Genomic DNA, 50308 nt, shown 5'->3' on the forward strand with positions numbered 1-50308 from the left:
CCGGTACCCCCAATGCAAATGTCCGTTTCGATCATCTGCCATGCTGTGCCGGTCCGAGTACCGGGAGTTTCCCGGGAAGCACACGGAACGGAGCATCATGGCTTCCTCAATCCTCGTCGTATCCACCGACCCACAGGGCTCGACGATCTGGTGGGCAGACCGCGTCGACAGCCTCCCCTTCGACTTCGCCACAGCGCATGACGACCCGGGAAGCCTGGCCGCGCTGAAGGACGAAGGCGCGGAGATCCACGTCGTCTGCAACCAGAAGGGCGGCGTGGGCAAGACGACCACCACCGTCAACCTGGCCGCGGTGACCCAGGAAGTCCTCGGCGACTCCGAGCAGCGCCTGCACATCTTCATCGACACCCCCGGCAGCCTCGAGGACGAGCACATCCTGTCGGCCGCCCTCGACATCGCTGATGACGTCCTCGTTCCCCTGCCGCCCGAGCCGCTCGCCTTCGACCCGACCGCCCGCACCATCAGCAGGGTCATTCAAGAGCGTGGCCTGCCCTACAAGGTGTTCATCAACAACTGGGACCCGCGGGACGGGAAGGCTGACCGGGACGAGACCATCGAGTACATCGACGCCATGGGCTGGCCCCGCGCCAAGACGGTCATCCGCCGGTACAAGATTCACACCCGCGCGGCCGCTGAGGGCAAGGTCGTCACCCAGTACCCCGACAGTGGCACCACGCTCCGGGCCCGCGAGGACTACTTCAAGCTCGCGATGGAGCTCCGCTACGGCGGGGGTATCTGATGGCTGGCCAGCGTCTGCATCTCGCGTCTCTGGCAACTCAGAAGGTGGAGTCGGTCCCCGGCAGCAGCAAGCCGACCCTGGTCCACCTTCGACCTGACCAGCTCGTCCCCACCCCTCTTAACCCGCGCCGGGACTTCAACAAGGAGAAGCTCCAGGAGCTCGGGAACAGCATGCGCGGCGGGCAGTTGCAGCCATGCGTGGGCATCGCCCGGTCCGCCTACGTCAGGCTGTTCCCTGAGCATGCCGACCGTGTGCCTGACTGCCGGGTTGTCATGGCTGCCGGCGAACGGCGATGGCGCGCCGCTATGCAGGTCGGCCTGCCCGCCCTCGACGTCCACATCCGCGAGGACATCGCCGAGAGCCGGCTGAAGTTCCTGTCCGCGGTCCTCACCGAGAACGTCGAGCGCTCCAACTTCAACTACATCGAGGAGGCCCACGGCCTGGCTCAGATGCTGGAGATGAGCGAGGGCAATCAGACACAGGCAGCGGCCGCGCTGTCGAAGTCGAAGCAGTGGTTCAGCCAGCGCATCGGCATCCTCCGCCTGTCGGAGGAAATGCAGGAATTGGTCATCACTGGCCGGCTCACCGCGTTCCGCGACATGCGGAAGTACGCGGCCCTTCCTCCGGAGCAGCAGCGGGCGGCGTGGGAGGCGGACCAGCAACTGGCGGAGGAGAAGAGGCTCGCGCCGAAGCCTGCCCGCGAGGCCAAGGATGCTGCGCCGAATCCCGCGTCAGTTGCCCAGCGCAGGCAGCCGGACAACGGGGGCACCTTGTCCGAGTCGCCTGCGGCGGAACCGCCCGTGTATACCGCGGTATACACGCCGCCGTCCGCCGACCCTGCTTGGGCGCCCCGGAACGACATGCCGCCGCCGGCGGAACCCAGCGCGGACACCGTCCTCCCGGACCAGCGAGCGGAAGCCGAGGGCCCGGTCGGAACCAGCCCGGCGACCGTTGCTGAGCGCCCTGACAAGGGGGGCCTGCCGGGCCAACCGTCGGCCAAGCCGCCCATCAAGATGCCGTGGGAGGACGGCCTGCGCGTCGCGGAGATCGCCATCGAGAAGATGGACATCACGGAGATGAGCCGTCTGTACGAGCGGATTGGTCTCGAGCTGGAACGCATCAGCAACGCACCGGCCCTCTGACACGCACGATCCGGCCCCGCCCTCGCCGTGCTGGTGGGGGCGGGGCCCTTCTTTGCGTGGGGTGGATTTCGGCCGAGTATGCGGGGTGTGCCGGGGTTTTTGCGTCACACGTCCGGGTGGTGTGAGGACTGGGCTGAGGGGAGCGGGGGATTCGATGCTCGCTGCTGGAAGGTTCCGGCAGTCGGGGGTGCCGGGTCCCGTATGGGGCATCGCAGCCCGGCCCCCCGCTTGCCCGGCCCGGTGCGGGAAGCATGTCTGCCAGGTGCTTCCCGCGTCGCGGGTTGCGGGTCTAGACTGCCGTCATCTGACGGGCATGCCCGTGAGGTCTCGAGGCCCCCGCCGGGCCGGGTGTGTTGTCGGCAAAACTCCACGCCTGCCTTCCGCGGGGGCTTTGTCATGCCCGCCCCCGAGCACAGACGGCGCGTCACCCGGCGCGGGAGGTGTCACGGGGGCGTTAAGAAATGAGTCATGTGAGCCCAAAAAATCAGTCTCGCCTTACCCCTGTGACTCTTTTGCTGTCACAGTGGCAGTCCACCGGTGTCTGGACTGGCAGCCAGATCCGGCAGGGCCCGGGCGCCGACCATCCGGGCTGCACCACCCTTCCCGATCTGCCGGAGGAGCGGAGACGCCCCATGTCCGCAGCAGAGCCCAGCCAGTTTCCCGAGCCCGCACACGGGCCGATCGGGGACGTCATCCATCTCGCGCAGCATCCCAGCGCGCGGAGCCGGGCCGGCGCACGCCGCTCCGACCCTCCTTCGGCCCGGGCGTATGACTCCTCTCCCCTGCAGCGTCTGGCCGAAACCATCGAGGGGTATTTCGGCGGGCGGGGGCAGACGCTGACCGACGAGCAGACGGCGCGGACGTACCTGGCGACGCTGGACGCGGTGGAGGGGGTTTTGCGGAGCGCGGCCAGGGGCGGGCATCTGCCGGCCGAGCAGATGCAGTTTCTGCAGGATGTGCTGGGGGATCTGCGGGCTGTGCCGGAAGCGGTGTGAATATGCCAAACGCTGACGCTGCGTGAGATATCACGGGCACGTAACGACGCACACGCATCGTTGATCACTTCACACTTTCCGTTCAACACAGAACCAGTTCGTGCCACACTGGGGCATCCGGAAACGACCCGGAGTATCAGCCTCCGGCCCAACCGGCGCGCGCCCCGGACCCCCCACACGGTTACGCACAGCGCCCACCGGCCGGCCACAGGGAACGGGGACCCCCTATGGGCGAGGACACCGACAGCACCGCAGCACGGCGAATGCGCCTCCTCGAGAGCGATCTCGCCCCCGGCCGGCGGGGCCCGCGCCCCGAACGCACCGCCCCCACCGCCCAGGCCACCACCCCCCTCAACCTCGGCGTCTACGACCACCTCGAAGCCTGCCTGCAGGAAGTCGAAACCCACACCCGCGCCGTAGTCCCGGACGCCGGCGACATCCCCGCCGAGCGAGCCGGGGTCTACGAGTGGGCCCGCGAGCACATCCTCGGCCTACCCGAGTACGAGCGGCGCGCCCACGACGTCATCGTCTACCGGCAGAGCCTCGAGCACGCCATCCGCGGCGGGAACACCAAAGTCGTACGCAAGCACCCCTGCCCGCGGTGCGGATGCTGGGGCCTTTTCTGGCTGGCCCCCCAGCAGCGGGCCGTGTGCACCTACGAGCACTGCGTCGACGACGAAGGCATGTCGAGCAGCTGGACCCTGAAAACCCTGGCCCACGCCCACATCCGGCAGGAAGAAAAGCGGCGGCTGAGGGCAACCTGACACACGCCTCACAGGTCTACCTATCAACACCTGAATCAGCTGCAACCTCACCAACTGCACTCACCCCCACCCGCTTATCGGCTGCCGTCAGCTGCGAATGGCTGCCGTCGATTACCGGGAGCCCGCGTGGCCATCCAGAACTACAGCCCCACCTGCTACCGCCGCGTCCCCGCCGACCTGGAAGAACTCAAAGTGATCCGCGAGCTGTTCGCGGACGCCGGCCACCCCGTCCCGGACAGCACCCTTCGCGGCTGGATCAAACAGCACGGCCTGTACAGCGAGAAGAGAGGCAAGAACAGGCTGTACCTGTCCTGGAGTCAGGTCCTCCCGGTCCACCGGGACTTCGTCGCCAGACGCCAGGGCCGCTGACCTGCGTTCAGGCCCCCGCCCGCACCACCGGGCGGGGGCTTTCTCATGCCCTACCGTCAAACGTATTGCGCACGCACTATGAATGGGGTTAGTCTGGCAGAGCCGACACCAACCAGGCCAGCCCGGCCGGTTGGAGTACAGAAACCTGAGGTCCTGCGATGACCACAGCCGTCATGCCCCACCCCCGCCGGCCCCGCGAAATCCACCTCAACCAGCTCCCCAAAGCCACCGCCACCGAGCTGGAACACCTCCTCGACCAAGCCGAACAGCACGCCGACCGACGCGAAATGGCCCTCTACCAGCACCTGCACGCACAGGCCATACAACTCATCGGCATCCAGCCCCCCACCGACGGGGAACTCGCCCGCTGCACCTGCCAGGGCTGCTACTGCGACACCATCTTCGACGCCCGCCACGCCCGCTACTACGTCAGCGGCACCGTCGAATTCGTCCAGTGCCCCGGATGCGACGACGACCACCGCATCTACAGCGACTGAACACCCCCAAAGCCCCCCGGCCCGGTAACCGCCAGCCACCCCCCTCGGCTGGCCGAGCACCCCCGTAGTAGCTCCCGGGCCGGGGTGACCAACTCGTCAGCACCACCGCACGGGAGACACCCATGTCCAGCACCGGCACCGTCCTCGATGTCACCGCCCAGCTCATCAACTACTACGGCCTCGAGCGCAACCACCTCGTCGCCCCCGACGGCCGGGGCCTCAGCATCGAAGCCGCGCTCTTCCGCGCTACCACCGGCAACGTCCCCCACGCCTTCCACGACGACGACGACTTCGCGGACCTGCTCATCTCCACGAACGAGACCGTCCAGGACGCCCTCCGCTGGATCTCCGTCGTCCTGCCGACCCAGCCCCCGCACGACGACCAGGGCGACGACCACCTCGAGCACATCCGCACCTGGGTCACCGAACCCGATTTCTTCACCAGGCGGCTGCCGAACGTGTCCGACGTCATCGGAGTCCTGAACCGCGCCCGGCAGACCGCCGACACGCTCACCGACCTCCCCCACCAGCGGCCCGCCGCCTGACCACCGAGGAGCCCACGCCATGAGCCTCACGACCCTCACCTTCGACACCGCCGACCACAGCAACACCGTTGAGTACGCCGCCGGGCGGGCCGACGCCTACGACGACGCCCGGCACACGACCCTCGAAGCCCTCACCGCACGAGCCGCCGAATACGCCGACCACGCTCCCGCCCTGGTCGCCCTCGGCTACATGGACAGCCTCCTCGAGCAGCGCATGGCCCACGCCGCCTGCACCGCGGCGGAGACCGAGCTCGCCTACGCCGACCGCACCCGGAGCCTGTCCTAATGGCCCGCCACGCAAAGCGACCCTCCGCCGACCACCAGGCCCGTGCCGCCGAACTTCGCGAACAGCCCCATGACTGGCGGCACGTCCACACCTACCGGGCCAGCTACGCAGCAGTGTCCGTCGCCCGGGCAATCCGCACCGGCGGACTCAACGGCACCTACGGCCCGCCGGGCGCCTTCGAGGCCCGCACGCAGAGGGTCGACGACGGCACCGCCGTCTACGCCCGCTACGTCGGCGAGGACGGCATCTGGGCCCACGCCGTCCGCAGCCTCCTCGCCCCCGAGCCCAATCCCGAAAACGAGGCGCCCGCCGCGTGACCGCACCCCAGTACATCGCCCTCGTCATCGGCCTCATCGCCGCCGCCATGATCTGGGCCTCCCAGCACGGACTCGGCACCCGCACCCCCGCCCCACCCGACCCTCCGGACGGAGAACCGCCGTGAGCACCAGCACCCGCGCCCGCCGCAACCGGAAGAACCCCACCGGCAAGAAGACCCGCGACAAGCACCTCACCGTCGTCGCCGACAAGAACAAGCGGCTCACTCTCCCTCTGCGCAGGCGCCCGGTCGTCGGGCCCGCCACCGGCACCGAAATGGCCGAAGGTCACGCAGCCCTCACCGCTGGACTGTGGCGACTCCCCATACCCGCCCTCGCGTGGCAAGCCATAACTGGCCAGCCCGCCCTCACCCGGCTATCCACCGGGACCACCCTGGTCCACCGCGGCGGCCACATCTACGCCTTCACCGCGTGGACCCCATGCCCCGGCGGCGCGCTCCACGCCCACACGGTCACCGACTCCGCCAGCCTCCACGCCGCCCGCATGGCCGCAGCCGACTGCACCACGGCCCACGCCGACACCGAGACCCACCAGGCACTCACCCGCGGCGTCCAGCCCCTCCCAGTCCCGACACCGCCGGCCATCCGCAGCCTCGCCGACGCCTTCGGGCACGACACCGAACGCACTCAGGAACTCGACGTCACCGACCTCCGCGCGGACCCCAACACAAAGCAGCCCAAGGAGCACCCCCATGACTGACCAATCTCGACAGGGGCTGAAAACCTTCAGCTTCGGCGGGGGCTGGCAGTCCGTTGCCGCCCTGGTCCTCGCTGCTCGTGGCGATCTCGACTACCGCACCTTCCTTATGGCCAACGTCGGCAACGACTCCGAGAACCCCGGCACCATCCGCTACTACGAGGAGTACGCCGCTCCGTACGCGGCCCGGCACGGACTGAACCTCTACCTCCTTGACCGGCACAAGCGCGATGGCGACACCGAGACCATCCGGCAGCGGATCATGAACAGCAACGGCAGCCGGCAGACCATCCCTGTCTATCTCTCCAATGGGAAGCCCGGCTCTCGTGTCTGCACTCGGGAATTCAAGATCGACGTCACCGGAGCGTGGCTCCAAGCCCACGGCGCCACCCCTGCGAACCCCGCCACCGTCGGTATGGGCATCACCCTCGACGAGATCGGTCGTGCTAACCCGGCCAAAGCCATGCCCTACGAGCGGCTGGAGTACCCGCTCCTCCTCCTCGGCCTGCGCCGCGCGGACTGCCCACGCATCATCCGAGACGCTGGCCTCCCGATGCCGCCCAAGAGCAGCTGCGATTTCTGCCCCATCCGCAAGGTCCACGAGTGGCAGGCCATGTACGAGCAGGAGCCTGAGCGGTACGCCAGGGCCTGTGAGATCGAGGACACCATCAACGGCCACCTCGCCCGCAAGGGTAAGCCGCCCGTCTACCTCACCCCCTACGGCCGACCCCTGCGCGACCTGTTCCGCTCGGGGACACAGCTGCCGCTCATAGACGACGACGCTGAGGCCTGCTCCAACGGCTGGTGCATGACATGACTGACCACGACTACATCCGGCAGCTCGCCGCCCAGCTCGACCGCGTCACCGAGTTCCGCATCCCCTGCCCCCACCACCGCTGCGGCCACCTCGCCGACCTCCGCGTCACCAAGCAATCCGACGGCCGCGGCGACGGCTGGGCCATCCTCAACGACAGCAACGAAGCCTGGACCGGCAGCCAGTGGCGGCACCGCAGCGAACTCGCCCGCTCCGAGATCTACCGATACGACCGGCAGGCCGCCCTCGACGAGGCCGACCGCATTGCGCCCCTGGAAACCGCCGCCGACCAGGCCTGGCTTCAGCGCATGCGCGACCAGCACCGAGAGCCTCACCACTACACCCCCGGCTACGCCGAAGCCCTCGCCGCCGCCGAAGCCCACGCCCCCACCCAGGAGCCCTGAACCCATGGCCACTGACACAACCATCGAATGGGCCGACAAGACCTGGTCACCCATCATCGGCTGCGACCGAGTCTCCGACGGGTGCCTTCGGTGCTATGCCATCAACACCGCACACATCCGGTCCTCCAACCCGAACCCCAAGGTCGCCGTCGCGTTCGCCGGCACCACCCACCGCAAGGACGGCCGCACCGACTGGACTGGGCAGATCAACCAGCTCGAGGACCGCCTCACCCAGCCCCTCACCTGGAAGAAGCCCCGCAAGGTCTTCGTGAACTCTCAGTCCGACCTGTTCCACAAGAACGTCACCGACGAGTTCATCGCCCGCGTTTTCGCCGTCATGGCGCTCACCCCGCAGCACACTTACCAGGTCCTGACGAAGCGGCACGCCCGCATGCGGGCCCTGCTGAAGAACCCCGACTTCCGCCTCATGTGTGAGGAAGCCGAGGCGGTTCTAGTTGCAGACGAGGCCACGCCCGGACTGTCGCGATATCAGCGAGATCAGTTCCAGACGCGGTGGTGGAGTAGCTTTGCCAAGCCGCTTGCGAACCTCTGGCTCGGCGTGTCGGTGGAGGACCAGCACTGGGCCGATATCCGCATCCCCGCCCTCCTCGACACCCCCGCCGCTGTTCGCTGGATCAGCGCCGAACCCCTCCTCGGACCCCTCTGGATCGCCGACTACATCTGGCAGCCCTGCCCCTGCTGCCACGGCGAAGGACACGACGAAGCCTGCGCGCCCTGCGGCGACCACCAATGCGACAGCGGCCACGTCCAACAGCTGGACTGGGTAGTCGCAGGCGGAGAGAGCGGCCCGGGCGCCAGGCCCGCGCACCCCGACTGGTTCCGATCTCTCCGCGACCAGTGCACCGAGAGCCACGTCCCCTTCCTGTTCAAGCAGTACGGCGACTGGGCACCGCACGATCTCGTACCCGCCGAATACCGCCGATCCGCAGATGACGAGAAGCGCGTCACCTACGTCCACCCCGACGACGGACGCACCCAGACACACGGCCAGTGGGGCATGAACGACCACGCCGAAGGATGGGCCCGTGTCCAGCGCGTCGGGAAGAAGGCCGCCGGCCGCGAACTCGACGGCCGCACCCACGACGCTTTCCCGGCGGTGAGCCAGTGACAACAACCGTGCCCGACACTCCGCTCACCGACCCCTACCCCTGAAAGAAGGAACCCGCCCTCACCATCACCGCGTACGGCATCCCAGCAGCCCAGGGCAGCAAGGCCTACAAAGGCCACCGCACCAACCGGACCACCGGACGACGCGTCGCCGTCCTCGTTGAGCAGTCCAAACGAGTCACCCCCTGGCGCAACCGCGTCACCAAGGCCGCTACCGAAGCCATCATCGCCGACTACACCGAGCGATACGGCGAACGACCCGTAGTCCGCCCCGCCCCGCTTGCCGGACCGATCCGCGTGGACATCACCTTCACCATGCCGAAACCGGTCAACGCTCCTAAACGGCGCCGCACCTACCCCGCCGTCAGCCCTGACCTCGACAAGATCCTCCGCTCAACCTTCGACGCACTCACCGATGCCAAAGCGTGGGAGGACGACGGACGCGTCATCCAGATCAGCACCGTCCAGTGCTACCCCGGCGAACACCCCGGCGCCCTCGACAAGCCCGGCGCGGTCATCCGCCTCTACACCCTCACCGGAGCCCTCTCATGACCACTGCGATGAGCCGCCCCATAACACAAGCCGTCGACGCCAACTGGCGGACACGGGCTGCATGCCGCGACCAGGACCCCGACATGTTCTTCCCGGAGAAGAACACCACCCCCGCCGAAATCCAGGCCGCGAAGGCCATCTGCGGACGGTGCCCGGTCCGGGAGGCCTGCCTCGACGAGGCCTTCCGCATGGACGACCGAGTCGGTATCTGCGGTGGCCTGACGCCTGATGAGCGCAGGCAGCTGCTCGACGCGGACTTCACGACGCCTGAGCAGCCCAGCCGGTTCCAGGGGTACAGGGCGGAGAACCGCAGCGCCCGGACCGTAGCCATGACGCGTGGAGCGGACATGGTGATGTGGCTGGTCAAGTACGAGCACCCGGTAGAGCACGTGGCCCAGATGCTGCAGACCGCCCCCCGGGCTGTCTACCAGGCGTGGCGGATGGTGGTGCCGGCCGCCGGGCAGCGGAAGGGCAACCCGTCCGCTGTGGAGCGTCTGCTCGCGGAGTCGTCCCTTCTGCTGCGCGAGCTGGCCAAAATGGGCCGGTCGCACGAACAGATCGCGGTCACGTTGGCGACGTCTCAGAACGTGGTGAGCGCGTCTCTTCGGGTGTTGGCGCAGCGGGATGCGGCGCTGGACCGTATGACGCGGCGGGGGATGAGCCCGGACCGGGCGATGGGGAGGATGCAGGCCGCGGAGGCCCGGGTGCGGCGCGAGTCCGGTCACGGCCTGACAGTCGAAGAGGTCGTCGAGTCCGAGGGTGTGCGGATCTGGTGCATGCACGCGGAGGGGATGTCGCTGAAGCAGGTCGCGGAGGAGCTGAAGCTGTGCCGGGAGACGGTCCGCCTGGCGTACCACGTGATGCTGCGTAACCCGCGTGGCGTGAAGCTGAGCCAGAACCAGATGGAGAAGGTGGCGTAGGCATGGCTAATGAGACCGCCGCCTTCCCGAGAGAGTGCCAAGAGGCCGGATGCGGGCGCCCCGCAGTGAAGCGGAAGATGTGCAATGCCCACTACCTCCGCTGGTGGAAGGCGACCCCTCGACAGGTACGTCCGAGGCCCACAAGGGAGGAGCTGTTCTGGGCCAAGGTGCAGAAGGGACCTGGATGCTGGGAGTGGCAAGGGGCGCGGCGACCCACCGGGCACGGCATGTTCATGGGGCCCGGCAGAAAGGTTGTGCCGGCCCACCGCTTTTCCCTTGAGCTGCACCTGGGCAAACCGGCGCCCGAAGGGACCGAAACCTGCCACCGGTGTGACAACCCTCCGTGCGTAAATCCCCGCCATCTGTACTTCGGTACGAGGCAGAACAACGTCGACGACGCATGGGCGCGCGGCCTCATGCCTGTCGGGAGCCAACGAGCGGCCGCGAAGCTCAAGGAAGACGAAGTCGTGCGATTGCGGGAGGCCTACGCGGCTGGCGGCGACGCACGATGCCTCGCCGCTGCATTTGGAATCGCTGTCCCCACCCTGCGCCAGATAGTGCTCGGCCTGAAGTGGAAGCACGTCGGCGGACCCATCACAAGACGGCGCCCCCAGCGGGCGCGGAAGGCGGCCTGACCATGGCTGGAGAGTGCGTAATCACAATCGTCGGGAATCTGGTCGATGATCCCGAACTTCGGTTTACTCCGTCCGGCGCGGCGGTGGCGAAGTTCAGGATTGCGTCGACGCCGCGGACGTACGACAAGCAGACCAACGCGTGGAAGGACGGCGAGGCGCTGTTCCTGTCCTGCTCGGTGTGGCGTGAGATGGCTGAACATGTCGCGGAGTCGCTGGCCCGGGGCATGCGGGTGATCGTGCAGGGCCGGTTGGTGCAGCGGACATATGAGGACCGTGAGGGCGTGAAGCGGACGGTGTTCGAGCTGCAGGTGGACGAGGTGGGGCCGGCGCTGCGGTACGCCACGGCGCGGGTGGAGAAGGCGTCGGCCGGCCAGGGAGACGTGAAGCGTGCGCGGGAGGAGCAGGGGCGTGCGTCGGTGCAGGATCCGTGGCAGTCGTCGACGCCGGGGACGCGTCCGGGTGGGCAGCCGGCGGGCGGTCAGGACGCGAGCGGGTGGGGCGGCGGCTACTCGGAGGAACCTCCGTTTTGACGTCCGGTGTGGGTGAAGGGGTCTGGTCCCGTGGGGGCCGGGCCCCTTTGTCGTGCCGGTTCGGGCAATACCAGTAAGTATATTGCGTACGCACTATGGACCGGGGTAGTCTGGCAGAGCCGACAACACACCGCGAACCCCAAGGGGGCAGCCATGCTCGACAACCTCGGCTTCCACACCGACCGCGACTACCGCGCCGAACTCGCCGCCCTCCAGCACGACATCGACACTCTCACCGCCCGCGCCGCTGCCGGCTTCCACAGCTACGAGGACCGCCAGAACACCTACAGCAGCCTCGACACCCTCCGCCGCCGGGCCCGCGTCCTGCAGGACCTGGCCGCTGTCGAAGACGCCGAGATGACCCGCCTCGAAGCCGCGTTCCGCACCGTCGGCGACCCCGACCTCGGGTTCATCGCCTACGTCGTCTACGGCCCCACGGCCCTGCCGCTCGCACCCCGCTACGAGGTCCGCCTCATCGAGCGGCTCGGCGGATACTCCGTCCCCGGCGCGGTCCGCCGCTACGTGACCGACGACCAGGTCGTCGAGGTCCAGCGGGAGCTGTACGCCGAGGTCCTCAAGCCCGGCGGCTACGCCCGCCTGTGGGGCCACACGGCCCGTGACTACCGGGTCCAGGTCACCGCCTACTGACCACCCACTTGGGCTCCCCGCCCCCCTTGCGGAGGCCCACCCGCCGTCCCCTACACCCCCTGACGGGGACGGCTCCGGGTGCCGCGCCCGCCCCTCCTGACCGGGCGCGGCACCCCATCCCCCCACCACGACCGGGCCGCCCGCCCCGCACCACTGGTGATCGCAGCCAGGGCGGGCGGCCCACCTCTTTCCACCAGCTGCCCGAAAGGCCTCGCCATGAGGATCACCATCGACCTGCCCGACTTCACGATCGACCCGTCTGACGACGGCGGCCGCGACGAATACGGCGCCCCGTACGGACTGCCCGACTGCCCTCACTGCCACGCCGAGTACCAAGGCCGCATGGTCAAGACCTTCGACGGACTGGTGCACGAGCGGTGCGTCAAGGGATGGCTGTCCCGCCGGGACGAGCGGGAGGCATGGAAGGTGCTGGCCGCGCAGGTGGCGAAGTACCCGTCACGTCAGTCCGCATCGGCAGTGCGTGCCGTGATCCGAGCTCTGCTGGCCATGCAGCCCAACCTGAAGGAGACCTGAGCCATGCCCGACACGACCACGCTCGTCCACCCGAAGGCGCAGGTAGGCCGCCGGATCACCTTCACCCACTACCGCGACCTGGCGGACGGACCCGCCCTCCCCGGCATCATCACGGGCCTCGAGACAGCCGTGAACGGAGCCCTCCTGGCCCGGGTACGGCTCGACGGCACGCGCTCCATCCTCACCCCGCCCGTCGACTACGAAGGCCTGACCTACCTCGACGAGGTCGTGCCGGTGCCGGACCTCCCGATGGGGCGTTTCCACCCGACCACCGCCGACCTCGGATTCGAGTACGACGGCGTGGCCGTGTGTGAGTTCGAGGATGGCGACGCGATCGCCCTCACCACGGATGCCGCGAAGGCCGCAGACGCGATCAACCAGCACGACCGGGAGATGGCCGGCGAGGACTACTACGACCCGGAAGACGCCGTCACCTCCGAAGACCTGGAGTTGCGGTGGGCGTACTTCGAGTGGCAGCCCGAGGACGCCGAGTTTCGGTGGCTCTTGCACTGGGCCGAGCCGGGAGACGACAAGGCCCTCCAGCTCCACTACCTGTTCCGCTGACCGAGGAGACCTGACCCATGACCGACACGCTTGAGACGAGCCGCGACATCCACACGCACTTCGGACTGTCGTACGCAAACTACCTGGTGCTGCCGCGGACGCTGCTGCAGTCCATGCCGAAGGAGTGGCAGCACCAGTTCGTCCACCTGATCGACGAGCTTCAGGCGGCGTTCGCGCACGTCCCTCAGGCCGACTGCTACAAGGTCGAGGCAGCCGAGGAACACACGGTCTGGGAGATGACCGAGACCGAGCTGAAGCGGGCCGGGATCCGCGCCAACTGGTACGGCGGCGCCATCCCCCCGGAAGGCCTGTCCGAAGAGGACCTGGTGGAGTGGCGGCACCAGCACGAACAGACCCGCCCGGACTACACCGACGCCGACGGGCACGAGGTCGACCAGTACAGCACGGTGCTGCTGCCCACGGTGGACCCGGTGCCGTACTACAACCGCGGCCGCACCCACATTGAACCGGCTATCGGTGGTGGCCGGTGACCGTCCTGACGACGGGGCTGATGCCCGAGACTGAGCTGGATGTGCTGCTGGAGCAGGAGCACGACCTGTGCGGGGCGGCCGCGTCGGCGGTGTTCGACAGCGCACGTCGCCGCTACCGCTACCTCCTGACCCGGGTGTGGGACCCGACCGCGCCGCTGGCCGTGTTCCTCATGCTCAACCCGTCCACCGCCGGCGCCCAGCAGGACGACCCCACGATCCGCCGCTGTGTCGGCTTCGCCCGAGCATGGCAGCGGGGAGGGATAGCCGTGGTCAACCTGTTCGCCCTGTGCTCCACCAACCCGGCCAGGCTGCGCACGGACCCCGATCCCGTCGGCCCACACAATCCGGCATTCGTCAGGCAGGCCGTCCGCCGCTCCGACCTGGTCGTCGCAGCATGGGGCGCCGGCGGTGTCCTCGCCGACCGCGGTCAGGAGATGGCCGCCGCCCTGCGCACCGCCGGGGTACAGCTGCAGTCCCTGGGGTTCACGTCGACCGGCCAGCCCCGCCACCCGCTGTACCTGCCGAGCACTGCGGAACTGGTGCCGTACGCGGAGGGCGGGTCATGACGGCCCGTAAGCCGGTGGGCCCGTCGCCAAACGGCGGCGGGCCTGTCCCATCCCTGACAGACCGCGAGCTGGTGTTGCTCATGCATATGGCCCTGGGAGCCACGTACGAGACGGCAGCCCGGCCGCTCAACGTTGCCGACCGGACTGCCTCATGGATGGCGCAGCAGGTCATGAGGAAGCTGGGGGCGAAGAACATCACGAACGCCGTGTACATCGCCTGCCAGCTCGGCATTCTGGTTGTCGACCCGCCACGCCCGCGCGACAGCGAAGTCGCCGCTGCGCCGAGCGTTCGCCTGCTCCGGTCGCTGATGGCCGAGGGGTTCAGCATGTCGTTCATTGCCGAGCGTATGGCGATGGGGCAGCCCGAGCTGAGTGTCCTGATGAACCGCAAGCACATCACCCCGGCCATGGAGGCTCGGGTGCGGAGGGCGTTCGCTGACCTGGCGGGCCGAGACCCTCTTGCTCTCGGTGTCCATCCGCGTGGTCGGTCCCGTGCGCTGAACCGCGCGCGCGTTGAAGGCTGGGAGATCGTCGGCCCTCTCGAGACTGAGCAGATCCGCAGAGCCATTCCGCACGCTGCGTGACGCTCTGCAGGACTAGGTCTCCCGATTGCGGGGCTGAGACCCGTACCCGCCAGTAGACCTGCCTGTCTCGTAACTCACTGTCACATCACGCCCGTGGAGGGCCCATGCACGCCAAACACCGCGCCTTCCTCATCTACACCCTCCTCGTCCTCGCCCTCACGTTCGTACTGAAGGTGATCTGGGACGGCTACACCCATGGCGCCCGCGCCCCGTGGTGGGTCATCGTCCTCGCGGCCGCCGCCGTGATGCTGATAGCCGACCAGCTCGAGCAGGCCATCACCCGCCGGCTCGCACGGCACGCCCGCCGCAGGGCGGCCAGCCGGTGAACCGGCGCCGCCGCGCCCGGTGCGCGGTCTGCACCCGCTCCATCGCCCTGACGCGCAACGGCGGCATGTGGGACCACGGCCGGCCGCTCTGCCCCGGCTCACGCCGCATGCCGGCCGACCCGCCCCGCCGGGAACGCATCTGGCCCGCCAGGCACCGCGGGCGCCGCGTCACCACCATCCGCGGCGGCGTCGACACCTGGACCGACACCACTGAAGGAGCAGCATGAGCAATCACCGGTCCGTGGAGGACCAGCTGCGGGCGGAGCTTCGCCTGGCCCGGCAGCACGCGCACACCACGGATGCCGACCGCGCCGAGACTGAGGCCCGTCTGCACGAATCCCAGGCGGCGGTGAGGCGGGCGGACGCGCTGGCCGCCCGTGCCCATGCTGAGGCGGTGAACGCCCGGGCTGCGGTCGATGAGGTGCGCCGCCTGTGCGACCTGACCATTAGCGAGTCGGTGCGGGTCCAGGCTGTGGAGCAGGCCCGCGACACGCTCGCCGTCATCGACCGGTGCATGGACGGACAGCCTGCGCCCGGGGACGCGGCATGGGGCACGGTCTGGCTACACACGAACTGGCGGTACCTGACCAGCAAGATGACGACGCAGGAGCGGGAGACGGCCGCTGATGCGGTCGCCCGCTGGTCTGCCGCCCTGCACGCCGACGATCCGAACATCGAGCCAGGTGAGCCGGACGGGCTGCGTTGGTGGAGGGACGACCGATGAACACAGCTGGGGCTTCGGCGGCCGCGCACGCGGCGGAGTTACGGGCGCGGGCGCGGCGGGGTGTGTGGCGGCGTGTGCTGTCGCTGCTGGGGGTGAGCTGGCACACGGCCCGGGCGGACGCTGTGGCGGCCCGGTATGAGCACGGGGCGCGGGGCGAGAAGGAGACCGCCCGGCTCCTCACGCCGCTGAAGGGTGCAGGCTGGCGGGTCTGGCACGACATGGCGGTTCCCGGCTACCAGGCGAACGTCGACCACGTCCTGGCCGCGCCGGATGGGACCGTCGTGGTGCTGGAGACGAAGGCGTGGGCGAAGAACCAGCCGACGGCGCTGGTGCAGGGCCGGGTGCACTGCGGGCTGGAAGACCGGCACCGGAAGGTTGAGGACGCCGCCAAGTACGCGGCCCGGGTCGCGAAGGCGCTGGGTGTGCCTGAGGCGACGGTGAAGCCGCTGTTCGTGGTGCACGGCTCGTCGGTCGCCGGGGGCCATCTGGCCGTGCGTGTGGTCGGCCGGTCCGAGCCGGTGTTCGTGATCGGTGCCGGCCTGCTGTTGTCGACGCTGGCAGCAGCGCCCAAGGTGCGGGATCCGGCGCGGGCGGCGGCCGTGGCAGCGCGTGTCGACTTGGTACTGCAGGACGCTGTGTCTGGGGCTTCCCTGGCCAGGGGTGGAGGCGTACGGTCGGGATGACCATGGGGCCGCACGGAGCGGCCCGGTTTTCCTTTGAGGGATGCCGGGCCGCTTTCGTGTGTCAGGGGCCAGGCTCGGGGCGGTTGTCAGTGGGGCCGCTTAGGATCCGGGCCCGTGGCAGATAGAAAAGAACAGCAGGCCAGCATGGATGTCCTGGTGGAGCTGAAACGATCCTCCGAAGCGGCGCGCGTGGAGGCGACGGCGGGGGTGTACAGCGGGGAGGCATGGGCGCCGTGGCTTGAGGCGGCGGAGGCTTTCCAGGCGGCGGTCACCGAGCACGCCGAGCGGCATGGGTTGAACCGGTTCGACGTGGAGGTGGAGGCAACCCGGCGCGCCCTGCATCCCGAGGAAGCCGAGTAGAGCAACCTCCCGGGGACGGGTTGGCTAGCGGGCTTCGGCCTCGCGGCGCAGGAGCCCGCACCAGTCGCACTGCGGCTCACTGTCCGGGTCGATCTCGCTGACCGTACGGCAGTCGGGGCACTGCCAGGTCTCGGGCTGCTCGTCTCGCATGCCTGTGCACTGCCCTTGATGAGCCGTGGAAACACCCCGGCCATATACTCGAACATGTGTCCGATGATTTGCCGCCTGACCTGCTGAGACTCCGCGTCATAGAGACGTGGTGCCTGGGCTACCTCGAGCGGGTGCGGGCCCGGATCCGCGAGGTGGAGCAGCGGGAAGCCGCGTCCGGCCCGCGCGTGCCGCCGCCGGATACCCCCTACCGGCTGCAGCGCGGTATCGACCAGCGCCGCATCCCCATGAAGCTCCACGTGTCCGGCTGCTCCATGGCGAAGAACGCGCACGGGATCAGCGAGGAGCAAGCGCGTCAGGCGCTCGTCGAGCAGGTTGTCGCCTGCGGGATCTGCCGGCCGGAGGTCGGCCTCGGCATGCCGGACTACATGGGCTAGCCGGCCTTCCTCGGCTTCCGCGGCGCCGTCTTCTTCGCGGACGCCTTCTTGGCGGTGGACTTCTTCGCCTTCTCCTTCTCCTTCGGCATCTCGTGCACGGTCGCTGGCTCGCTGGTCTCGCCGCGGGACGCCTTGGCCTGCTCCACGCTGGCGTTCAGGGCGGCCATCAGGTCGACCACCGTCCCGGGCGGTTCTGCCTCTGGCGCGACCGGCTCGGGCCGGTGCCCCTCCGCCTTAGCGTGGATGACCTCCTCGAGGGCCTCGCGGTACTCGTCCCGGAACTGGGTGAGGTCATCCGTGGTCATTGCCTCGATGAGCGCCACGGCGCCGTCGATCTCCGTGTCGTCGATGCCCATCTCCTCCGGGACAAGCTCGGCCGGGTCGCGGATCTCGTCCGGCCAGCGCATCGCATGCAGCAGGATTGCCCCGTCCTTCACCCGCAGCAGGCCCAGGCGCTCCCTGCCGTGCCATGCGAACTTCACGACGGCGACCTTCGTGGACCGCTCCAATGCTTGTTCCAGCAGCCGGTACGGCTTGGCGGCCACCTGTCCGTCGGCGGCCAGATAGTAGGAGTCGGCGATCCGGATGGCGTCGATCGACTCGGCCGGCACGAACGCGACGACCTCGATCGCTTTGGCGGTCGGCAGCGGCATCTGTTCAAGCTCGGCGTCCGTGACAGCGATGAGGGTGTCCTTGTTCAGCTCGTAGCCCTTGCCGATCTGGCTCTGGTCGAGGACCTGGCCGTCGAGCTCGCAGGTCTTCTGGTAGCGGACACGGCCGCCGTCCTCGAGGTGGATCTGCCGGAACGAGATCGAGTGATCCTCGGTGGCGGACAAGACCTTGATCGGGATCGTGACGAGGCCGAAGCTGATCGCGCCGCTCCAGACGGGACGAGGCATCGGGCACCTCCCAGGCGGCCCCCCTGGATGGACGACCAGCCTATGGCGACCGGAGCGAGGAGGCACGCTGGCATGCGCCTGGCCTCCCGTGGGGAGCCGGGAGGCGGCGCGGCCCCGCCCATATGCCTGCACCCCGGGCGGGGCCTTGCGCTGCTGCTCGACGGGGGTGAGCGAGTAGCGACGCGGTCACAGCATGGCACTGCTTTCAGCCAGGTAACAGGGGTGTGACCGGAAACAGTTGATGTAGACACCGAGTGCCCGCCGTCCCCAGGAACGGCGGGCACTGCGTGTCTCCGGGGGCCTCTGCCCCGCGCGGTGTGACCTCCCACTGAGCTGGGCACCGCATTGCGGGAGGGACTGGCGTTCCCGCCGCCCGGCTGAATCCCGGCAGACAAGGCCCGCCCCGCATCCGTGGGGACGCCGTTGCCAGCCGTGGGCCTGGGAGGACGGGCGGAAGGCGCCTACACCGCCCACGGGGACGGTTCAGCTCCTGCCCTCAGGATGGCACGCGGCACTGACACCGGTCCCCGGAATCCGGTGAAGCTGAGCCCGGGCGTACAGCACGGCGCGGTGTGCGGCAGCCTCTTCGGTGTGGCCGGTGTTCTCGAGATGGCGGATGTGGCGGGCGGTCAGGTGCCGCTGGCCGTAGGCGAGGATCCCGCCGGCGACGAGGAGACCGGCGAGGGCGCCGCCGAGGACGTGCAGGCCGGTGTCTGTCACTGCCCGGCCCCGGGGATGCGGAGCCACGAGGGCGGGGAGACGGTGCACGGTGTGGTGCGGCTTTCCCGCTGGGCGTCCTGGCCGTCGTCGGCGACGAGGATGTTCCCGGTGGCGGGGTCTCGGACGAAGGCCTCGTAGCGGAGGAGGCGTTGGCCCTCGGTCGTCGTGCTGATGCTGAGGCTGGTGTCCTGGGGGACGTCGTTGGGGCTGATGCTGTTGGCGGTGAGCCAGTCGCACAGGGCGAGGCGCCGCTTCTCTATGGCCGGGTTGTCGGCTTTCATCCGCGCTCGTCCTCAGTTCTGCCGGAGGTGGTAGTTGGCGGCGAGCTGCTCGAGCCCGGGGACGTCGAACGGGGGCGTGTACTTCCCGGCGTCGATGGCGTTGAGGTAGCCACCTGAGGGGCTGCACAGGAGGGGGCGGGTGCCGGAGGCGGTGGTCACGCACTCGTACGGCTCCACGGTCCCGTCGCCGTCCTTGTCGGTGTTCGGGTGCGCCAGGCCTATGACGTGCCCCAGCTCGTGACTGACGCCGTTGGCGCGGTACGCGTCGTTCTTGACCGGGTCGGACGAGAACCAGGCGGGGTGTTCCCAGTACTCGGAGTCCATGAGGACGTGCCCGCCCCACGCTGAGCCGTCGGCGATGGCGTAGCAGGAGCGGGCCTGGGAGTAGCCGGCGACTCCGGTGGGCTGGTGGGTGTAGTGGACGACGATGCGGTGCCGGGGCGGGCACTGGTCACGGGGCGTGGTGTCGATCGTGGTGGTGACGGTGACCTGGACGCCGGTCACGCTGGTGATCTGCGCGGCGGGCCGGGTCAGGTACGGCGCGAGGACGGTGCGGGCGGTGGTGTCCGCGAAGACGATCTCGTACGGGTCGGGGTGGAGGCTGTAGATCCCGCGGTCGGTGTTGATGCGCCAGCCGCGGCCTTCGTAGGTGGGGGTGGTGGTGACGCCGGCGGCGGTGGGGGCGTGCGCGGCGAGGATCAGGGCGAGGGCGGCGGTGGTGCCGGTCAGGAGCGCTGTCAGGCGGCGGGTGCGGGGATGCTGGGGGGATTGCGGCATACACCCCATGCTGGGCACGGAACGGCCCCGTATTGCCCCCGCTCGGCCCCGTGGCTGCTAGTCCTTGGCCCATGCGGGATTGAAGTCCGGGTGGTCCTCCCAGAGACGTGCCACCTGGGTCAGGTAGAGCCAAAGCCCGTAGCGGTTGGAACCTGCGAGGGCAGTTGACCGGCTGCTATTGGTGATTGTCACCGACTCGCTCACCAGCCCCGACAAGGCACCGAAGAATTCGGATGTGCGGGTTGGGCCGTGGGCCGCAATCCAGTCCTCCACCTTCTTCTTCCCCAGGGCTTTGCTTCCCTCATCGAGACGCGTGGGGAGGCTGGGCCGGATCTTCACCCCTTGGGACACCCAGTAGCGCACGCCTCCGGCATCCTCGATCTCGGCCTCGGCGCGCACTCTAATGAAGTCGCGCAGGTCAAGGAGGTCTTGCGGGGTGATATCGGTGGTCATGTGCGGAAGTCTGGCAGACGGATCGGTGCCTGGCGGTGGCATCGGCTTCGGTGATGGGCACCGCCAGGCGCTCCGTCCAGGGTGGCACGGGGCACTGACAACCCCGTCGGCGTGTGGCCGCTGGGGTCGGCCGGCCGGTCAGCCCCAGATGGAGTCGGACAGCGGTGTGAGCGCGTTGGTGACGGCGGCCGCGACGTCGGTGGGGGAGGGTGCGCCCCATATCGAATCGTCCTGTACGGCCGCGCCGGCCGTGGGGGTGGTGGCGGCGGCGGAGGCGGGGGCCGTGGTGGCGGCGAGGGCGGCTGCGGTGATGAGGGCGAGGGCGGTGACGGCGGTGCGAGCTCGCACAGGTTCCTCCCGTATTGCGATATGGGTGCGGTTGATGGTGGTCCGCACTGTGGCACGGGTGGTGTGGGTGGGCTAGGGGTTGGGGTCCTCCCCGTGACCAAGCGCGTCCTGCTGCGAGTCCCCTGTCACAACTCCAGTTCTGGCAGGCGGGAGTTGTGCGCGAGGAGGAAACTCCTGGTTACGGGGAGGAACCTTGCCTGTACGCTCCCGCATGAACGTGCCTGTTTCAACGATCTGGTCGCGCGGCTGTTCGCATTGCGGAGACTCGCAAAGGTGTGACGGCCGCCACATATTGTGGGGTGGGTGTTGCTGGAGGGGTTGGGAGAGGGACGGCCGTCACAGGCAGCCGTCGACCTGTACAAGAGACTCGCCCGCGGCGAGGACCTGGCGCCGGGCGATGAGGGGCCGCTCGAGGAGCTGGTGGCGTGGCGGCTGGCCTCGGTCGACACCGACGGGCCCGGGGGCCGGGCGGCCGGCACGCCGGTGGTCCTGGACCCGATGCAGGCGGCCCGGCAGCGCCGGGACGAGGCGATGGACCTGTGGGTGAAAGCCGCCAAGGATTTGGTCGCGGTGCCGCGGATTGCGGACGAGCTGACGGTTGAGTTCGAGCGGTCGAAATGGTGGTCCGGGCCGGGCAGCGAGTTCCTCGCCGACCCCGAGACGGTGAACGCCAGGATCGCGCAGGCTTTAAACGGCGCGCGCTGTGAGCTGCTGACCGCCCAGCCCGGCGGTCCCCGCACCCCGGAGCAGGTGAGCCGGGCCCGGGTGCGGGACGGTGACGCTCTCGCCCGCGGGGTGGAGATACGTTGCCTCTACCGCGACACCGTGCGGGACGACCCGACGACATCGCTGTACGCGCGGCAGATGTCGGCCCGGGGCGCCCAGTTCCGTACCCTCGTCGGCCCGTTCCAGCGGTGCGTCATCATCGACCGGTCCCAGGCGTACATCTCCGACCACGTCGTGCGGGACGCCGCACCCCACGCGGCCCGGCATGTGAAAGACCGCGGGGTCGTCGGGTTCATCGTCGCCGTGTTCGAGGAGGAATGGCGGCGGGCGGAGCCGTGGGCAGGTGAGCGGCGGCCGTCCCGCGCCGACGACCCGGACGCGCCAGGCGCGGCGGGCGCGGCGGGTATCGCGGGCGGGGAGACGACGGCGGTCCGGACGACGGAGCTGCAGCGGGAGATCCTCCTCGACGCCGAGCTCGGCATCCTGCAGAGCCACACCGCGGCCCGTCTCGGCATCAGCGCCCGCACCCTCAGCGCCCACCTGTCCGACCTGCGGAAAGCGTGGGGTGCGCCGACCCTGCCGGCGCTGATCGCGCTGTGGGTCCGCTCCCCGGACCGGGCCCTGGTCGACGACGCCAACCGCCAGGCAGGTGCTGCCTGACGCTGCACGAAGGCCCGGCCCCCGAATCGAAGGGGGTCGGGCCTTCGCGCGTCAGGGTCAAGCGGACGAGCGCGGGTGGCATGCGCAGGAGCACAGCCGGCCGGTGAACTTGTGGTTGAGGCGACACCGGCCGTGCAGATGGCGCGCGTGCTCGTGGAGCCGTTCCCGGTCAGGGACATGGACCTCCGCGGCGCGCTCACACTCGCGTGCCGTCTCGCACGCCGTCGACACATAGGCGGGAAGCTCGATCAGGGCGAGGACATCGTCGGGCAGCTGTTCACGGGTGGAGCCGGGCGGGTTCGTCACGGCTGTTCCCTCCTGGTTGCGTTCGACGGCTGGTGGCTCTTCAGCTCGGCCAGCTCCCGCTGTACCTCCACGAGCTTCGCCAGGTGCTCGGCGGCCACCTGCCGCCAGTCGGGGACGGCACCGTACTGCTGGCCGTCGCTGCCCATCAGCAGCGTGTCCCAGCCGCGCAGCGCGTACTCCAGATCGACGATGCGGCCGCGCAGGCCTTCGGGATCGCGGTCCTGCCGGAGCTCGGCCACCTCAGCCTCGAGCCGGTCCACGTCCTGCACGGTCCGCTTCCTCTGAACCTCGCGGCCGCGGTCATAGCCCCGGCGGAACGCCGCCCGCTTCTCCTCCCGCGGGCAGTCGTCGATCCACTGCAGCAGATGCTCGGCTGCGTACCGGTGATCCCGCGCCTCCTCCGGGGCCGTCTGCGCGGTCTCCTCAAGGCTGATGCCGCAGTTGTAGGTGCGGCACAGCTCGTCCGCCAGCTTCGCGATGCGCTCCTCACGGGTGGGCGGCGCGGTGGTGGCCTCTGCACGTACCAGCTCCTGGTTCTCAGCAGTTGCGGGGTGCCCCGGGCAGAGGAAGGGATAGGGCGGATTCGGGTCGGTGCACAGGGCGCATTCTTCAGCGTTGCCGTTGCAGCACCACGGCTCTCGTAGTTCCTTCATCGCTACTGCTCGGCTTCGAAGGCGGTGAGCACCTCAGGGATCTCCCGGGCCCGGGCGTGCGGGCAGCGGGGCTCCGTGGCGAACCACATGTGGGCCTGGCAGTAGCCGTGGTGGTCGTAGTAGCACGGGTCAGGGTCGACGAAGTCAGCAGCGAGCTGCGTGAGCCGCTCCACGTCCGCGCGGAGTCGCTGGATCGCGGGAGCAGCCAGCACGGCGTCGGCTAGGGCGGCGGCCTCGGTCATATTGAGGATGATGGCCTTGCCTCGCTGTGCCATGGCGACGCTGTTCGGGCCGAGCCGAAGCGGTACGGTCCGCGCTGCCGCAGCGACCTGTTCCGCAAGCTCGCCGGAGTGGCGGCCGGTGGTGCAGGTCACCGCTTGCGGATCGGTACTCAGGCGGTCTGCGCGTGGGGCCTCGAGCGGTGTCCGGCCGCAGCAGGGCATCAAGCCGGATCCCTGTGGCGGGCAGGCGTGGACGGTCTCACTGGGTACGTCGGTCACGTCACTCCTTGATGGCGGTGGTCTGGCGGGGTGCGAAGGCGAGGGTTGCGTCCCACATGTCGCTGGGGTCCGGGCAGTAGGTGATGTCCTGAACCTGGTAGCGGGTGGACCGGCCGTCGGACCGGTCCAGGATCAGGTAGTCGCCGGGACGGATCAGCGGGCCGACGATCGGGCCCCAGCCGAAGGCCTTCAGCTGCTGGCCGTCGTTGATGACGCGGGTGATGGTGAAGTCGTGGCCCCAGCAGCGCTGCCCGGGGCCGTAGTCGTGGGTGGCAGGCTTACGTTCCCCGGTGGGGATGGTGGTCTGGCCGGCGATCGGGGGCGGGGTCCGCTCCGACAGCCGGGCCTGCACCTGGGAGAGACGTGCCTGCTGATCTGTCACGGCGTGTCCTCCGCGTTGGGGAGCTCGGGCTGGAGCTCTGCGTGCCCCTTCGCCTCCCACTGCTCACGATAGGAGCGGACCTGGCCGGAACAGTCCTGCCGGGCGTGGAAGACCGCGGAGTTGTCGCCGAGGTCCGGGCGCCACAGGTTCGGTCCGGGGAACCGTACGGCCTTCATACGGGACGTGATCGGCTCTCCACACCCGAGACAGCAGCCAGGCTTGATGGCCATCAGCCGCTCGGTGTGCTGCATCTGCACGTCGACCGCCAGCTCGGTGGTGACATGGGTGCAGGGAGGGATCTCATTGCAGAGGCGGCAGACGCTGTAGTGCTCGGGCAGCACGTAGAAGGAGCGTGAGGCGCGCACGGCGTAGTGCTTCGGCTTGGCTGCCGGCCGGTCGGCGGGGCGGATGACGATGACGACCGGGCGGTGCTCCCAGGTGGCGCGTTCCGGCTGGGGTCCCATGTCGCGGCCGGCCATGACCTGCTCGACCCACCACTGGGTGAACCGGTCCCACTCGTTGAGGAAATACTCAGGCCACAGGTCCAGCGGGCGTTCCTTGACCTCGATGACTTCGTGGGCACAACGCCCACCGAAGACGATGATCGATCCGGGTTGGATGCGGGTGCTGTAGTCGGTCTCCTTCAGACGCGGCGCCACGCCGTCGACGGGGAGGCTACCGAGCTTGCGAGTCTGGGTGGGGCGCCACTCGTTCAGGACGCTGATCGGGACGCGCATAGTCAGGCCTCCCTGTGGTCGTCGGCGAAGGGGTCGTGGAAGTAGCTGTGGGTCCGGGCTTCGATCGCGGCGAAGCGTTCGTCCTCGCGGGCTTGCTGCTCGAAGGGGTCGTCGGGGTCGGGGGTGTAGCCGGACGGCTGTGTCTCGGGCGGCCACTCTGGGCGCCGGTCCAGGGCGGTGACGTCCGGCCGGGGGTTGGTTCGTAGGCGGGTGAGGGCGGCTGCCCTGCGCTCCTCCAGCGTGCTCACAGGCTGTCCGCCTCCTCACTGGGCACGGCCAGCAGGGACAGTTCCGCCGGGTCGTCGGCCAGCGAGCGCAGCCACGCGGCCACGACGCCCCAGTCGCCGCGGAGCGTTTCGGCCTTCTCGGCGACGAGGTTGAGGACTGCTGTCTCCAGCTGCTCGCGCGCCTGCCGGATGCGGTCGTTGTAGTCCCGCTGACCAGCCTCGATCTCCCGGATGGTCAGGTACTTCCCGGTTCGCCTGTCGACCAGGGGCGCGTACCGGTAGTGGCCGTAGGCGGCGAGCTGGAACAGCTCGTACTGGGCGATGTTGTACGCCTTCTGTGTCTCGGTGAGCTCCGGCTCGGCGTCGGTGTCGGTCACGGCTCAGTCCTCCTCGGTCGTGTCGGCGGCGGCCGCGCGGGCGGCTTCGGCTTCGGACTCGCTGTTCGGGCCGGCCTGAGCGAGGACGGCACGGTGCTTGCGGGCCACCTCAGTCAGAGGCCGGGACCAGCGGTGCCTGCCGGCCACCTGGTCGAGGGAGCCTCGGCATTCATCGGTGTGCTCGTGCTGCTGCTCGCAGTCCCAGCCGACGATGAGGGCGTACAGCCAGGCGTCGGTGCGGTTGTGAGCCCACTCGCGAGAGTCGTTTCGCAGGTTGTGGCGCAGGGACCACAGGGCCCGGTGCACGCCCGCCAGGAGCATGCCCTGCTCGCCGCTGAAGCGCCGCTGGGACTCGTAGGCGAGGTACATGGCCCGCCCGGCGTCCCGGGCCTGGACGACCTCGTCCTCGGCGTCCCAGAGCCGGTCGTACAGCTCGGCAAGCGACTGGTCGGTCTGGTCCGCGAGAGGGGTGCGGTGCTCGGGGTCGGTCTGCGGCGGGGCTTGCGGCAGTACCCCGGTGACGGTGAGGAGGTGCTGCTCCCACAGGGCGCCCAGAACACGGTGCCAGCGCTGCGGAGTGGGGGTCCAGCCGCAGGCGCAGTCGACGGTCCACCGCTGCTCGGTGAGCTGCACGCGGCGCGGGGCGTGGGCGGTGACGAGCTCGGCGTGCTCGGGGCAGATGTGCTCGCCGCCTGGGACGCGGAGGTAGCCGTTGCCGAGCCGCTTCCATCCCGTGGCGGACCAGGATTCGCGTTCCGGGGGGCGTCCGTCCATGGCGGCGAGGGCGTCGTACTGGTTGTGGCACCCGGGGACGAGGCACGTGTGGAGGACGGGCATGTTCTGGTGCTGTTCGAGGCGGGTGTACAGGTCCTTGAGCTGGTCTTCGGTCAGCTCGGCGAGCGGCGTGCGCTGTTCACGGATCACGCGGCTGCCTCCTGGATCTGGCGCTCGACGGCGAGCAGGACGTCCTCGGGCGGGGTCCAGAAACTGAGCTTCCCCGTAGCCGGGATGGGCTCGGTCAGGGCGGTGACGTCGGCGAGTTCCCAGTGGTAGGCCTGCGCGAAGCCCCACGGGCGGCAGCAGGTGCCGTCGTCGGACCAGTGGCAGCCGGTGAGGGTGACGGCCCCGACGATGGCGCTGTACACGTCCAGGTGGGTGCCGAAGACCCGTGCTTCCTTGTCGGGCTGGGCGGCGGCGTGGAGGAGGATCCGGGCGCCGAGGTGTTTGCCCGGGAGTTTCCACGTCCTGTTTTCCACTCGTTTCGAGTGGTGGGCGATCGCGCCGGCCCAGGGCTGCCGGATCGTCAGAGCGCGCATCACATGCCTCCTTCGTCGGCGACGTGCTTGCGGTAGGTGATCAGCGCGGAAGCGAGCGCGGACTGGTGGATGTCGGAGAAGTAGGCGGCGGCGTTCTTGCCGAAGGCGTTCTGCGCGTCCTGCAGGGTGACGTAGTAGGCGGCCCAGGCGGCTTCAAAGCTGTCGTTCTGGCGCTCGTCCTGGATTGCGTCGCGGTGTTCGGGGGTGAGAAGGGCGCGGCAGTCAGCGCACGGGACGCCTTTGGGGTGGCCGGGGCTGCGGCAGGCGCGGTTTCCGTCGGGCTGGAGGTCGTGGGATGCGGCTGGGTGGGAGCAGCTGATGCAGTGTGTCAACGGCTGCTCGGACGGCTCGGTCACTGAGACCTCCAGCGCTTTCCGGTCGGGGAGACGTGCATGTCGTGGGGGCCTTCGACCATGCAGCGCTCAACCGGGGCGTCGCCCTTCGAGACCAAGCCGGCCAAACAAGGAGCCATCTCCGGCTCCTCGTCGTCGGCGGGGTCCCAGGTGGCGAGCGGGTCGCGGTCGGTCGCGGCGTGACTCCGCAAGTAGGCCGCGCCCCTCTCGAGGAACTCGGGGCGATCCCGCAACAAGCCAATCGCTCGGTTGCAGTTGACGCACAGAAGCCCGCGCACACAATTACCGCAGGTCTTCCCGCCTGGGCAGCAGGAGTGATCGTGGTCCACATTGAGACGACGCCCGTTGTTCGTCCCGCCGCAGATGGCACACACGCCGCCCTGGGCGGCGTGCAAAGCGTCGTACTTGGCAGACGTAATTCCGTATTTTGCTCGTAGGTGCCCCTCGCGCTTGCACTCGTTCAGGCGTTCGCGGTTCGACTCTCGGTACTGCCTAAAGTACTCGCTACGGGAACCTCGATTGCGCTCATTGATCGCCCGACGACATTCCCTGCACTTGGACCGTGTTGTCGTGCCGTTCTTGTGGAAGTGATCGAGCGGCTTCACGCGGCTACATTCCGTGCACGTCTTCACGAGGTGGCACCCATGTCATCTTCGTCATCGGCAGGATCCCAAGGAGCGAGTGGGTCTCGTTCTGTTGCCGCCCAAGACCATGTGGGGCAGGGCCAGGGGTGGTCGCACTCGACGCAGTAGCCGGACGTCATGCCGCCAGAAGCGCTGTCCGCGGAGTGGGCTTCGGCTATGCGTGCCAGGCGGGGATCATCGAGGGGTTCGATGGTCGTCGCGCCGCCGTGGCCGTGGATGCCCTCGGTCCATTCCAGGCCTCCGGGGTGGGCGGTTGTCGTCGGGTACTTGCCGAACCAGTGGATGGCGGCTTGGCCGTCGGAGAAGACGGCGATCTCGGCAGGCTGACCGGTGCCTGAGACTCCGGAGACGTCGACGTGACGGCGGAGGGTGTAGAAGCGGCGGCTGGTCCACTTGGCCGGGGGCGGGGCGGTCACGGGCCGGTCCGTCTGGGCGGGCTCGTCTGCCATGTTGCGGATGCGGGGGAGGAACTCGGCTTCGAAGGGGGTCTTCGGCTTGCGCGGCTGGTCTGTCATCGGCGGGTCTTCCAGTCGGGGTCGAAGGTGAGGGCGGGGGATCGTCGTTCCGGCTCGCGCCAGGAGCGGATGTTGGTCAAGGTCCGGCGAGGATGGATGGTCCACATCAGGGCGATGGCGACGGCGAGGACGGGCTGGGCGTGGCCGGGCATTGGGCGGTCGGCCGGCGGTCGAGGTCGCTGATCCATGCGGCGCACACGGCGGCGACCTGGACCAGCTTGGCGCGCAGCTTCGCCGGGTCGCGCTCGGCTTCGGCCTCGGCGACGTCCGCGGTCAGGACGTCCATCCAGGTGCCGTACCCGGCGCCGAACGCGCTCTCGCACCAGCGTCGGGCGGCGGCGGCGCGTTCCTGCTGCGACACGTTGCCGGTGCCGTCGGGGTGGCGCTGGTCGCCCCACTTGACGAGCTGCCGCTGACGCTCGGTGTCGACGGCCTCCGCAAAGGTGGCCAGTCCTGGGGTGGTGAAGAGGCTGGGGTACATCGGGTCTCCTTGCGCGCGTGGTGGGCGGGAACCGGATCAGCCGGTCAGGCGGGGTGGTTGGCGAGTTCCAGCAGGACGGCGGCGTGGCACCAGTCGGTCTCGCCGTCCTTCGGCAGGGGGCACCAGCAGGCGAGGTCCATGCCTGCGAGCTCGCGCCGGATCTCTGCTGCGGTCGGGTAGGCGACGACGTGGTCGGGGTAGGGCGGGTTGCCGCGGCAGTGGAGCAGGTTGGCGAACAGCAGGGTCGCGGTGCGGCGTTCCTGGATGCTGCTGTCGTAGGCGGGGAAGGGGTTGCCCCACTTGGATCCGGGGCCGCGACCGACGTAGACAGCTCCGGGCGGCATACCGGGCTGTCCAGCCTTCCGGGTGCGCTGGACGCGTTTCGGCATCAGCGCCTTCCTCCGAACCGCCACCAGCCGTCATAGCCGTCAGGCACGGACGGATAAGCGTCGAGCATCGGCCGAAGCACGGCGAGGTGCTGCTCAATGGTCTCCGGCTTCTGGGCGCCCCAGTACCGTTCACCGTCCCAGCGGCCTTCGCAGTCGCCTCCGTATCGCCCGTCCAAGTCGGCGGAGAGCACTTGCACCGGGTCGGTGATGTCGTCCAGAAGTTCGGGGAGGTAGTGACGCCAGAGCCCGAGTGAGCCGAGGCAGGCCCGCGTCACGCCGTTCTGCCGCCGGTACCAAACGGCGCGTACCGACCCCTCGAGGTAGTGGGTGCCGTGGTTGGTGGACTGACTGGCTGTAAGGGTGGACAGGTCGACGGCGAAGGGCTTCTGGCTGATGAGGAACCGATCAGAACGGATCATCAGGCGGCTTCCTTCTGTGCTGCATCGGCGGTGGGGAGGTCGCAGCCGGGCCAGTGCCGGCGGGTGTCGGACGGCGGGGACAGGACGCACGGGCAGGTGGCGTTCGCTGCTTGGCGGGTGATGTCGCGGGCGCCGGCGACGACGTCCTCGTGCTGGTCTGCGGGCACCCACACGGACTGGCTGGAGCCGTCGGGGGTGGTGACGGTGTAGACGGTGACGGGGGTGCCCTGGATGAGTTGTCCGGTGATGGTGAGGGTGTCGCCGCTGAGTCCGCGGAGGGTGAAGGCGGGTCCGGTGAGGCGGGTGCTGGGGGGCTGGGGCATGGGGCGGCTCCTGGGAAGAGGGGGCGCGGTTCCAGGGTGGCGCGGTTGGGCGCTGGTGTTGCCCCTGCTCTGTGGTGGGAGGGGTGCGCGCCGGTGTGGGGTTAACCCTACCGTTCAACATAGTGCGCACGCAATACGTTCCAGGGTTTGGGGGTGAGGCGGAAACAGCTCAGCCCCGGCCTGAACGGGACCGGGGCTGGCCAGCAGTTCCCCAAACAGCAGGGGGCGCTTAGGAGCTCTGCACTTCCCCACCAGCCTGACACCCCACGCGCGGCTTGTTGCCCCCGCTCACGGCGAAGGGCCCGGTCTCGAGACCGGGCCCTCAGCACGCCACCCCGTCACCTCCGCCGGGGAGCGTCGTTGAACGGGGCGTGCACCGTGCGGGTCCGGGTCCTCACCCAGGTCCACCCCGGGCCCGCACCCCAAACCCCAGGACCGTCCTGCCGAACCGCCACCCCCGGCGCCCGGCCCGGCCTACGATGAGCCTGGAGCACGCCCCGCCCAGAGCCGGGGCGCCGGCACCCGGGGAGGCCGACGTGACCACACGACCCGCTATGGACGACGGCCCGAACCGCCCGGACTACCCGCCCCGCACTCCGCCCCCGCCGAAACGCCCCGTCGAAGCACCCCGCCCCGACACGTCAGGCGGCCAGGCTGCGGTCGTCGTGCAGCCCCGGCTCCGTGCACGGATCGCGAACCGCCGCGCCGCGAACTGGCCCCTGGACACCGCCCCCTGGGCCCGCTCCTCCGTCGCCCCGAAGGCCGGCAGGAACGTCGTGCAAAAGCTGGAGGCCTGGGGGTACCGACTCCCGGCTGACAGCCCGGCACACGCCGTCACAGCCCGCCTCGTGACAGCTGCTCTCGAGGACGGCGGCAGCCGCATCAGCGTCCACCTCGCCGACCAGGACCAGCAAGCCCTGATCCTCGTCCTCACCCACCAGCCCGGCCACGCCACCGGCGACGAACAGCTCCTCCACGACCTGGCCGCGTATCCGGTCGTCTCGTCGTGCGGTACGGACACCGACCGCGACCACGGCGGCCGCCGCCACTGGGCCCTCATCGACCTCTAAGCGTGCAGCCCCGGTCAGCCGCCGGCTCGATCGGGCCGCACGAACAGGACGTCGTCCTCGCCGGGCTCGTCCAGGTAGCCGCCCATCGCGGACATCGGCCCGCTCGCGGCCCGCAGCGCGTGGTTCGCGGCCTTCACCGCCTCCTCCGCGTTCAGCAGAGCCCGCAGCGCCGCAGACACCCCCTCCCCGGGGTCGCTGCCGTCCGCCATGCGGATCTCCTGCTCCTCCTCCAGCTGCTGGAGCCCGCGCCGGATCTGCTGCAGGGCTTGCGGCAGCCGGTCCGTCAGCGCGACCAGCCCACCGACGGTGTCAGAGAGGTTCGCCGGCGCCGCGCCGCGGAAGCCGTCCTCGCCGTGGAACGCCGACACCGACAGCGTGGCGTGGTTCAGAGCCCTCACCTCCTCGGCGGCGGCGGAGGCAATGGCCTGGGGCGTGCGGTTCAGGTCCACGGCACTACTCCTGACCGGTCTTCGGGGCGTCGGCGGCTTTCATCGGGTCGTGCAGGGTGAACTCCGGGCGTGGCGCTGGAGGCTCGAGAATGCCGGCCGCCACGGCAGCACGGACCCACTCGCGCGCCTCGGGGATCAGGTTGTCGGGATGGTCCTTGCCCAGGGCCAGCCAGTTTTCCCGCGTACCGCCAGTGATCATCCGCCACCGGGCCTGAGCCAGTAGCCGGATACGGGGTTCGTTGGCGTAGTGCACGTTCGCAGCTGCTTCGCGGTCCAGCTCAAAGTGTTCATGTGGGCTCACTGGAAGAGACTCCTTAAGGGCGTGAGGCCTCGTGCAGGGAAGTCTGCCAGCGAGCACCGACACCGCGGGGGCGAACGGACTGCACACCTCTTGACGATGATCGACGGGCGGGCGCATCGTGGCGCTCCGAACAAGCACACCCCGAAAGGGGGCCACGGTGGCTCTCCACTGGCGCTACGTCGTACAACCTGACGGCTCGTTCACCCGCATCGCGAACATCAACGGATCCCTCGACAACCTAACCGACGAGCAGCTCGCCCAGTTCGCGAACCCCGACAACCAGCCTGAAGAAGCACCGATCCCTCCATGCTCCCGATGCTCGGGCACCCTGCTGCTGGCGTGGCACGGTCCGCTCACCACCGGCGAGTGGATGGAGTTGTGCCCGGCCTGCGACGCCGACCGGCCGGCCGCCCGCGCGTTCATCCGCTGGTACCGCAACCCGGACCGGACAGCTGGGGAGCTGCCGCGTCTGTTCGACGACTGGGAGACGGAGACGATGGAGCACAAAGGCTGGGTCCGCATCCCATAGCGGCGGACACGCTGGTGCCCCCGTTCCAGAGCGCGGAAGCGGGGGCACAGGGTGGTGCTGACAAGCGCTCACCGGTCGGTGAAACCACCAAACGCGAGCCTACCGAAGCCGCCAGGGTCGCTACTCGCTGGTCTGCTCCCCGCGCAGCGCCTTACGCACCTGCTCGTGGGACAAGCCGACCGCCTGGGTGATGGTGTCGCGGTGGATGCCACGGGCGTGAGCGCCGCGCATCGCGGCGTTCCGTCGGGCGACATGCTGCTTGCGGCGGGTCTTGCCGGCCACAGTCGCTTGGAGGAGCCGGGCCCACCACAGCAAGGCGCGGCCGGTCCACAGGGTGATGGGTCGGGGTGCGGGTACGGGCGGATTCGCCAACAGAGTCCCCCTTCGTCTCGAGATGGCTCGATGTCGAAGGTGACGGCGGCCGGCCGGGGTGGGCAAGAGCGCGAACCGGCCGGTGGCAACCCCACGCCAGGCTCAGGCGGCGTCCAGGATGTAGCCGGCCCCGATCAACCGGTACGCCACCACGGCGGTTGACACGCCGAACTCAGCACCCAGCCGCTGCACCAGCACGCTCGGGGGCGTCTCCCCGGCTCGGAGGACAGCTTCACGCAAGGCCGGGTCCGGCATCAGCAGGCTGGCGGCGAACCTGTTCGCCTCTGCCTCTTCCCGGTCGGTCGGCAGCCCGGCGTACGTCGACGGCAGCGTCATGCGCGCCGTGGTGTCGACGAGGACCTGCCGGGCCTTGTGCAGGCGAACATGCCCGAGGAGGTGCGCGGCCGCGAACCGGCGCCGCGCCGGCAGGTGCTGCGCGTTGACGCCGAGGACGGTCTGGCCATCCCGCCGGATCAGCACCCCGGACACGTCGTCGGCCAGCTCCTGCTCGACCACGACCAGGTCCAGCTCCTCCGCCAGGCCGACAGGGTCGACCGGCGTCTGCTGCGGATGCTCCGCCAACAGGACCCGGGCCGCTACCTCAGACCTGGCCATACCTGATCACCCGCGGCATCTCGATCTGACGGCGCCGTTCCAGCTCCTCCTGCCACGCCTCGTCCGTGGCCCGACGGGCGACCTCCCGGGCGACAGCCGCGTCCTCGATGGCCTGGGCCGCTGCACGGCGCCGCTCCGCAGCGGAGGCCGACAGTTCCCCCATGCGGTCGTGCGCGGCCAGCAGAGCGTCCGACAGGCGGATCGCCGGGTAGTTCTTGCGGATGCGGCCCAGCTCCCAGGCGACGATCGCCCACGCCTCCTGCCGCGCGGACCGCTGGACGTCCCGGCGCATCTCTTCGAGCGCGCCCAGGTTGCACGCGTCCTCATACCGCTGGCCCTCGAGGGCCACGAACCAGGCGACCCGCTGGCGGCTGCTCTTCGGCCGGTCCGGCAGCAGCGTCCGCAGCCGGCCGATCTCGGCGGTGAGCAGGCGGCGTAGCTCGGCGGCCGCCGGCCGGGCCAGTTCCTCGAACTCGACATCCTCGGCGAGCGACGACCAACAGGTGTCCGGCTGGGCCCGGTCGAGCCGTTCGTACATGGTGCAGGAGGTACGGACCGCGTACTCGGCCTTCGCCTGCCACTCCTCACGAGACGGCCATGCACGCGTCACCGGCCGAACACCTCCGGGCGCGCGGCCCTCCACTCCAGCCAGTGCTGGCTGGGGTACTTCGTACCTACGCGGTGGACCCGGTCCATCACCTGCACCAGCGTGTGCGCCGGAAGGTTCTGCTTGTCGTACTCGCCGCCCCGCTGCCGCGGGAACACCGGCACCCACAGCGGCCCGTACTGCCACGTCACGCACCGGTACGACCAGTCGTCCTCGGCCCACTTGTGGAACACGGTGGTCGTGTAACAGTCCATGTCGAACGCCTGGGCTTGCTGCTTCCGCCGCCAGGACCCGCTGCCGAACCAGTGCTCCTGGTACTCCTCGATGAACGAGGCGATCATCTGCGCCTCGGTGTCGGTCGGGCGGGCCTCGGACTCGCGGTCGAAGCAGGCGGTGTAGAGCCAGCCGGGCGAGAAGCTGGTGACGGGGATCCGGAGGGCGGTGAGCGGGTCGTCGCGGTCGGCGTCGTACGGCCAGTCAGTCGTGGTCTTCACGAAGCGACTCCAGTGATGGTGACCTCGGCGAGGGATCCGCAGTCGCACTGGTGCTCGCCGTGCCACATCGACCCGTCACAGTTCCCGTACGGCACGGCCTTCACCGTCACTGGGACCGGGTCCATGGTCAGCGACTCCATCATCCAGTCGCCGCGCGGCGGCTTCCCGCACGCCTTGTGGGTGAGGCTGACGCTGCCGCAGTCGATGTCCATCAGGTACTGGTCGTCCGGCGCCGGGCACGGGCATTCGAAGTCGGACGGGTGCGGGCCGTCGTCTTCAGTCATCTGACCGAACGGCGCACCGACCACCACGGGCCACTGGTTGGTGTTCCGGTCCTGGTGAACTGTGCCGCCGTGCCCCTCGGCCAGGACGCATGCGGTGGCGCCGCTCGGCGGATGGCTGATCCCGCACTGAGGCGTGCCCTCAGGGGCCGGCGAACGCATCCAGGCCGGCAGGTCGGTGTCGAGTGAGAAGGGATTGTTCATGGGGCGGCTCCAGGTGGTTGAGTGCGTGGTTCAAGGGTGGCGGCCGCGGGGCGGATCGTTCCCCACGGCCGCCGGTCTGGGTCACACCCTGCGCCCGCGGACAGCAGCCTCAATCGCAGGCATCAGGCTGGCGGCGACGGTCGCCTGTTCGGGCGTCAGCTGCGTCAGCACGAACGCGACGAACAGCAGGACGGTGAGCAGCAGGGTGTTTCGGTCATCAAACGGCTGGAACGTCACGGGAGGGCTCCTGGGCGCGGTCTAGGTGGGATGCTTCAGACCGCGCTCAGGAGCTCGCTCCGGGGTGCAGGAGATGGCCGGGCGGGGCGGCGGTATCCGTCCCGCCCGGCGCTCCAGACACTACCCGTGGTCGTATTGCGCGCGCAATATGTACTACCGGTTAATCCGGTGCATGCCACGACTCGCCAGAACGGCAGCCCTCGCAAAGGCCCGGGCATCATCCGAGCCCAGCCCCGCCGGATCCCCCGACTGCTCAGGCACGAACGCCACCTCCACCCGCGTGGCCCAAGGCGGCGCCTGCTCGGGCACCGTAGCGGGCACGGCAAGGGCTCGTCAGCGCGACCTCCAAGCTCTGGGTTCGCTCAACTCCGTCACCGTGGGGCCGCCGGCCTTCCACCATCAAGGCATGACGACTGCCTACCTGGTGCCGGTGGCGACCCTCGCAAGCTGTTTCGTCGCGGGCGCCGTGGCGCTCTTGGCCGCCCAGCTCACAGCCCGCACCAACCAACACACCGCGTACAGCCAGCCCCGCGTCGAAGCCGTCTCGACTTTCCTCGACGCGATCGACGCCATCATCAGGAAGCCCACGGATGCCGCCCTCGAGGACGTGTACTCGGCCGAGCTTCGCATCAGGCTCTTCTTCGACAAGGCCCCTGTGACCATCGCGACCTGCATGGCAGGAACCGCACGCACGGTCCGAGACAACTACGTGTCAAGTCCGGCGCCGGACGAATACGTGATCCAGCTTCTGGAGCAAGCGGCAAAGGACGACGAACCAGAGGAGGGTAACTGGTCGAGCGGCTCTTCACACCATGCCAACCTGCTCGACGACATCCTTCGATTCCGCGAACAAGCCGACGAAGCGTTCTGGGCAGGCAAGCCCGAGCCTGACGTCCGCAAGCAGGCGGCAGCCCTTGAGGTTCCGGGCTTCGAGTTCAGCGAGGCCCTCATCGCGCTGGGGGGCGCCAAGGACCGTGCAGTGCGCCAGGAGTGCAGGAGGACGTGTGCCAGGGCACAGGTCACTCTGGTTGAAGCGCAGGGGAAGCTGGTGGAAGCGGTGGCTGACTGGTTGGACAGCCCGCCCCGGCGACCGAAGCGTCGCCGGAAGCGGAAGAACGTCAAGACTGTCGCTGCTTAAGCCGCGGTGCAGCGACTATCCAGCCGGCTGAGACGTGCTCGGCCAGGCCGTCTGTCCGGAGGGCCTCCAGCGCGGACCGGGCAATTGAGATAGACACCGCGTACTCCTCAGCCAGCATGCGCTCACTCGGAAGACGATCTCCTGGCCGGTACCTGCCAAGCGCCAAGCACTGCCGAAGCTGGTCGGCGAGCTTGGTGATCTCCTGCCCGAGTGCCGCATCCTCGGTGCGGTCGTACCGTGTCCAGCCGCCGGCCAGCCGATGGGTATCGCAGAACCGTGGCTTCTCCGCACGCTCTGCCTGCTCCTCGGCCAGCAGCGCTTCTTCGCGGGTGTCGTGCCACTGGACCTCCTTACGGGCTACGTGGTGCCACCACGGCTTGACGAGGGAGTGGTCGTACCAGCGTCGCTCAGGGTTCACCGAGATGCCCACGTACAGCAAGCCGCCTTCGGCGTTGTACAGCCTGTAGAGCCCGGTGCGGCCAGCGAAGTTGGCGTTGTACGAGTTCGAGGCGTTGAAGGCGACCTTTCGGGGCTTGCTCATGCGGTGGCGTCCTCTCTGCAGTCTCGACACAGGGTGTCTGTGGTGGCGTTCGCCAGTGGCCGGTGGCACTCAGGACACCGCGGGCGCGCAACCTGCGGTTCGCCACTGCGGGGGGCCGGCACAGCGGGAGCGGGCGGCAAGTTCTCCGGATCTAGACGGTGCCGGTACACGGCAGCCATCGACTTAGCCGAATCGGTCTCCTCGGTGAGCTGGCGGCGCAGCGCATCCTCTGACCAGCCTGCCGTGAACGCCTCGGCTACCCGGGCCACCAAGTGCGTCCGCTGGCGAGGTCCTGGTAGGCGTCCCCGATAGGGGAGCGCGTCGACAAACGCCGCAGCGCGCGCATCCTGTTCTTGCTGCTGCGGAGCTTCCCCTTCCCCTCCTCCCGCCTGCTCATCGTCCCCGGTCGCGCCTTCCTCGCGCACGGGGGAGGAGGAGGTTCTTCCCCCAGGTTCTTTAGAGGGGTTAACTCCCGCATCTCCGGGTCCCGGTCGACCGGGACCCGGTTCACCGGAGTCCGGTAGACCGAAGTCCGGTGACACGGGATTCGGTCCCACCTGTGAAAACTCCGAGGAAGCCTCACCCAGCGAGACAGCGGACAGATGAGGGCGCGGTACCGCCTTCGCCTTGCTCCACGGTTTCGGCAGACTGGTCGGCAGTGACGACGGATCCTGAGCCTCTTCGTAGATCGTCGTCTGCGTGACGAACCGGCCCCGCTCGCCCTGAGTGCGCGTGCGCACCAGGTACCTCTCGGCCTCGAGCTCGTTCATGTACCCAGCGATGGCGGCCCGGCCCTCCGGGTTGTCGGCCGCTAGGGACCGGATGTCGACTCGAGCGCCAGGCGGCAGGCTCAGCAGGTACTCAGCCAGGCCCCGGGCCCCGAACGACAGGCGGTTGTTCTGCGCCAGCGCGTTGTCGATGATGACGAACCCGCGCTGTTTCCTCGGACCACGCTCGATGTTCACCGACCCACCTCGAGCGACTGGGTGATCACGAGGAGGGCACTACTTGTCGGTCGGCACAGGACCGGTACGCTCTTGTTCATGGACGACCTCGCTCATGGGTGATGCAGGGACGTTCTTCTGGCAGCGGGCTGCGGTCCGCTGCGGGTGCTTGGACGGCCGGGTAGCTGCGGACTCCCGGCCGTTCGCGCGTTCGGGGGCCGGCGCTCCTCGAGCGCGTAAGCCCCTCACGAGTCCTTCTTGGCCCGCGGCTGCTTGTCAGGGCCTCGCCCGATGACCGGGTGCTTCTCGAAAAATTTCAGGAACGGCTCGGTCTCCATCACGTCGGCGTTCGCCAGATCCCAGTACGGGTATGGGCGGTCGGGACCGAAGGGCCAGTCGGGGTGCTTGGAGAGGCGTCGGACGCCTTCCCGGGTCATGCTCTTGGCCATGCTGAGGCGAACGAGCAGCTCAGCGCCGCTGGCGAAGGTGACGACCGGGGGGATCTGGGTCAGTGTTCTGGGGTCCGGGGTCTTCATTCGTTCCCCTGGACGTGTGCGGGAGTATCGCCAACAAGTAGCATCACTTGAGACGGCCTTCCTGGTGTTGGTGGGTTCGTCAGTGCTGCCGATTTCGCAGATCGGTGGTGCAAAGGACGGCCGGGCGGGGTCGGTAGCCCCCTCGGCCGTTCGTGCGTCCAAGCTGGGTGCTGGAACGCTTTAAGATCAGGCGTCAGCGGCCCCCTCCTGCGTTTCTGCGCGGAGCGACGTGGTCCAGCGGAAGATCGTCGAGCCCTCCGCCACCTTTACGGCAACCTCAACGACGCGACCATCCTCCAGCGTCACCGTGCGGACGACCTGGGTAACGACGACCTCGCCAGCGGTCAGGCCCAGAGCCTCCTTCTCGGCCGCCGTAGCCAGCCGGCTGGTGACCTCCTCGAGGACCTGATCCTGCGCGACGCCCAGACGGGACGCAGCGAGCTCCCTCGAGGCACCGGTGGATACCGGCTCCTGTAGTTCAGGGGTCACCGCGATCACGTAAGCGGGGTAGTAGCTCGCGCTCAGGTGCACCGGTACACCACCCCTACTGACGATCCGGCGCCGCATCTGTACGGGCGTGCCAGGGGGAACCTCGAGCCGGGGCGCGACCAGTGCGTCAGCACCGACAGTGCCCACCTCGATAATCCGCGACGACTCGCCGCCGTCCAGAGCGCTACCAGTAGCCGCGTGCAAGGCGACCCGCGTGCCGATGCTGTTGCTGGCCGGCGCGGCCACAACCATGTTCGCGCCCGGCTGGGCCAGGACCAATCCCTCCATCTTGAGGACCCGGTATGCGCGGTTCACGGTGGTGTGCGCTACGTCGAACTGGTCCTTGACGTTCTGGTAACTCGGCATCTCGTCACCAGGGCGGAGTGTTCCGTCCTGGATCTGCTGCCGGAAGTGCGCAGCGATCGCGGTGTACCCGGGCTTCCTGGGCATGGCCTTCCTCCCTTCTCGGTCGTGTACTGCTCACTTCATTGTGTGCAGCGGTGTGCCCTCCGATCGTAGTTCAAGAAAACCCGTATCGCTACATGTAGCGGAACCAAGGGTGAGTAGTCTACATTGGAGTTGTCGGGAACGGCGGGAGCCCAGAAACGCCGAAAGGCCCGGGTGCGCATACACCCGGACCTCTCAGGGGCCCGAAAGACCCGACGAACCGTCCTACCTGCGTATTCAGGAGGCAGATCCGCATGAACAAGTCTGGCACAGTGAGCCCCCGCAGGGCATCGCACCCCACCCACACCGATCCGGTCGTTTCCGAGGCCCTTCGCCGCGTCGTGGAGACCGAGATCGGTCCCCGCCGACCGGGTGTCGTCTACTCCGACGGCATCAGCAGCCTCCAGGTCCTGGACGTGGTCCGGGACGCATCTGAAGCCCGCCGCATCCTCCGCAGGCGGGCCGCCCAGTTCGCGGTCATCGTCCGCGACCTCCACACCGGCATCGAGCGCGCCACGTGCGCCACGTGGACCGGTTCGGACCGTGTCCTGAAGGCGGTGGCGTGATGCAGACCGCCGAACAGAGCCCCCACGGGGCGCACCCGAGGCTTGTCGCCGAGATCGAGAAGATCTGTGCTCGCTTCGAGGTCCGCTTCCGCATCCCGCTCGTCGAAGGCCCACAGCTCGACCTCCCGCCCATCGACCGGAGGACCACAAAGCCTCCCAAGAGCGTGAAGGCCGTCATCCGCGCCAAGCTCATCAATCGTGACGGCGACCAGTGCTTCTACTGCCGGTCTCCCTTCACGGACAACGGCCAGCGGACGATCGACCACGTCCTTCCCCACCGCTTGCTGCCCACCTGGGACTCCCGTGCGCTGGTCCTCGCGTGCCCGAACTGCAACACCGGCAAGGAAGACCTGATCCCCGCGATGTTCCTGCCCCTCCTGGCCTGCCTGGTTCTGAACCAGATGCGCCTCAACCAGAAGCCGGTGGAGAAGTCGCTGGCCCTGAAGGCGGTGGCGTGATGGGCCGCAAGAACCTGACCGCCCGGGTCGTCGCGAAGGTCCTCGTGATGGCGATCCGTCGCCTGGCGCACTACGGCAGCGAGCCAGCCATCCAGATCTCCCTCACCACCCTGGCCGACGGCGAGCAGATCGCGAGCGTCGACGTCTCCGTCGAGGTAGCCCGGTCTCTGACGGACACGGTGCACGCGCTGGCGAACTACACGACCGACACGCCGGAGCCCTGGTCCGCTGCCACGTTCGCCGTGGAGCACAAGGAGCTCGCCGCAGAGCTGTCCGACCTGGCTGTCGACATCGACATCGACAGCGCCATGGCGGACGGCCCGGACACGGACGAGTTCACCCAGGCCGTGGAGTCCATGTTCGTCGAGGTCGAGAGCTTCACCGCTATCGGCCGGTGGGACCGGGAGGTCATGGAGGCGGCGTCCTCGCCGTACGAGGCCGGGATCATCAAGCGGCTCGTTCCGGCCGATGACGGCTCCTATTCGCCGGACCCGGACGACGACCTGCCGATCCCGTACGAGCTGATGGACGGCACCACGACGGCCGCCGACGAGGACGGCGAGCGGTAATGCCCGGCCGTGCGCCGGTGGACCCGGTCGACGAACTCGAAGCACTGCTCGACGACCTGACCCGCATCCACCCCGGCATCACGCTCATCCTGGCCGGCGCCCGCTGCCTCATCGAGGACCGGCTCACTACCGACCAGAGCCAGACCCTGTGCGCGGCTCTCGCCGGATCTCCCGGCGCGGACGTCCTCACCCTCCTCGGTCTGCTCGTGCAGTACCTCACTAGCCCCGACACCAACCCTGCCCTCCGGGCCCTGCCCGAGGAGCAGCAGAAGAAGGCCCGCCGGTTCGGCGAGCAGGCCGCGTACCAGCTGTCCGACCCGCACCTGCACCAGCCCGCATCCGAAGCCTCCGCCGCCATCAGCCCGCCCCTGTAACCCGAAAGGACAGACCCCGATGCCCGAGTTCCAGATCGTGACCACCGACAACCGCTGCTACACCGAGGGCCGCGCAGCGGTCGGAACCTTCATCGACCTGGTTGGGAATGACCCCGCCCCCCTCTCCTACGAGCACGACGGCGACTTCGTCACTCTCCACTTCGCTGGCGGGTTCGAGATGCGCATCCCCGAGCACCGCATCAGCTACATCGTCCAGCGCAAGCCCTGACCATCCCCTCCGGCGGGGCCCGCGCCGGGAGCCGACAACGGCCGGGCCCCGCACCCCCCTCACACCACCCGCCCATCGAAGGAGAAAACGCATGACCGCCCAGTTCGACCCGCAAACCATCCAGAACATGGCCGCCGCCTCCCAGGCCCACATCGACGCCCTCGCCGACACCCACCGCGCCGGCGCCGACGCCACCCACATCCAAAACCTCGGCCACCGCGACGGCCTCCACGCCGCGCACCAGGCCCTGCAGCAGATGACCCCCGAGCAGATCCAGGGCATCCGCGACCACCTCTAGCCCCCGACCGCGGGGCCCGGCCACCCCTCCCCGGGCCCCGCACCCCCTCTCTGGCCCTACCCGGGACCGCCCCGCCCCCCCCCAGCGAGACGGCGCCGAGCACGACCAGACAGGAGCACCCCATGCACACCGGAACCCCCGACGACCTCCGCGACAAAGAACGCCGCGCCCGGGTCTACGCCTACCAGATCACCGAACTCATCAACCGCCTCGCCCAAATCGACCCCGACAGCGTCACCGGCCACATCACCGGACCCGGCTTCACCATCCGCCCCATCGACGGCACCTGGACCGTCGACCCCAACTGAAAGGGACCCACTCTCATGGCCACCGTCACCCCCGCCCAGTTCCGCGCCAAGCAGCTCCGAAACGACCACGGCGACCGCGGCGACATGCCCACCTGGAAGAACGCCGACTTCGAAACCCTCCAGGTCCTCATCGAGGTCGCCACCCCCGCCTACGCCCAGGCCGCCGCCACCGGACGCTACGTCCTCGGCTGCCACAGCGAAGCCGGCCGAGCCGTCATCGACCTCGGCACCCCCGAAGACCTCGCCCAGCGGACCGCACGCTGGTCCAACCCGCCCGACCAGCACCTCCTCATCGGCGGGACCACGGGCAGCGGCAAGACCGCCCCGGCCGCCGCCTGAACCCCGACCCACCGACCGCCTGACCACCGGAAGGCCCCGTCATGTCCCTGCTCAGCATCCTCACCCGACGCCCCAAGGAGACCCTCGTGACCCCCGACACCGAAGCCAACCCGGAACCGACCACCCAGGAACCCCAGTCTGAGGTCGTCATGCGGTTCCTCACCACCTGCGGGGCCACCGTCGAGGTCCTCAACTACCCCTTCGAGACGCGCTACACGTGGCAGGGCCGCCCCTACACCAGCAACGAGATGCGCCAGGTCGACGGCTTCATCTGGGTCTGCCAGGGCTGCCGCGCCAGCGGCTCGACCGACGGCTCCACCGGCCCCCGCGGCGACTACGGCCGCTACCTGCCCGACGAGCTAGACCTTGCGCGTAAGGACGCCAACCGTCACGCCGGCGAATGCCGCGCCATGCCCAAGCCGACCGCCTGACCCGCCCCTCCCCACCCCCACGACCAGCCAGAAGGGACACCGACCCCGTGAACACCACCCCGGCCGGCTACGAGCCGCCCCAGACCCCCGACAACGGGGAGGAGCAGCCCCAGCAGAACGCCGGGGCCACCACCTCCCACACCCCGGCCGCCGGCCAGCCGAACCCGATGTTCGACCCGCTGGTCACCAAGCCCAAGGACATCAAGGCCTGGGTCATCCGGATCGTCCTCGGCCTCGTCATGACCGCCGCCCTCGGCGTCGGCACCTGGTCCATCTACACCCTCCTGACCGAGGTGTTCGGTACCCCGAAGGCAGTCGCTGTCCTCGGCTGCGGACTGTTCGACGTTGCGGCGATCTTCTTCGCGCTCCTCGGACAGTCCTACGCCACCACCACCGACTCCGGACTCGCCCCCCGCCTGGCCATGCTCACCATGGTCAGCACCAGCTCCTGGGTGAACTGGAAGCACGCCCAGCTCGAGCACTGGGGCACCGTCGGAGGCGTCATCTTCGCCTCCGCCCCGATCATCGCCGAGCTCGCCTTCGAGATGTGGCACCGCTTCGAGCACCGCGCCACGCTCCGCGCTCTCGGCCGTGTCGCCCAGACCCTCCCCGTCCTCGGCAAGTGGGCATGGATGGCTCACCCGCTGCGCTCCAGGAAAACGATCGACGCTCACATCAAGGCCGCTCTGACCGAGCACGAGGCGGTGGCGGCGCTGCGGGAGGAGACCGCCACGGAGCGGGCCGCGCAGATCCTCGCAGGCGCCACGTACACCGTGGAGCGGGTGCCCGCCACGGCACCCCAGAGCGCCATGCGGGACATTCCGCTTACCGCCACGGAGCGTCCCGCCCTCACGGCGGCCGACGCCACGCGCGACGCCCCGGTCCCGCACGCCACGCACACCGCCCGCCACGCCCCGGTCGACCTGACGAAGCGCGGCGCCACGGCAGACGCCACGACGCTCACGCCGGAGCGCCACGAGGCCGCCACCGAACCCGCCACGACAGACGCCACCAGCCGCCCCGCGGTGGGCGCCACGACAGACGCCACCGGCCGGGCCGAGGAGCGCCGTACGCCCCGCCACGACACCGACGCCACCGTGGCGGCCGCCCCGAAGCGCACCACCGCCACCGCTGCTTCGGGCCGGAGCGCCGCGAAGGACGCGATCCTCGCCCTCTACGCGAAGAACGGCCGCAGGCCGATCGAGTCGGAGATGGTCGCCGAGCTGAAGCGGATCCGCTGCAAGCACACCTCGCGCCAGTTCGCCGGCAAGGTCCGCCGGGAGATCGAGGAAGAAAAGCCCGAGCTCGCCGCCCTCGGCGCGGACAACGTCCGGGTCCTGACCGGCACCGACGCCTGACCCGCCCGGCCCGCAGGCCGGGCCGCCGACCGGCCCGCAGGCGGAGCAACTTCCACTCCGACTCCCACTGCGACTCCGACCGAGCCGCACCCATCCCCCCTGAACAGGCACAACCCCCCACGCCCACCCCGTCCGATCGCAGTCGCAGTCGCAGTCACAGAGCAGTCTTGGAGGACCCCGTGACCCGCACCGCACCGCCCACCGCACCGCCCCAAGCCCCCCAGAGCACCTTCACCCTGGCCCCCGCCTACCTGCCGAACCCGGCCTCGCCGGTCGCCTCCTGGCCTTCCCCGCTCACCTTGCAGCCCCTCCCCGAGACGGTCCTCAGCAAGAACGACGAGACGGGCAAGACCCGCCGCAGCAACCGCGGACGAGGCATGCCCGTCGGCCCGGTCCTGGCCGCCGGAGGCAACGCCACCGCCCTCACACTGACCACCGCCTACCAGTACGGCGGGCCCGTCGCGGCCGCCACGACCGGTGTCGTCATGGCGGCCGGCGCCACCGCCGTCATGCTCCGCCGCCGCGCCACGGTCCGCCGGACCATGGCTTCCCGGAGCGGGCCCGGTGGCGCCCTTCGTGGCGGGCACAACCTCAACCGCCGTGGCGGGTCCGGTAGCGGATCCGGTGGCGCTCTCGGAGCGGGCTCCGGACGGTCTGGTGGCGTCTCCCGTAGCGCCACGGGCGGGGGCCGTGGCGCGGCCGGTGGCGCCACCAACACCCGCCTCCGTGGCGCTACCGGCCCGGGAACGGGGCGCTCTGGAGCGCTCCCGAAAGCGCCCGGTACGCATTCCGCTTCCGGCCGCCACGGCGCCACCAGTCCCCTCCACAAGAACCGTGGCGCAGGCAACCGTGGCGCCGGAGCAGACCTTCTCCGCCCGAACAAGACCCCGCTCCGCGGCACCACCGGGGCAGGCATTCCCGGCAGCGCGGGCGGCCGCCACAAGACCGGCCCCACCCACACCCCGGCCACAGGACGTGGAGGCCGCCACGCCGCGGCGAACCGGGCCGCCACGAACGCCCGCACCGGCACGGTCAAAGCCGCTCTCGGACGCGCCACCCGAGCCGCCGGAGTCGGGGCCCGCGCCGCTGGCAGTCTCGCCGCCCGGGCAGCGGGCGCCGGATGGAAGATGACCGCCCCCGCCCGGGCCGCCGGACGCAAGAAGCTCGCCGCCGTCACCAAGGCCGCCACCGCCGGCCTGGCCCGCCAGATCAAGAAGGTCCCCGGCGCCCTCGCCGACGGCCTCCTCGCCACCGGCGCCGGTGTCCTGTCCGGCCTGTGGAACCGGAGCGGCAAGGCCGCCCTGGCCCGGCTCCGCGACGTGTGGAAGCGACGCCGGGCCCGCCGAGCCAAGAACGCCGACTCCACCCCCGACACCACCGACCCCAGCAGCAGCACGCCCGACGCCCCCGATATCGCCTGCACCGTCCGACGCCCCGCCCACGCCCCCGCCACCACGACCAGCTTTGGAGGAACCATGTCCGGCGGCCACCACTTCGTCGCACCCGCCATGGAAATGGCCCGCATCGCCGCGAACTACAACCCGACCGGCATGCTCCAAGTCGGTGAGGACTTCGTCGGACTGTCCGAGGCCATCCAGCTCCACGCCGAAGCCATGAAGGTCACCGTCGAGAACGCCGACGCCCAGTGGCCGCTCGACCCGAACATCATCGAGATCATGCGGCAGGTCCACTCCCTGCAGCTCAAGGCCGCGGACCTCGCCCAGGAACTCAAGCCGGCGTTCGAGCAGCTCCACCAGGTCGACCTCGACCGGCTCCGCAACCCCCGCAAGGGCACTTCCGCCGAAGCGATGTGGGACGTCAGCTCCAACATGTAGCCCTCCGCCTGCGCCCTCTTCCCGCGCCCGGCCGCCAGCCTCGGCGGCCGGGCCCCTAACCCCACCCCTTCACCCTCCCCTTGAAAGGCACCCCACCCGTGAAGCTCGACTGGGAACGCGGACACGGCCCCGTCACCGGCCCGATCAACGCCGCCACCGCAACCCTCGCCGTCAGCTGGGCCGGTCACCTCCTCGAAGCCCCCTGGCCCATCGCCACCGCCGTAGCCGGCGCGGGCATGCTGGGCACCCACATCGCCGGACGCCGCAAGAACATGACCCGCCACACCCTCGTCATGCGCGCCGCCGGCTGGCTCGGCGCCGGAGGCTGGTCCTCCTGGGCCATCGCCCACGGCCCCTGGACCCCCTGGAGCCTCGGCACCCTCACCGCCGGAGCCATCGGCCTCGGTATCGCCATCGCCGGCGCCCACCACGCCGAAAACCACGCCACCACCAAGGCCGCCGAAGCCGAACAGGCCGCCACCGCCGCCCACCTCGCCGGCGAACGCCAGGCCATCGCCACCGAATGGCAGACCCGCATCTCCCGCGTCTGCGCCATCGACGGCCTCACCGTCGTCGGTGTCCAGCACTGGCCGGCCGGCGGCTACAGCATCGACGCCGAACTCCCCCCGGGCGGCGCCACCTGGAAAGAGATCGCCCGCCGCGCCGACGCCCTCGCCGCCGACGCCAAGCTCCCCGAAGGCTGCGGCGTCGAGGTCTCCAAGGGCACCCACCGCGGCGCCGTCATTCTCGACATCTCCACCGAGAACCACCTCATCGACGACGTCGACTACCCCACCGACTACAGCCCCCTGACCGTCAACAAGCCCGTCCACCTCGGCATCCGCCGCGACGGCACCCCCTTCGGCCCCATCAACCGCCAGGCCTCCATGCTCTTCGTCGGCCAGCGCGGATCCGGCAAGACCAACCTCATGCAGGTCTGCGTCGCCAACCAGTGCCGCATGACCGACTCCATCACCTGGATCATCGACCTCAACGGCGGAGGCCTCGCCCTGAAGTGGCTCCGCGCCTGGCACGCCCTCGGCCGCCCCGGCCAGCCCCCGGTCGACTGGGTCGCCGACACCCCCGACAAGGCCCTCGCCATGGCCCAAGCCCTCGTACGCATCGCCAAAGCCCGCAAGACCGGCTACCAGGACCGCGAGATCGCCGCCGACGACGACAAGCTCCCCGTCGACCACGAAGTCCCCGAGATCCGCGTCTTCAACGACGAAGGCGCCGAGATCTTCTCCACCCGATCCCGCCGCGACGAGACCCTCCGCCAGATCGCCGACCACCTCATCCAGACCCTTGAGATCGCCCGCGCCGCCGCCGTCAACGAGACCACCTCCGGCCTGCGCGCCACCCAGGACGTCCTGTCCGACCCGCAAGTCCTCAAGCAGTCCACCTTCAAGGCCGGCATGAAGGTCGCCGACGACTCCGAACTGAACTACTTCTTCGGCTACAACCACAACGCCAGCACCGAAGACGCCCCCTACCCCGGCTGCGCCCTCGTCCGCGACGGCGACAACCAGGTCCACCCCATCAAGGTCTACCGGATCAAGCCGTCCCAGATCTCCGACATCGTCAAGGCCACCGCCGACCGCCACCCCACCCTCGACGACCTTTCCCGCAAGGCCGCTGGCGACTCCTACGAGCGCCGCTGGGAAGGCACCGACCACCTCTTCGGTACCGGCCCCGCCCCCGGCCTCCACACCCTGACCCCGCCGCCCACCCCGCGCCGCGGCCGCGGCGTCACCGCCGACTGGGGCACCACCCCCGCACCGACCGGCATCCAGGACAACATCACCGCCGCCGACGACGCCGTACGCCGCCTCCACGACAAGATCAACGAGACCAGCAACCGCGACGACGACCTCGACGCCCAGTTCCAGGCCGTCGTCCAGCAGGGCGGGCTCGCCTGGCAGGCCCCCACTGTCGACGACGTGACCGACACCGACGGCGAAGCCACCACCGACCCCCGCTACCAGCACATCTACCGCATCGTCGAAGGCGCCGGCCCGAACGGCATCGGCCCCGCCGCCATCATCGACGCCTTCACCCGCCTCCACCCCGACGACACACCCCCCAACCCCACCGTGATCGGCCGCTGGCTCAAGGCCGACGACCGCATTCACCAGCCCAAATTCGGCCGCTACGCCGCCCAGCCCAACAGCACCGAACCCGAGCAGGACAGCGACAACCTCACGCAGCAGGTCAACGACCTGATGCCCCAGGCCATGGACCTAGTCATCGCCAAGCAGCGCGCCTCCGCCACGTTCCTGCAGCGCAACCTCCGCTGCCCCTGGGACGTCGCCAACGCCCTGCTCCTCGTTCTCGTCGCAGCGGGAGTCATCCACCCCGAGCCCGACGCCGAAGGCGGCCATCGCGTCCTCCGCCAGCCCGACGGCGAGTAACCACCCGCCGGCCCCACCACCCCCGATCCATCAGGGCGCCGCCCGTCCCTACGACAGACGGCCCCCTCCCACCCTCAAGGACCCCGCCGTGAACCACCTGCCTTACCTCCCCGCGCAGCAGCCCCACGCCCCCAAGGCCGGGCAACCCACCATCAACCCCGCCGCCCAGCAGTTCCTCCAGCAGGTCGAAGAGGCCCTCGCAGCCGCCGAAACCGGCCCGGAGCCCGCCCCCACCCCGACCTCCTTCCGCGACCCCACCCCCCTGCCCACCACCGGCGACACCCCACCCGTACCCCAGCCCGGACGGCCACCCATGAGCGAGAAAGCCACCGACGACAGCGTCCGCATGATCGCCGCCGGATTCCTCACCCTCTGCACAGGAGGCGCCATCTCCGGCGTCCTCCACTTCTCCGAACAAGCCGACCCCACCGTCGTCGCCCTCATGGCCGCCACCCCCATCGGCCTCGCCATCCCGATCCTCGCCCTCAGCCGCCTCATCAAGAATGCCAAGCAAGCTGCCGAAGCCCTCCCCACCGAACACCACCACCACTACACAGGAACCGTCATCCAGGACCAGCGCAGCATCAACACTCAGACCCGCGGCGTATGGGCCACCACCCGCAACCAGCTGCCCCGCTGACTCAGAGAGCCACAGCCCGCCCGTGCCCCAAACCAAGCCCCGCAGCCGCACCCGCTCCATGAGAGTGACCGCCCGTCTCCCCGACGGGCGGCTCCTCATCGCACACCTCGACCCCCACACCCCCGAACACCACAGCCCCCTCAAACGCCACCTCCGCGCCGCCGGCATCCACCCCGCCACCCGCGAACACTGACAGCGACGCGAGCGACCCAGCCCCGAACCAAGGGATACCGACCCCGCAGACCACGCCCGCCTACGCCACACTTGACCCGCACGCCGGATAACGCCCGGCACTGGCCCCCGCCGCGCACCCCGTCGCGGCGGGGCCTTCGTCGAAGAAAGGAGCGAAAGACGACCATGCCGCCCGTCCTGATCCCGATCGTCATCCTGGGCATGGCCTACGCCGCTGCCTGTACCTTCTACGGAGCACGGCCCGGCGCGCCGCTCTGGCTACGGTGGCCCCACCGGTTCTGGGCACGAATGCTGGACGGCCCCCACCAACCCCGCCGACCACGACGGTGACGGGGGATACCGGCCCGGACAACCCGCCGTCCGCCTGGCACGCTGGGGCGTGATGGAGCACCGCCCGGCTGTACACCAGGCGGTCCACGGAGGCCCGCGCGAACCTCGTGCTCCCGAGCTGGGTTGAACCCTGGGCCTCCATCAACACGCAACGAGGAGCCCGTGAACCAGCCCACCAACCCCACGCCCCCGGTCTCACCCGCCGCCCTCGCCGCCGCCACCTGGTGGGCACAGCAGATCCACCGCACCCGGCCTGAGACCGATGGCCTCCACCCCGACCAGACCCGAGACCAGGCGTACACCGTCCTAGCTGGCATCGGCCTCCGCGCACGGCTCCTCCAAGCCGCGCCGCCGGTGACCGACGAGAACGCCACCAGGTTCGTCGAAGCCCTGGCCTACCGCATCACCGCCCTGGCCGACCGCATCACCGCCAGCCTGTCCGACGGCGTCATACGCCTCACCGTGGACTACGCCCCCTGCCGAACCCTCGCTGAAGCAGCCGACACCGCCGGCATCAATCACCAGCACTTCCCGCACAAGACCGCGACGAACGTCCGCCCCGACCACGTCCTCGCCAAAGCCGGCTACGGCGCCCCCTTCCGCCTCATCTGGGCCGCACCCGGCTGGCAGCACCCGCCCTGCAGCGCCCGCCGATGGTCCGACAAAGCAGACGACTACACCGGAGACGAGTGCACCCAACCCCGCTGGCACCACAGCCCCTGTGACTGGAGCACGTGATGGCCCACAGCCCCTACCCGAACCCCGACCGCGCGCTCCGCCACCTCGCCCGCCGCACCCCCGCGCCCGAGCCGACGGAACGCCAGCAGCGCCTCGC

At 69.5% G+C, this 50308-nt stretch carries 83 protein-coding genes and 1 pseudogene (1 of these 84 cut by a window edge); 49 read left to right on the plus strand and 35 right to left on the minus strand.

The features are described from left to right. Positions 1-214: 214 nt before the first annotated feature. The 28 genes and pseudogenes from ACY34K_RS24020 to ACY34K_RS24155 form a co-directional block, all read left to right on the plus strand. Positions 215-322 (plus strand): annotated as a pseudogene (locus ACY34K_RS24020) (ParA family protein); the annotation flags it as partial. 434 nt (positions 323-756) lie between these two features. Continuing rightward, positions 757-1899: a ParB/RepB/Spo0J family partition protein gene (locus ACY34K_RS24025; RefSeq protein ID WP_462750497.1), complete on the plus strand. Its 1143-nt coding sequence runs from the start codon at positions 757-759 to the stop codon at positions 1897-1899. 632 nt (positions 1900-2531) lie between these two features. Next, positions 2532-2894 (plus strand): hypothetical protein, encoded by a 363-nt coding sequence (locus ACY34K_RS24030; protein WP_462750499.1) that lies wholly within the window; start codon positions 2532-2534, stop codon positions 2892-2894. Between the two features lie 227 nt (positions 2895-3121). Continuing rightward, positions 3122-3658: a hypothetical protein gene (locus ACY34K_RS24035; protein WP_462750501.1), complete on the plus strand. Its 537-nt coding sequence runs from the start codon at positions 3122-3124 to the stop codon at positions 3656-3658. 126 nt (positions 3659-3784) lie between these two features. Further along, positions 3785-4027, plus strand: a complete 243-nt coding sequence (locus ACY34K_RS24040; RefSeq protein ID WP_462750503.1) for a hypothetical protein — start codon at positions 3785-3787, stop codon at positions 4025-4027. A gap of 158 nt (positions 4028-4185) precedes the next feature. Then, a complete protein-coding gene (locus ACY34K_RS24045) occupies positions 4186-4524 on the plus strand; it encodes a hypothetical protein (RefSeq protein WP_462750505.1) in 339 nt (112 codons plus the stop codon). Positions 4525-4646: 122 nt separating this feature from the next. Next, positions 4647-5069: a DUF6197 family protein gene (locus ACY34K_RS24050; protein ID WP_462750507.1), complete on the plus strand. Its 423-nt coding sequence runs from the start codon at positions 4647-4649 to the stop codon at positions 5067-5069. Between the two features lie 19 nt (positions 5070-5088). Continuing rightward, positions 5089-5355, plus strand: a complete 267-nt coding sequence (locus tag ACY34K_RS24055; RefSeq protein WP_462750509.1) for a hypothetical protein — start codon at positions 5089-5091, stop codon at positions 5353-5355. Then, entirely contained in the window at positions 5355-5672 is a 318-nt protein-coding gene (locus tag ACY34K_RS24060; protein WP_462750511.1) for a hypothetical protein, read from the plus strand. The genes ACY34K_RS24055 and ACY34K_RS24060 overlap by 1 nt, the downstream gene beginning before the upstream one ends. Further along, positions 5669-5797: a hypothetical protein gene (locus tag ACY34K_RS24065; protein ID WP_462750513.1), complete on the plus strand. Its 129-nt coding sequence runs from the start codon at positions 5669-5671 to the stop codon at positions 5795-5797. Before ACY34K_RS24060 ends, ACY34K_RS24065 begins: the two co-directional genes overlap by 4 nt. Beyond that, positions 5794-6390, plus strand: a complete 597-nt coding sequence (locus ACY34K_RS24070; RefSeq protein WP_462750515.1) for a hypothetical protein — start codon at positions 5794-5796, stop codon at positions 6388-6390. The genes ACY34K_RS24065 and ACY34K_RS24070 overlap by 4 nt, the downstream gene beginning before the upstream one ends. Continuing rightward, positions 6383-7204 carry a phosphoadenosine phosphosulfate reductase gene (locus ACY34K_RS24075; protein WP_462750517.1) on the plus strand — a complete coding sequence of 274 codons (822 nt, stop codon included), beginning with the start codon at positions 6383-6385 and terminating at the stop codon, positions 7202-7204. The genes ACY34K_RS24070 and ACY34K_RS24075 overlap by 8 nt, the downstream gene beginning before the upstream one ends. Further along, positions 7201-7605 carry a hypothetical protein gene (locus tag ACY34K_RS24080; RefSeq protein WP_462750519.1) on the plus strand — a complete coding sequence of 135 codons (405 nt, stop codon included), beginning with the start codon at positions 7201-7203 and terminating at the stop codon, positions 7603-7605. Before ACY34K_RS24075 ends, ACY34K_RS24080 begins: the two co-directional genes overlap by 4 nt. A 4-nt stretch (positions 7606-7609) precedes the next feature. Beyond that, on the plus strand, positions 7610-8734 hold the full coding sequence (locus tag ACY34K_RS24085) for a phage Gp37/Gp68 family protein (protein WP_462750521.1): 1125 nt from the start codon (positions 7610-7612) through the stop codon (positions 8732-8734). A 224-nt stretch (positions 8735-8958) separates the two neighbouring features. Further along, complete coding sequence (locus tag ACY34K_RS24090; RefSeq protein WP_462750797.1) at positions 8959-9285, plus strand: RusA family crossover junction endodeoxyribonuclease; 327 nt, start codon at positions 8959-8961, stop codon at positions 9283-9285. Then, a complete protein-coding gene (locus ACY34K_RS24095; RefSeq protein WP_462750523.1) occupies positions 9282-10205 on the plus strand; it encodes a WhiB family transcriptional regulator in 924 nt (307 codons plus the stop codon). Before ACY34K_RS24090 ends, ACY34K_RS24095 begins: the two co-directional genes overlap by 4 nt. Before the next feature lie 637 nt (positions 10206-10842). Then, positions 10843-11370, plus strand: coding sequence for a single-stranded DNA-binding protein (locus ACY34K_RS24100; RefSeq protein ID WP_462750525.1), 528 nt, complete (start codon positions 10843-10845; stop codon positions 11368-11370). 153 nt (positions 11371-11523) lie between these two features. After that, on the plus strand, positions 11524-12018 hold the full coding sequence (locus ACY34K_RS24105; protein ID WP_462750527.1) for a hypothetical protein: 495 nt from the start codon (positions 11524-11526) through the stop codon (positions 12016-12018). 216 nt (positions 12019-12234) lie between these two features. Next, positions 12235-12552 carry a hypothetical protein gene (locus ACY34K_RS24110; RefSeq protein ID WP_462750529.1) on the plus strand — a complete coding sequence of 106 codons (318 nt, stop codon included), beginning with the start codon at positions 12235-12237 and terminating at the stop codon, positions 12550-12552. Positions 12553-12555: 3 nt separating this feature from the next. After that, on the plus strand, positions 12556-13116 hold the full coding sequence (locus tag ACY34K_RS24115; protein WP_462750531.1) for a hypothetical protein: 561 nt from the start codon (positions 12556-12558) through the stop codon (positions 13114-13116). Positions 13117-13133: 17 nt separating this feature from the next. Then, positions 13134-13607 carry a hypothetical protein gene (locus ACY34K_RS24120; RefSeq protein WP_462750533.1) on the plus strand — a complete coding sequence of 158 codons (474 nt, stop codon included), beginning with the start codon at positions 13134-13136 and terminating at the stop codon, positions 13605-13607. 20 nt (positions 13608-13627) lie between these two features. Further along, entirely contained in the window at positions 13628-14173 is a 546-nt protein-coding gene (locus ACY34K_RS24125; RefSeq protein WP_462750535.1) for a DUF1643 domain-containing protein, read from the plus strand. Beyond that, complete coding sequence (locus tag ACY34K_RS24130) at positions 14170-14757, plus strand: LuxR C-terminal-related transcriptional regulator (protein WP_462750537.1); 588 nt, start codon at positions 14170-14172, stop codon at positions 14755-14757. Before ACY34K_RS24125 ends, ACY34K_RS24130 begins: the two co-directional genes overlap by 4 nt. A 104-nt stretch (positions 14758-14861) precedes the next feature. Continuing rightward, a complete protein-coding gene (locus ACY34K_RS24135; protein WP_462750539.1) occupies positions 14862-15083 on the plus strand; it encodes a hypothetical protein in 222 nt (73 codons plus the stop codon). Further along, the gene (locus tag ACY34K_RS24140) at positions 15080-15310 is read left to right on the plus strand and encodes a hypothetical protein (RefSeq protein WP_462750541.1); all 231 of its coding nucleotides are present in this window, start codon (positions 15080-15082) and stop codon (positions 15308-15310) included. Before ACY34K_RS24135 ends, ACY34K_RS24140 begins: the two co-directional genes overlap by 4 nt. After that, positions 15307-15807 carry a hypothetical protein gene (locus tag ACY34K_RS24145; protein WP_462750543.1) on the plus strand — a complete coding sequence of 167 codons (501 nt, stop codon included), beginning with the start codon at positions 15307-15309 and terminating at the stop codon, positions 15805-15807. Before ACY34K_RS24140 ends, ACY34K_RS24145 begins: the two co-directional genes overlap by 4 nt. After that, the gene (locus ACY34K_RS24150) at positions 15804-16490 is read left to right on the plus strand and encodes a nuclease-related domain-containing protein (protein WP_462750545.1); all 687 of its coding nucleotides are present in this window, start codon (positions 15804-15806) and stop codon (positions 16488-16490) included. Before ACY34K_RS24145 ends, ACY34K_RS24150 begins: the two co-directional genes overlap by 4 nt. Before the next feature lie 114 nt (positions 16491-16604). Beyond that, positions 16605-16850: a hypothetical protein gene (locus ACY34K_RS24155; RefSeq protein WP_462750547.1), complete on the plus strand. Its 246-nt coding sequence runs from the start codon at positions 16605-16607 to the stop codon at positions 16848-16850. Positions 16851-16874: 24 nt separating this feature from the next. On the opposite strand, the gene ACY34K_RS24160 is transcribed toward ACY34K_RS24155, so the two are convergent. Further along, positions 16875-17000, minus strand: coding sequence for a hypothetical protein (locus tag ACY34K_RS24160; protein ID WP_462750549.1), 126 nt, complete (start codon positions 16998-17000; stop codon positions 16875-16877). Between the two features lie 56 nt (positions 17001-17056). On the opposite strand from ACY34K_RS24160, the gene ACY34K_RS24165 reads away from it, so the two are divergent. Further along, on the plus strand, positions 17057-17395 hold the full coding sequence (locus ACY34K_RS24165) for a DUF6233 domain-containing protein (protein ID WP_462750551.1): 339 nt from the start codon (positions 17057-17059) through the stop codon (positions 17393-17395). Here ACY34K_RS24165 and ku read toward each other — a convergent pair. The 6 genes from ku to ACY34K_RS24195 form a co-directional block, all read right to left on the minus strand. Next, a complete protein-coding gene (gene ku / locus ACY34K_RS24170) occupies positions 17392-18294 on the minus strand; it encodes a non-homologous end joining protein Ku (RefSeq protein WP_462750553.1) in 903 nt (300 codons plus the stop codon). The two genes, ACY34K_RS24165 and ku, sit on opposite strands and share 4 nt — an antisense overlap. A gap of 483 nt (positions 18295-18777) precedes the next feature. Continuing rightward, entirely contained in the window at positions 18778-19014 is a 237-nt protein-coding gene (locus ACY34K_RS24175; RefSeq protein ID WP_462750555.1) for a hypothetical protein, read from the minus strand. Then, a complete protein-coding gene (locus ACY34K_RS24180) occupies positions 19011-19295 on the minus strand; it encodes a hypothetical protein (protein ID WP_462750557.1) in 285 nt (94 codons plus the stop codon). Before ACY34K_RS24180 ends, ACY34K_RS24175 begins: the two co-directional genes overlap by 4 nt. 12 nt (positions 19296-19307) lie before the next feature. Continuing rightward, a complete protein-coding gene (locus ACY34K_RS24185) occupies positions 19308-20072 on the minus strand; it encodes a zinc metalloprotease (protein WP_462750559.1) in 765 nt (254 codons plus the stop codon). 57 nt (positions 20073-20129) lie between these two features. Then, positions 20130-20525 (minus strand): hypothetical protein, encoded by a 396-nt coding sequence (locus tag ACY34K_RS24190; RefSeq protein WP_462750561.1) that lies wholly within the window; start codon positions 20523-20525, stop codon positions 20130-20132. Between the two features lie 138 nt (positions 20526-20663). After that, complete coding sequence (locus tag ACY34K_RS24195) at positions 20664-20873, minus strand: hypothetical protein (RefSeq protein WP_462750563.1); 210 nt, start codon at positions 20871-20873, stop codon at positions 20664-20666. A gap of 303 nt (positions 20874-21176) precedes the next feature. Here ACY34K_RS24195 and ACY34K_RS24200 point away from each other — a divergent pair, with 303 nt between their 5' ends. Beyond that, complete coding sequence (locus ACY34K_RS24200; protein ID WP_462750565.1) at positions 21177-22259, plus strand: hypothetical protein; 1083 nt, start codon at positions 21177-21179, stop codon at positions 22257-22259. A gap of 57 nt (positions 22260-22316) precedes the next feature. On the opposite strand, the gene ACY34K_RS24205 is transcribed toward ACY34K_RS24200, so the two are convergent. The 16 genes from ACY34K_RS24205 to ACY34K_RS24280 all read right to left on the minus strand — a co-directional run bounded on the left by ACY34K_RS24205 (position 22317) and on the right by ACY34K_RS24280 (position 29881). Continuing rightward, positions 22317-22565, minus strand: a complete 249-nt coding sequence (locus tag ACY34K_RS24205) for a hypothetical protein (RefSeq protein WP_462750567.1) — start codon at positions 22563-22565, stop codon at positions 22317-22319. Further along, positions 22562-23218, minus strand: coding sequence for a hypothetical protein (locus ACY34K_RS24210; RefSeq protein WP_462750569.1), 657 nt, complete (start codon positions 23216-23218; stop codon positions 22562-22564). Before ACY34K_RS24210 ends, ACY34K_RS24205 begins: the two co-directional genes overlap by 4 nt. A gap of 2 nt (positions 23219-23220) precedes the next feature. Continuing rightward, on the minus strand, positions 23221-23493 hold the full coding sequence (locus ACY34K_RS24215; RefSeq protein WP_462750571.1) for a hypothetical protein: 273 nt from the start codon (positions 23491-23493) through the stop codon (positions 23221-23223). Between the two features lie 226 nt (positions 23494-23719). Then, a complete protein-coding gene (locus tag ACY34K_RS24220; RefSeq protein WP_462750573.1) occupies positions 23720-24100 on the minus strand; it encodes a hypothetical protein in 381 nt (126 codons plus the stop codon). After that, the gene (locus tag ACY34K_RS24225) at positions 24097-24837 is read right to left on the minus strand and encodes a hypothetical protein (RefSeq protein WP_462750575.1); all 741 of its coding nucleotides are present in this window, start codon (positions 24835-24837) and stop codon (positions 24097-24099) included. The genes ACY34K_RS24220 and ACY34K_RS24225 overlap by 4 nt, the downstream gene beginning before the upstream one ends. Positions 24838-24839: 2 nt before the next feature. Continuing rightward, positions 24840-25085, minus strand: a complete 246-nt coding sequence (locus ACY34K_RS24230; protein WP_462750577.1) for a hypothetical protein — start codon at positions 25083-25085, stop codon at positions 24840-24842. Further along, positions 25082-25441 carry a hypothetical protein gene (locus tag ACY34K_RS24235; RefSeq protein ID WP_462750579.1) on the minus strand — a complete coding sequence of 120 codons (360 nt, stop codon included), beginning with the start codon at positions 25439-25441 and terminating at the stop codon, positions 25082-25084. The genes ACY34K_RS24230 and ACY34K_RS24235 overlap by 4 nt, the downstream gene beginning before the upstream one ends. Before the next feature lie 3 nt (positions 25442-25444). After that, the gene (locus tag ACY34K_RS24240; RefSeq protein ID WP_462750581.1) at positions 25445-26365 is read right to left on the minus strand and encodes a hypothetical protein; all 921 of its coding nucleotides are present in this window, start codon (positions 26363-26365) and stop codon (positions 25445-25447) included. Next, complete coding sequence (locus tag ACY34K_RS24245; RefSeq protein ID WP_462750583.1) at positions 26362-26757, minus strand: ASCH domain-containing protein; 396 nt, start codon at positions 26755-26757, stop codon at positions 26362-26364. Before ACY34K_RS24245 ends, ACY34K_RS24240 begins: the two co-directional genes overlap by 4 nt. Then, positions 26757-27113 carry a hypothetical protein gene (locus ACY34K_RS24250; RefSeq protein WP_462750585.1) on the minus strand — a complete coding sequence of 119 codons (357 nt, stop codon included), beginning with the start codon at positions 27111-27113 and terminating at the stop codon, positions 26757-26759. Before ACY34K_RS24250 ends, ACY34K_RS24245 begins: the two co-directional genes overlap by 1 nt. Continuing rightward, entirely contained in the window at positions 27110-27742 is a 633-nt protein-coding gene (locus ACY34K_RS24255) for an endonuclease VII domain-containing protein (protein WP_462750587.1), read from the minus strand. The genes ACY34K_RS24250 and ACY34K_RS24255 overlap by 4 nt, the downstream gene beginning before the upstream one ends. Continuing rightward, positions 27739-28269 carry a hypothetical protein gene (locus tag ACY34K_RS24260; RefSeq protein WP_462750589.1) on the minus strand — a complete coding sequence of 177 codons (531 nt, stop codon included), beginning with the start codon at positions 28267-28269 and terminating at the stop codon, positions 27739-27741. Before ACY34K_RS24260 ends, ACY34K_RS24255 begins: the two co-directional genes overlap by 4 nt. A 106-nt stretch (positions 28270-28375) precedes the next feature. Continuing rightward, complete coding sequence (locus ACY34K_RS24265) at positions 28376-28750, minus strand: hypothetical protein (protein WP_462750591.1); 375 nt, start codon at positions 28748-28750, stop codon at positions 28376-28378. 44 nt (positions 28751-28794) lie between these two features. Further along, positions 28795-29139 (minus strand): DUF4326 domain-containing protein, encoded by a 345-nt coding sequence (locus ACY34K_RS24270; protein ID WP_462750593.1) that lies wholly within the window; start codon positions 29137-29139, stop codon positions 28795-28797. Continuing rightward, a complete protein-coding gene (locus ACY34K_RS24275) occupies positions 29139-29558 on the minus strand; it encodes a hypothetical protein (RefSeq protein WP_462750594.1) in 420 nt (139 codons plus the stop codon). Before ACY34K_RS24275 ends, ACY34K_RS24270 begins: the two co-directional genes overlap by 1 nt. Then, complete coding sequence (locus ACY34K_RS24280; protein ID WP_462750596.1) at positions 29558-29881, minus strand: hypothetical protein; 324 nt, start codon at positions 29879-29881, stop codon at positions 29558-29560. Before ACY34K_RS24280 ends, ACY34K_RS24275 begins: the two co-directional genes overlap by 1 nt. An 848-nt stretch (positions 29882-30729) precedes the next feature. On the opposite strand from ACY34K_RS24280, the gene ACY34K_RS24285 reads away from it, so the two are divergent. Continuing rightward, positions 30730-30951, plus strand: a complete 222-nt coding sequence (locus tag ACY34K_RS24285) for a hypothetical protein (RefSeq protein ID WP_462750598.1) — start codon at positions 30730-30732, stop codon at positions 30949-30951. Positions 30952-30965: 14 nt separating this feature from the next. Here the strand turns inward: ACY34K_RS24285 and ACY34K_RS24290 are convergent, their stop codons facing one another. After that, positions 30966-31400, minus strand: a complete 435-nt coding sequence (locus ACY34K_RS24290; RefSeq protein WP_462750600.1) for a hypothetical protein — start codon at positions 31398-31400, stop codon at positions 30966-30968. A 4-nt stretch (positions 31401-31404) separates the two neighbouring features. Beyond that, positions 31405-31701: a hypothetical protein gene (locus tag ACY34K_RS24295; RefSeq protein WP_462750602.1), complete on the minus strand. Its 297-nt coding sequence runs from the start codon at positions 31699-31701 to the stop codon at positions 31405-31407. 157 nt (positions 31702-31858) lie between these two features. Between ACY34K_RS24295 and ACY34K_RS24300 the strand changes: the two genes are divergently transcribed. Next, on the plus strand, positions 31859-32230 hold the full coding sequence (locus ACY34K_RS24300) for a DUF6300 family protein (RefSeq protein ID WP_462750604.1): 372 nt from the start codon (positions 31859-31861) through the stop codon (positions 32228-32230). A gap of 120 nt (positions 32231-32350) precedes the next feature. On the opposite strand, the gene ACY34K_RS24305 is transcribed toward ACY34K_RS24300, so the two are convergent. The 6 genes from ACY34K_RS24305 to ACY34K_RS24330 form a co-directional block, all read right to left on the minus strand. Further along, a complete protein-coding gene (locus ACY34K_RS24305; RefSeq protein WP_462750606.1) occupies positions 32351-32602 on the minus strand; it encodes a hypothetical protein in 252 nt (83 codons plus the stop codon). A 102-nt stretch (positions 32603-32704) separates the two neighbouring features. Further along, positions 32705-33217 (minus strand): ImmA/IrrE family metallo-endopeptidase, encoded by a 513-nt coding sequence (locus tag ACY34K_RS24310; protein ID WP_462750607.1) that lies wholly within the window; start codon positions 33215-33217, stop codon positions 32705-32707. Continuing rightward, on the minus strand, positions 33204-33827 hold the full coding sequence (locus ACY34K_RS24315; protein WP_462750609.1) for a hypothetical protein: 624 nt from the start codon (positions 33825-33827) through the stop codon (positions 33204-33206). The genes ACY34K_RS24310 and ACY34K_RS24315 overlap by 14 nt, the downstream gene beginning before the upstream one ends. Next, on the minus strand, positions 33824-34318 hold the full coding sequence (locus ACY34K_RS24320; RefSeq protein WP_462750611.1) for a hypothetical protein: 495 nt from the start codon (positions 34316-34318) through the stop codon (positions 33824-33826). The genes ACY34K_RS24315 and ACY34K_RS24320 overlap by 4 nt, the downstream gene beginning before the upstream one ends. Further along, complete coding sequence (locus tag ACY34K_RS24325; protein ID WP_462750613.1) at positions 34315-34803, minus strand: hypothetical protein; 489 nt, start codon at positions 34801-34803, stop codon at positions 34315-34317. The genes ACY34K_RS24320 and ACY34K_RS24325 overlap by 4 nt, the downstream gene beginning before the upstream one ends. Positions 34804-34884: 81 nt before the next feature. Beyond that, the gene (locus ACY34K_RS24330; RefSeq protein WP_462750615.1) at positions 34885-35040 is read right to left on the minus strand and encodes a hypothetical protein; all 156 of its coding nucleotides are present in this window, start codon (positions 35038-35040) and stop codon (positions 34885-34887) included. A gap of 406 nt (positions 35041-35446) precedes the next feature. Between ACY34K_RS24330 and ACY34K_RS24335 the strand changes: the two genes are divergently transcribed. Beyond that, on the plus strand, positions 35447-36178 hold the full coding sequence (locus tag ACY34K_RS24335) for a hypothetical protein (protein WP_462750617.1): 732 nt from the start codon (positions 35447-35449) through the stop codon (positions 36176-36178). On the opposite strand, the gene ACY34K_RS24340 is transcribed toward ACY34K_RS24335, so the two are convergent. From ACY34K_RS24340 to ACY34K_RS24355, 4 genes are all read right to left on the minus strand, one after another. Continuing rightward, positions 36159-36719 carry a GntR family transcriptional regulator gene (locus ACY34K_RS24340; RefSeq protein WP_462750619.1) on the minus strand — a complete coding sequence of 187 codons (561 nt, stop codon included), beginning with the start codon at positions 36717-36719 and terminating at the stop codon, positions 36159-36161. The two genes, ACY34K_RS24335 and ACY34K_RS24340, sit on opposite strands and share 20 nt — an antisense overlap. Further along, on the minus strand, positions 36716-37684 hold the full coding sequence (locus tag ACY34K_RS24345; RefSeq protein ID WP_462750621.1) for a hypothetical protein: 969 nt from the start codon (positions 37682-37684) through the stop codon (positions 36716-36718). The genes ACY34K_RS24340 and ACY34K_RS24345 overlap by 4 nt, the downstream gene beginning before the upstream one ends. A gap of 224 nt (positions 37685-37908) precedes the next feature. Next, on the minus strand, positions 37909-38199 hold the full coding sequence (locus ACY34K_RS24350) for a hypothetical protein (RefSeq protein ID WP_462750623.1): 291 nt from the start codon (positions 38197-38199) through the stop codon (positions 37909-37911). A gap of 186 nt (positions 38200-38385) precedes the next feature. Then, a complete protein-coding gene (locus tag ACY34K_RS24355; protein WP_462750625.1) occupies positions 38386-39138 on the minus strand; it encodes a GntR family transcriptional regulator in 753 nt (250 codons plus the stop codon). Positions 39139-39389: 251 nt separating this feature from the next. Between ACY34K_RS24355 and ACY34K_RS24360 the strand changes: the two genes are divergently transcribed. The 16 genes from ACY34K_RS24360 to ACY34K_RS24435 form a co-directional block, all read left to right on the plus strand. After that, positions 39390-39701 (plus strand): hypothetical protein, encoded by a 312-nt coding sequence (locus ACY34K_RS24360; RefSeq protein ID WP_462750627.1) that lies wholly within the window; start codon positions 39390-39392, stop codon positions 39699-39701. Further along, a complete protein-coding gene (locus ACY34K_RS24365) occupies positions 39701-40159 on the plus strand; it encodes an HNH endonuclease (RefSeq protein ID WP_462750629.1) in 459 nt (152 codons plus the stop codon). Before ACY34K_RS24360 ends, ACY34K_RS24365 begins: the two co-directional genes overlap by 1 nt. Beyond that, positions 40159-40728 (plus strand): hypothetical protein, encoded by a 570-nt coding sequence (locus ACY34K_RS24370; protein ID WP_462750630.1) that lies wholly within the window; start codon positions 40159-40161, stop codon positions 40726-40728. The genes ACY34K_RS24365 and ACY34K_RS24370 overlap by 1 nt, the downstream gene beginning before the upstream one ends. Beyond that, positions 40728-41102, plus strand: a complete 375-nt coding sequence (locus ACY34K_RS24375) for a hypothetical protein (RefSeq protein ID WP_462750632.1) — start codon at positions 40728-40730, stop codon at positions 41100-41102. The genes ACY34K_RS24370 and ACY34K_RS24375 overlap by 1 nt, the downstream gene beginning before the upstream one ends. A 19-nt stretch (positions 41103-41121) precedes the next feature. Beyond that, positions 41122-41331 carry a hypothetical protein gene (locus tag ACY34K_RS24380; RefSeq protein ID WP_462750634.1) on the plus strand — a complete coding sequence of 70 codons (210 nt, stop codon included), beginning with the start codon at positions 41122-41124 and terminating at the stop codon, positions 41329-41331. A gap of 91 nt (positions 41332-41422) precedes the next feature. Further along, the gene (locus tag ACY34K_RS24385) at positions 41423-41629 is read left to right on the plus strand and encodes a hypothetical protein (RefSeq protein ID WP_462750636.1); all 207 of its coding nucleotides are present in this window, start codon (positions 41423-41425) and stop codon (positions 41627-41629) included. Positions 41630-41751: 122 nt separating this feature from the next. Continuing rightward, positions 41752-41937 carry a hypothetical protein gene (locus ACY34K_RS24390; protein ID WP_462750638.1) on the plus strand — a complete coding sequence of 62 codons (186 nt, stop codon included), beginning with the start codon at positions 41752-41754 and terminating at the stop codon, positions 41935-41937. Positions 41938-41952: 15 nt separating this feature from the next. Beyond that, entirely contained in the window at positions 41953-42276 is a 324-nt protein-coding gene (locus ACY34K_RS24395; protein ID WP_462750640.1) for a hypothetical protein, read from the plus strand. 41 nt (positions 42277-42317) lie between these two features. Next, on the plus strand, positions 42318-42707 hold the full coding sequence (locus tag ACY34K_RS24400) for a hypothetical protein (protein WP_462750642.1): 390 nt from the start codon (positions 42318-42320) through the stop codon (positions 42705-42707). A gap of 47 nt (positions 42708-42754) precedes the next feature. Next, complete coding sequence (locus ACY34K_RS24405) at positions 42755-44065, plus strand: hypothetical protein (RefSeq protein WP_462750644.1); 1311 nt, start codon at positions 42755-42757, stop codon at positions 44063-44065. Positions 44066-44244: 179 nt separating this feature from the next. Beyond that, entirely contained in the window at positions 44245-45900 is a 1656-nt protein-coding gene (locus ACY34K_RS24410) for a hypothetical protein (protein WP_462750646.1), read from the plus strand. A gap of 98 nt (positions 45901-45998) precedes the next feature. After that, entirely contained in the window at positions 45999-48311 is a 2313-nt protein-coding gene (locus tag ACY34K_RS24415; RefSeq protein ID WP_462750648.1) for a hypothetical protein, read from the plus strand. A gap of 88 nt (positions 48312-48399) precedes the next feature. After that, positions 48400-48951 (plus strand): hypothetical protein, encoded by a 552-nt coding sequence (locus tag ACY34K_RS24420; RefSeq protein ID WP_462750650.1) that lies wholly within the window; start codon positions 48400-48402, stop codon positions 48949-48951. Positions 48952-48973: 22 nt separating this feature from the next. Continuing rightward, a complete protein-coding gene (locus tag ACY34K_RS24425) occupies positions 48974-49144 on the plus strand; it encodes a hypothetical protein (RefSeq protein ID WP_462750652.1) in 171 nt (56 codons plus the stop codon). Positions 49145-49635: 491 nt separating this feature from the next. Next, complete coding sequence (locus ACY34K_RS24430) at positions 49636-50211, plus strand: hypothetical protein (protein ID WP_462750654.1); 576 nt, start codon at positions 49636-49638, stop codon at positions 50209-50211. Continuing rightward, a protein-coding gene (locus ACY34K_RS24435) for a hypothetical protein (protein ID WP_462750656.1) crosses the window boundary here: on the plus strand, positions 50211-50308 show its beginning. It continues 220 nt past the right edge of the window; the window shows 98 of its 318 coding nt (coding positions 1-98); the start codon lies at positions 50211-50213; its stop codon lies off the right edge, out of view. Before ACY34K_RS24430 ends, ACY34K_RS24435 begins: the two co-directional genes overlap by 1 nt.

The organism is Streptomyces sp. STAM6 (assembly GCF_054963715.1).

Bases quoted from the DNA above. Each gene is read 5' to 3' on its own strand.
- ACY34K_RS24025 (WP_462750497.1), top strand. From the start codon at position 757: ATGGCTGGCCAGCGTCTGCATCTCGCGTCTCTGGCAACTCAGAAGGTG.
- ACY34K_RS24030 (WP_462750499.1), top strand. From the start codon at position 2,532: ATGTCCGCAGCAGAGCCCAGCCAGTTTCCCGAGCCCGCACACGGGCCG.
- ACY34K_RS24035 (WP_462750501.1), top strand. From the start codon at position 3,122: ATGGGCGAGGACACCGACAGCACCGCAGCACGGCGAATGCGCCTCCTC.
- ACY34K_RS24045 (WP_462750505.1), top strand. From the start codon at position 4,186: ATGACCACAGCCGTCATGCCCCACCCCCGCCGGCCCCGCGAAATCCAC.
- ACY34K_RS24050 (WP_462750507.1), top strand. From the start codon at position 4,647: ATGTCCAGCACCGGCACCGTCCTCGATGTCACCGCCCAGCTCATCAAC.
- ACY34K_RS24055 (WP_462750509.1), top strand. From the start codon at position 5,089: ATGAGCCTCACGACCCTCACCTTCGACACCGCCGACCACAGCAACACC.
- ACY34K_RS24060 (WP_462750511.1), top strand. From the start codon at position 5,355: ATGGCCCGCCACGCAAAGCGACCCTCCGCCGACCACCAGGCCCGTGCC.
- ACY34K_RS24075 (WP_462750517.1), top strand. From the start codon at position 6,383: ATGACTGACCAATCTCGACAGGGGCTGAAAACCTTCAGCTTCGGCGGG.
- ACY34K_RS24080 (WP_462750519.1), top strand. From the start codon at position 7,201: ATGACTGACCACGACTACATCCGGCAGCTCGCCGCCCAGCTCGACCGC.
- ACY34K_RS24085 (WP_462750521.1), top strand. From the start codon at position 7,610: ATGGCCACTGACACAACCATCGAATGGGCCGACAAGACCTGGTCACCC.
- ACY34K_RS24095 (WP_462750523.1), top strand. From the start codon at position 9,282: ATGACCACTGCGATGAGCCGCCCCATAACACAAGCCGTCGACGCCAAC.
- ACY34K_RS24100 (WP_462750525.1), top strand. From the start codon at position 10,843: ATGGCTGGAGAGTGCGTAATCACAATCGTCGGGAATCTGGTCGATGAT.
- ACY34K_RS24105 (WP_462750527.1), top strand. From the start codon at position 11,524: ATGCTCGACAACCTCGGCTTCCACACCGACCGCGACTACCGCGCCGAA.
- ACY34K_RS24110 (WP_462750529.1), top strand. From the start codon at position 12,235: ATGAGGATCACCATCGACCTGCCCGACTTCACGATCGACCCGTCTGAC.
- ACY34K_RS24115 (WP_462750531.1), top strand. From the start codon at position 12,556: ATGCCCGACACGACCACGCTCGTCCACCCGAAGGCGCAGGTAGGCCGC.
- ACY34K_RS24120 (WP_462750533.1), top strand. From the start codon at position 13,134: ATGACCGACACGCTTGAGACGAGCCGCGACATCCACACGCACTTCGGA.
- ACY34K_RS24125 (WP_462750535.1), top strand. From the start codon at position 13,628: ATGCCCGAGACTGAGCTGGATGTGCTGCTGGAGCAGGAGCACGACCTG.
- ACY34K_RS24130 (WP_462750537.1), top strand. From the start codon at position 14,170: ATGACGGCCCGTAAGCCGGTGGGCCCGTCGCCAAACGGCGGCGGGCCT.
- ACY34K_RS24135 (WP_462750539.1), top strand. From the start codon at position 14,862: ATGCACGCCAAACACCGCGCCTTCCTCATCTACACCCTCCTCGTCCTC.
- ACY34K_RS24145 (WP_462750543.1), top strand. From the start codon at position 15,307: ATGAGCAATCACCGGTCCGTGGAGGACCAGCTGCGGGCGGAGCTTCGC.
- ACY34K_RS24150 (WP_462750545.1), top strand. From the start codon at position 15,804: ATGAACACAGCTGGGGCTTCGGCGGCCGCGCACGCGGCGGAGTTACGG.
- ACY34K_RS24160 (WP_462750549.1), bottom strand. From the start codon at position 17,000: ATGCGAGACGAGCAGCCCGAGACCTGGCAGTGCCCCGACTGCCGTACG.
- ku (WP_462750553.1), bottom strand. From the start codon at position 18,294: ATGCCTCGTCCCGTCTGGAGCGGCGCGATCAGCTTCGGCCTCGTCACG.
- ACY34K_RS24180 (WP_462750557.1), bottom strand. From the start codon at position 19,295: ATGAAAGCCGACAACCCGGCCATAGAGAAGCGGCGCCTCGCCCTGTGC.
- ACY34K_RS24185 (WP_462750559.1), bottom strand. From the start codon at position 20,072: ATGCCGCAATCCCCCCAGCATCCCCGCACCCGCCGCCTGACAGCGCTC.
- ACY34K_RS24190 (WP_462750561.1), bottom strand. From the start codon at position 20,525: ATGACCACCGATATCACCCCGCAAGACCTCCTTGACCTGCGCGACTTC.
- ACY34K_RS24210 (WP_462750569.1), bottom strand. From the start codon at position 23,218: ATGAAGGAACTACGAGAGCCGTGGTGCTGCAACGGCAACGCTGAAGAA.
- ACY34K_RS24215 (WP_462750571.1), bottom strand. From the start codon at position 23,493: ATGGCACAGCGAGGCAAGGCCATCATCCTCAATATGACCGAGGCCGCC.
- ACY34K_RS24225 (WP_462750575.1), bottom strand. From the start codon at position 24,837: ATGCGCGTCCCGATCAGCGTCCTGAACGAGTGGCGCCCCACCCAGACT.
- ACY34K_RS24245 (WP_462750583.1), bottom strand. From the start codon at position 26,757: ATGCGCGCTCTGACGATCCGGCAGCCCTGGGCCGGCGCGATCGCCCAC.
- ACY34K_RS24260 (WP_462750589.1), bottom strand. From the start codon at position 28,269: ATGACAGACCAGCCGCGCAAGCCGAAGACCCCCTTCGAAGCCGAGTTC.
- ACY34K_RS24265 (WP_462750591.1), bottom strand. From the start codon at position 28,750: ATGTACCCCAGCCTCTTCACCACCCCAGGACTGGCCACCTTTGCGGAG.
- ACY34K_RS24270 (WP_462750593.1), bottom strand. From the start codon at position 29,139: ATGCCGAAACGCGTCCAGCGCACCCGGAAGGCTGGACAGCCCGGTATG.
- ACY34K_RS24275 (WP_462750594.1), bottom strand. From the start codon at position 29,558: ATGATCCGTTCTGATCGGTTCCTCATCAGCCAGAAGCCCTTCGCCGTC.
- ACY34K_RS24280 (WP_462750596.1), bottom strand. From the start codon at position 29,881: ATGCCCCAGCCCCCCAGCACCCGCCTCACCGGACCCGCCTTCACCCTC.
- ACY34K_RS24310 (WP_462750607.1), bottom strand. From the start codon at position 33,217: ATGGCCAGGTCTGAGGTAGCGGCCCGGGTCCTGTTGGCGGAGCATCCG.
- ACY34K_RS24325 (WP_462750613.1), bottom strand. From the start codon at position 34,803: ATGAACAATCCCTTCTCACTCGACACCGACCTGCCGGCCTGGATGCGT.
- ACY34K_RS24335 (WP_462750617.1), top strand. From the start codon at position 35,447: ATGACGACTGCCTACCTGGTGCCGGTGGCGACCCTCGCAAGCTGTTTC.
- ACY34K_RS24340 (WP_462750619.1), bottom strand. From the start codon at position 36,719: ATGAGCAAGCCCCGAAAGGTCGCCTTCAACGCCTCGAACTCGTACAAC.
- ACY34K_RS24350 (WP_462750623.1), bottom strand. From the start codon at position 38,199: ATGAAGACCCCGGACCCCAGAACACTGACCCAGATCCCCCCGGTCGTC.
- ACY34K_RS24355 (WP_462750625.1), bottom strand. From the start codon at position 39,138: ATGCCCAGGAAGCCCGGGTACACCGCGATCGCTGCGCACTTCCGGCAG.
- ACY34K_RS24360 (WP_462750627.1), top strand. From the start codon at position 39,390: ATGAACAAGTCTGGCACAGTGAGCCCCCGCAGGGCATCGCACCCCACC.
- ACY34K_RS24365 (WP_462750629.1), top strand. From the start codon at position 39,701: ATGCAGACCGCCGAACAGAGCCCCCACGGGGCGCACCCGAGGCTTGTC.
- ACY34K_RS24370 (WP_462750630.1), top strand. From the start codon at position 40,159: ATGGGCCGCAAGAACCTGACCGCCCGGGTCGTCGCGAAGGTCCTCGTG.
- ACY34K_RS24375 (WP_462750632.1), top strand. From the start codon at position 40,728: ATGCCCGGCCGTGCGCCGGTGGACCCGGTCGACGAACTCGAAGCACTG.
- ACY34K_RS24380 (WP_462750634.1), top strand. From the start codon at position 41,122: ATGCCCGAGTTCCAGATCGTGACCACCGACAACCGCTGCTACACCGAG.
- ACY34K_RS24385 (WP_462750636.1), top strand. From the start codon at position 41,423: ATGACCGCCCAGTTCGACCCGCAAACCATCCAGAACATGGCCGCCGCC.
- ACY34K_RS24390 (WP_462750638.1), top strand. From the start codon at position 41,752: ATGCACACCGGAACCCCCGACGACCTCCGCGACAAAGAACGCCGCGCC.
- ACY34K_RS24395 (WP_462750640.1), top strand. From the start codon at position 41,953: ATGGCCACCGTCACCCCCGCCCAGTTCCGCGCCAAGCAGCTCCGAAAC.
- ACY34K_RS24400 (WP_462750642.1), top strand. From the start codon at position 42,318: ATGTCCCTGCTCAGCATCCTCACCCGACGCCCCAAGGAGACCCTCGTG.